48 protein-coding genes (2 of these 48 cut by a window edge) are annotated in these 57671 nt (G+C 57.0%); 27 read left to right on the top strand and 21 right to left on the bottom strand.

What is annotated here, in order from left to right:
• From LSG25_RS02910 to mmsB, 4 genes are all read left to right on the top strand, one after another.
• Window positions 1-16: the 3' portion of an RnfH family protein gene (locus LSG25_RS02910; protein ID WP_232743222.1), read on the top strand. 428 nt of this gene lie to the left of the window's left edge; the window shows 16 of its 444 coding nt (coding positions 429-444); its start codon lies off the left edge, out of view; the stop codon is at window positions 14-16.
• A 212-nt stretch (window positions 17-228) separates the two neighbouring features.
• Window positions 229-1383 carry an acyl-CoA dehydrogenase family protein gene (locus LSG25_RS02905; RefSeq protein ID WP_232743221.1) on the top strand — a complete coding sequence of 385 codons (1155 nt, stop codon included), beginning with the start codon at window positions 229-231 and terminating at the stop codon, window positions 1381-1383.
• Window positions 1380-2507: an enoyl-CoA hydratase/isomerase family protein gene (locus LSG25_RS02900; protein WP_232743220.1), complete on the top strand. Its 1128-nt coding sequence runs from the start codon at window positions 1380-1382 to the stop codon at window positions 2505-2507. The genes LSG25_RS02905 and LSG25_RS02900 overlap by 4 nt, the downstream gene beginning before the upstream one ends.
• A gap of 72 nt (window positions 2508-2579) precedes the next feature.
• Window positions 2580-3464 (top strand): 3-hydroxyisobutyrate dehydrogenase, encoded by an 885-nt coding sequence (gene mmsB, locus LSG25_RS02895; protein ID WP_232743219.1) that lies wholly within the window; start codon window positions 2580-2582, stop codon window positions 3462-3464.
• Window positions 3465-3982: 518 nt separating this feature from the next.
• On the opposite strand, the gene LSG25_RS02890 is transcribed toward mmsB, so the two are convergent.
• Entirely contained in the window at window positions 3983-5062 is a 1080-nt protein-coding gene (locus LSG25_RS02890; protein ID WP_232743218.1) for a folate-binding protein YgfZ, read from the bottom strand.
• Window positions 5063-5235: 173 nt separating this feature from the next.
• Between LSG25_RS02890 and mltG the strand changes: the two genes are divergently transcribed.
• From mltG to LSG25_RS02865, 5 genes are all read left to right on the top strand, one after another.
• Window positions 5236-6246, top strand: a complete 1011-nt coding sequence (gene mltG / locus LSG25_RS02885; protein ID WP_232743217.1) for an endolytic transglycosylase MltG — start codon at window positions 5236-5238, stop codon at window positions 6244-6246.
• Window positions 6246-6902, top strand: a complete 657-nt coding sequence (gene tmk / locus LSG25_RS02880; RefSeq protein ID WP_232743216.1) for a dTMP kinase — start codon at window positions 6246-6248, stop codon at window positions 6900-6902. The genes mltG and tmk overlap by 1 nt, the downstream gene beginning before the upstream one ends.
• A gap of 4 nt (window positions 6903-6906) precedes the next feature.
• Window positions 6907-7956: a DNA polymerase III subunit delta' gene (gene holB, locus LSG25_RS02875; protein ID WP_232743215.1), complete on the top strand. Its 1050-nt coding sequence runs from the start codon at window positions 6907-6909 to the stop codon at window positions 7954-7956.
• A gap of 106 nt (window positions 7957-8062) precedes the next feature.
• Window positions 8063-8833: a TatD family hydrolase gene (locus LSG25_RS02870; protein WP_232743214.1), complete on the top strand. Its 771-nt coding sequence runs from the start codon at window positions 8063-8065 to the stop codon at window positions 8831-8833.
• Window positions 8834-8901: 68 nt separating this feature from the next.
• Window positions 8902-9804, top strand: coding sequence for an ankyrin repeat domain-containing protein (locus LSG25_RS02865; RefSeq protein WP_232743213.1), 903 nt, complete (start codon window positions 8902-8904; stop codon window positions 9802-9804).
• Window positions 9805-9909: 105 nt separating this feature from the next.
• Here the strand turns inward: LSG25_RS02865 and LSG25_RS02860 are convergent, their stop codons facing one another.
• From LSG25_RS02860 to LSG25_RS02845, 4 genes are all read right to left on the bottom strand, one after another.
• Window positions 9910-10716, bottom strand: a complete 807-nt coding sequence (locus LSG25_RS02860; RefSeq protein WP_232743212.1) for an RsiV family protein — start codon at window positions 10714-10716, stop codon at window positions 9910-9912.
• Window positions 10713-10856: a hypothetical protein gene (locus tag LSG25_RS02855; protein ID WP_232743211.1), complete on the bottom strand. Its 144-nt coding sequence runs from the start codon at window positions 10854-10856 to the stop codon at window positions 10713-10715. Before LSG25_RS02855 ends, LSG25_RS02860 begins: the two co-directional genes overlap by 4 nt.
• Before the next feature lie 48 nt (window positions 10857-10904).
• Window positions 10905-11408, bottom strand: coding sequence for a glutathione peroxidase (locus LSG25_RS02850; RefSeq protein ID WP_232743210.1), 504 nt, complete (start codon window positions 11406-11408; stop codon window positions 10905-10907).
• 77 nt (window positions 11409-11485) lie between these two features.
• A complete protein-coding gene (locus LSG25_RS02845) occupies window positions 11486-12655 on the bottom strand; it encodes an MFS transporter (protein WP_232743209.1) in 1170 nt (389 codons plus the stop codon).
• A 215-nt stretch (window positions 12656-12870) separates the two neighbouring features.
• Here LSG25_RS02845 and arsC point away from each other — a divergent pair, with 215 nt between their 5' ends.
• The 5 genes from arsC to LSG25_RS02820 all read left to right on the top strand — a co-directional run bounded on the left by arsC (window position 12871) and on the right by LSG25_RS02820 (window position 17949).
• On the top strand, window positions 12871-13215 hold the full coding sequence (arsC, locus tag LSG25_RS02840; protein ID WP_232743208.1) for an arsenate reductase (glutaredoxin): 345 nt from the start codon (window positions 12871-12873) through the stop codon (window positions 13213-13215).
• Between the two features lie 21 nt (window positions 13216-13236).
• Window positions 13237-14109 carry a DMT family transporter gene (locus tag LSG25_RS02835; RefSeq protein WP_232743207.1) on the top strand — a complete coding sequence of 291 codons (873 nt, stop codon included), beginning with the start codon at window positions 13237-13239 and terminating at the stop codon, window positions 14107-14109.
• 93 nt (window positions 14110-14202) lie between these two features.
• The gene (locus LSG25_RS02830; protein WP_232743206.1) at window positions 14203-14997 is read left to right on the top strand and encodes a DUF4239 domain-containing protein; all 795 of its coding nucleotides are present in this window, start codon (window positions 14203-14205) and stop codon (window positions 14995-14997) included.
• 282 nt (window positions 14998-15279) lie between these two features.
• On the top strand, window positions 15280-17259 hold the full coding sequence (locus LSG25_RS02825) for a PIG-L family deacetylase (RefSeq protein WP_232743205.1): 1980 nt from the start codon (window positions 15280-15282) through the stop codon (window positions 17257-17259).
• Between the two features lie 51 nt (window positions 17260-17310).
• On the top strand, window positions 17311-17949 hold the full coding sequence (locus LSG25_RS02820) for a LysE family translocator (RefSeq protein ID WP_232743204.1): 639 nt from the start codon (window positions 17311-17313) through the stop codon (window positions 17947-17949).
• Between the two features lie 29 nt (window positions 17950-17978).
• On the opposite strand, the gene LSG25_RS02815 is transcribed toward LSG25_RS02820, so the two are convergent.
• Window positions 17979-19811 carry a monovalent cation:proton antiporter-2 (CPA2) family protein gene (locus LSG25_RS02815; protein ID WP_232743203.1) on the bottom strand — a complete coding sequence of 611 codons (1833 nt, stop codon included), beginning with the start codon at window positions 19809-19811 and terminating at the stop codon, window positions 17979-17981.
• A 266-nt stretch (window positions 19812-20077) separates the two neighbouring features.
• Here LSG25_RS02815 and LSG25_RS02810 point away from each other — a divergent pair, with 266 nt between their 5' ends.
• Window positions 20078-21079 (top strand): tripartite tricarboxylate transporter substrate binding protein, encoded by a 1002-nt coding sequence (locus LSG25_RS02810; protein ID WP_232743202.1) that lies wholly within the window; start codon window positions 20078-20080, stop codon window positions 21077-21079.
• 33 nt (window positions 21080-21112) lie between these two features.
• On the opposite strand, the gene LSG25_RS02805 is transcribed toward LSG25_RS02810, so the two are convergent.
• On the bottom strand, window positions 21113-22003 hold the full coding sequence (locus LSG25_RS02805) for a dienelactone hydrolase family protein (protein WP_232743201.1): 891 nt from the start codon (window positions 22001-22003) through the stop codon (window positions 21113-21115).
• A 187-nt stretch (window positions 22004-22190) separates the two neighbouring features.
• On the opposite strand from LSG25_RS02805, the gene LSG25_RS02800 reads away from it, so the two are divergent.
• Window positions 22191-22847: a DUF1345 domain-containing protein gene (locus LSG25_RS02800; RefSeq protein ID WP_232743200.1), complete on the top strand. Its 657-nt coding sequence runs from the start codon at window positions 22191-22193 to the stop codon at window positions 22845-22847.
• Here the strand turns inward: LSG25_RS02800 and LSG25_RS02795 are convergent.
• Window positions 22842-24875, bottom strand: a complete 2034-nt coding sequence (locus tag LSG25_RS02795; RefSeq protein ID WP_232743199.1) for a bifunctional DedA family/phosphatase PAP2 family protein — start codon at window positions 24873-24875, stop codon at window positions 22842-22844. The two genes, LSG25_RS02800 and LSG25_RS02795, sit on opposite strands and share 6 nt — an antisense overlap.
• Window positions 24876-25051: 176 nt before the next feature.
• Here LSG25_RS02795 and LSG25_RS02790 point away from each other — a divergent pair, with 176 nt between their 5' ends.
• From LSG25_RS02790 to LSG25_RS02770, 5 genes are all read left to right on the top strand, one after another.
• Window positions 25052-27160 carry a phosphocholine-specific phospholipase C gene (locus tag LSG25_RS02790; protein ID WP_232743198.1) on the top strand — a complete coding sequence of 703 codons (2109 nt, stop codon included), beginning with the start codon at window positions 25052-25054 and terminating at the stop codon, window positions 27158-27160.
• 151 nt (window positions 27161-27311) lie between these two features.
• Window positions 27312-28592, top strand: coding sequence for an ergothioneine biosynthesis protein EgtB (gene egtB, locus LSG25_RS02785; RefSeq protein WP_232743197.1), 1281 nt, complete (start codon window positions 27312-27314; stop codon window positions 28590-28592).
• An 80-nt stretch (window positions 28593-28672) separates the two neighbouring features.
• Window positions 28673-29575, top strand: coding sequence for an L-histidine N(alpha)-methyltransferase (gene egtD, locus LSG25_RS02780; RefSeq protein WP_232744542.1), 903 nt, complete (start codon window positions 28673-28675; stop codon window positions 29573-29575).
• An 81-nt stretch (window positions 29576-29656) separates the two neighbouring features.
• The gene (locus tag LSG25_RS02775; RefSeq protein ID WP_232743196.1) at window positions 29657-29953 is read left to right on the top strand and encodes an acylphosphatase; all 297 of its coding nucleotides are present in this window, start codon (window positions 29657-29659) and stop codon (window positions 29951-29953) included.
• 47 nt (window positions 29954-30000) lie between these two features.
• A complete protein-coding gene (locus LSG25_RS02770) occupies window positions 30001-31164 on the top strand; it encodes an FAD-binding oxidoreductase (protein WP_232743195.1) in 1164 nt (387 codons plus the stop codon).
• Between the two features lie 144 nt (window positions 31165-31308).
• Here the strand turns inward: LSG25_RS02770 and LSG25_RS02765 are convergent, their stop codons facing one another.
• The gene (locus tag LSG25_RS02765; protein WP_232743194.1) at window positions 31309-39924 is read right to left on the bottom strand and encodes a GH36-type glycosyl hydrolase domain-containing protein; all 8616 of its coding nucleotides are present in this window, start codon (window positions 39922-39924) and stop codon (window positions 31309-31311) included.
• A 190-nt stretch (window positions 39925-40114) separates the two neighbouring features.
• On the opposite strand from LSG25_RS02765, the gene LSG25_RS02760 reads away from it, so the two are divergent.
• Entirely contained in the window at window positions 40115-41410 is a 1296-nt protein-coding gene (locus tag LSG25_RS02760; protein ID WP_232743193.1) for a glucoamylase family protein, read from the top strand.
• Here LSG25_RS02760 and pgm read toward each other — a convergent pair.
• The 8 genes from pgm to gnd all read right to left on the bottom strand — a co-directional run bounded on the left by pgm (window position 41402) and on the right by gnd (window position 52100).
• A complete protein-coding gene (pgm, locus tag LSG25_RS02755; RefSeq protein WP_232743192.1) occupies window positions 41402-43066 on the bottom strand; it encodes a phosphoglucomutase (alpha-D-glucose-1,6-bisphosphate-dependent) in 1665 nt (554 codons plus the stop codon). The genes LSG25_RS02760 and pgm overlap by 9 nt on opposite strands.
• Window positions 43067-43094: 28 nt before the next feature.
• The gene (gene tkt, locus LSG25_RS02750; protein WP_370635989.1) at window positions 43095-45179 is read right to left on the bottom strand and encodes a transketolase; all 2085 of its coding nucleotides are present in this window, start codon (window positions 45177-45179) and stop codon (window positions 43095-43097) included.
• Between the two features lie 43 nt (window positions 45180-45222).
• A complete protein-coding gene (locus LSG25_RS02745) occupies window positions 45223-46161 on the bottom strand; it encodes a 2-deoxy-5-keto-D-gluconate 6-phosphate aldolase domain-containing protein (protein WP_255696622.1) in 939 nt (312 codons plus the stop codon).
• Between the two features lie 61 nt (window positions 46162-46222).
• A complete protein-coding gene (gene pgi, locus LSG25_RS02740) occupies window positions 46223-47872 on the bottom strand; it encodes a glucose-6-phosphate isomerase (protein WP_232743189.1) in 1650 nt (549 codons plus the stop codon).
• Complete coding sequence (tal, locus tag LSG25_RS02735; RefSeq protein WP_232743188.1) at window positions 47869-48978, bottom strand: transaldolase; 1110 nt, start codon at window positions 48976-48978, stop codon at window positions 47869-47871. The genes pgi and tal overlap by 4 nt, the downstream gene beginning before the upstream one ends.
• On the bottom strand, window positions 48975-49688 hold the full coding sequence (locus tag LSG25_RS02730; protein WP_232743187.1) for an HAD family hydrolase: 714 nt from the start codon (window positions 49686-49688) through the stop codon (window positions 48975-48977). The genes tal and LSG25_RS02730 overlap by 4 nt, the downstream gene beginning before the upstream one ends.
• A complete protein-coding gene (gene zwf / locus LSG25_RS02725) occupies window positions 49669-51069 on the bottom strand; it encodes a glucose-6-phosphate dehydrogenase (protein WP_232743186.1) in 1401 nt (466 codons plus the stop codon). The genes LSG25_RS02730 and zwf overlap by 20 nt, the downstream gene beginning before the upstream one ends.
• Before the next feature lie 2 nt (window positions 51070-51071).
• A complete protein-coding gene (gene gnd, locus LSG25_RS02720; protein WP_232743185.1) occupies window positions 51072-52100 on the bottom strand; it encodes a phosphogluconate dehydrogenase (NAD(+)-dependent, decarboxylating) in 1029 nt (342 codons plus the stop codon).
• 513 nt (window positions 52101-52613) lie between these two features.
• Between gnd and LSG25_RS02715 the strand changes: the two genes are divergently transcribed.
• Both LSG25_RS02715 and LSG25_RS02710 read left to right on the top strand, forming a co-directional pair.
• A complete protein-coding gene (locus tag LSG25_RS02715) occupies window positions 52614-52790 on the top strand; it encodes a CsbD family protein (RefSeq protein ID WP_232743184.1) in 177 nt (58 codons plus the stop codon).
• Between the two features lie 24 nt (window positions 52791-52814).
• A complete protein-coding gene (locus LSG25_RS02710) occupies window positions 52815-53234 on the top strand; it encodes a PRC-barrel domain-containing protein (RefSeq protein WP_232743183.1) in 420 nt (139 codons plus the stop codon).
• Window positions 53235-53378: 144 nt separating this feature from the next.
• On the opposite strand, the gene LSG25_RS02705 is transcribed toward LSG25_RS02710, so the two are convergent.
• The 3 genes from LSG25_RS02705 to LSG25_RS02695 form a co-directional block, all read right to left on the bottom strand.
• Window positions 53379-54110, bottom strand: coding sequence for a Crp/Fnr family transcriptional regulator (locus tag LSG25_RS02705; protein WP_232743182.1), 732 nt, complete (start codon window positions 54108-54110; stop codon window positions 53379-53381).
• 249 nt (window positions 54111-54359) lie between these two features.
• The gene (locus LSG25_RS02700) at window positions 54360-54518 is read right to left on the bottom strand and encodes a DUF3309 family protein (RefSeq protein ID WP_232743181.1); all 159 of its coding nucleotides are present in this window, start codon (window positions 54516-54518) and stop codon (window positions 54360-54362) included.
• Window positions 54519-54674: 156 nt separating this feature from the next.
• Window positions 54675-55760, bottom strand: a complete 1086-nt coding sequence (locus LSG25_RS02695; RefSeq protein WP_232743180.1) for a calcium:proton antiporter — start codon at window positions 55758-55760, stop codon at window positions 54675-54677.
• A gap of 372 nt (window positions 55761-56132) precedes the next feature.
• Between LSG25_RS02695 and LSG25_RS02690 the strand changes: the two genes are divergently transcribed.
• Both LSG25_RS02690 and LSG25_RS02685 read left to right on the top strand, forming a co-directional pair.
• Window positions 56133-56471 (top strand): YqjD family protein, encoded by a 339-nt coding sequence (locus tag LSG25_RS02690; RefSeq protein ID WP_232743179.1) that lies wholly within the window; start codon window positions 56133-56135, stop codon window positions 56469-56471.
• 249 nt (window positions 56472-56720) lie between these two features.
• Entirely contained in the window at window positions 56721-57110 is a 390-nt protein-coding gene (locus LSG25_RS02685) for a low affinity iron permease family protein (protein WP_232744541.1), read from the top strand.
• A gap of 61 nt (window positions 57111-57171) precedes the next feature.
• On the opposite strand, the gene LSG25_RS02680 is transcribed toward LSG25_RS02685, so the two are convergent.
• The gene (locus tag LSG25_RS02680; protein ID WP_232743178.1) at window positions 57172-57396 is read right to left on the bottom strand and encodes a hypothetical protein; all 225 of its coding nucleotides are present in this window, start codon (window positions 57394-57396) and stop codon (window positions 57172-57174) included.
• Between the two features lie 152 nt (window positions 57397-57548).
• Between LSG25_RS02680 and LSG25_RS02675 the strand changes: the two genes are divergently transcribed.
• Window positions 57549-57671, top strand: partial view of a glycine zipper 2TM domain-containing protein gene (locus tag LSG25_RS02675; RefSeq protein ID WP_232743177.1) — the 5' portion only. Its footprint extends 93 nt past the window's final position; only the first 123 of its 216 coding nucleotides appear in the window; its start codon is at window positions 57549-57551; the stop codon falls past the right edge of the window.

Raw genomic sequence — 57671 nt, 5'->3', positions numbered from 1 at the left:
GGACACAAAAGAGTAGATGCGCGCACCACGCGTCTTTCCAGGTGTGGATTGTCGCTCATATGACAAAAAGAAATCGCGTAAGACGTTATCGTTGTCTGAGCAGCGACCGGGCTTGCAGCATTGCCGGTGCTATATTAAAAAACTGAAAGACAGCCTCGTCTGTTTTCGTTGTGCATCCTGCGCAAGCCTTTGTTATGCTCGCGATGACATTCAAAAGAGAGACAATTCATGGATTTTCACCTCAATGATGAGCAACAGGCGTTTGCTCAGGCCGCCCGAGAGTTTGCGATCGGTGAACTGGCCCCCAACGCCGCAAAGTGGGATGCCGAGAGCATATTCCCGCGCGAGGCTTTTGCCCAGGCCGGCGCTTTGGGTTTCTGCGCCATTTATGCTCCAGAATCCATAGGCGGACTCGATTTGCCTCGTCTGGATGCCACACTGGTCTTCGAGGAAATGGCCGCCTACGATCCGTCGACCACCGCGTTTCTCACTATTCACAATATGGCTACCTGGATGATCGGGTCATGGGCCAGCGCGAGTGTGCGCGATGCGTGGGGGCCATTGTTGGCGTCAGGCGAAAAGCTGGCGTCGTACTGCCTGACTGAACCGGGTGCAGGCTCGGATGCCGCTGCGCTTGCCACACGCGCCGAAAAACGCGGCCAAAGCTACGTACTCAATGGCACCAAGGCCTTTATTTCTGGTGCCGGCGACACCGATGTGCTGGTGGTGATGGCGCGTACGGGCGGGCCGGGCGCCAGAGGAATTTCGGCTTTTGTCGTCCCGGCGGATTTGCCGGGTATTACCTACGGGCGCAAAGAAGAGAAAATGGGCTGGAATAGCCAATCGACGCGTTCCATCACTTTTGAGAATGTCGAAGTCCCGGCCGAGAACCTGCTGGGCAGCGAGGGGCAGGGATTTACCTTTGCCATGAAAGGGCTGGATGGCGGCCGCATCAATATCGCCACCTGCTCGGTCGGTGCGGCCCAGGGCGCCTACGACGCCGCGCGCCGGTACATGGGAGAGCGCCGTCAGTTCGATCAGCCTCTGGCCAGCTTCCAGGCCCTGCAGTTCAAATTGGCCGATATGCTGACCCACATCGTCGCTTCCCGTCAAATGGTGCGCCTGGCCGCCGCCAAGCTCGACAAGCAGGATCCCCAGGCCGCTACCTACTGCGCCATGGCCAAACGGCTGGCAACCGACCTGGGGTTCCAGGTTTGCCTGGATGCCCAGCAAATTCATGGCGGCTATGGTTATCTGAAAGATTACCCGCTGGAGCGTCTGGTGCGCGACAGCCGTGTACATCAAATCCTTGAGGGCACCAACGAAATCATGCGTGTTATCGTGGCCCGGCAAGTACTTGAAAAAGGAGCGGACATCCGATGAATTCCCCGGTGCAATTCGAGGTTTTATCTACCGCCAATCACAAACGCGTCGGAGTCGCCACGCTGAACAGCCCGCAAACCCTGAACGGTCTGTCATTGGAAATGTGCCGCTTGCTGGCCGAACAGCTAAATCAGTGGGAGCGCGATGCTTCGATTGCATTCGTGATCTTGAAAGGGGCGGGCGACAAGGCTTTTTGCGCCGGCGGCGATTTGCATGGCCTGTACCGGGCCATGCAGGACAATCAAAGCGGCCAGGCCTGGAACAACGCCTATGCGCGCCAGTTTTTCGATGTCGAGTATCGCCTGGATTATCAAATCCACACCTATCCCAAGCCCGTATTGTGTTGGGGCAGCGGCATCGTCATGGGCGGCGGCGTAGGCCTGATGATGGGCGCAAGCCATAGAGTGGTCAGCGACACCACGCGTTTTGCCATGCCGGAAATCACCATTGGGCTTTTCCCCGACGTGGGCGGCACATGGATGCTTGGCCGCTTGCCGCGCGGCATTGGAGTATTCCTGGCCCTGACCGGAGCGCAGTTGGGCGCAAGCGATTTACGCATGCTGGGCCTGGCCGACTACACGCTGGAATCGGCCAAGTGGCCCGAGCTCATGGCGCAAATCCAGGCGCGGCCATGGAACGAATTCCGCGCCGACAACGACGTGCAATTGGGCCATGTTCTGCAATCCTTCCAGGCAGAGTTGCCGGCAGGGCCGCTGCAAAAATATTATGCGCAAGTCAACGCGTTATGCGACGGACCGGACTTCGCTGCGGTCTGCGCCAATATAGCGAGCCTGGCCGGCAACGACGATGCCTGGCTTAAACGCGCCGCCGGCACATTCAAGGCCGGCGCCCCGGGATCGGCTCGCCTTTGCTTTGCATTGTTGAGCCGGGTGCGCCTGATGTCCCTGGCCGACGTGTTCCGGCAGGAATATATCGTGTCGCTGCATTGCGGAGTCGAAGGCGACTTCCAGGAAGGCATACGCGCCTTGCTCATCGATAAAGACAAACAGCCCAAATGGAATCCGGCCAGCCTGGACCAGGCCACTGATGAATGGGTACAGCGATTCTTTGCTTCACCCTGGCCGGATTCGCAAGCCCATCCCCTGGCGGACCTGGGAACCTGACGGGCGCGAGGATTATCATTCGGTACTTCAGCAACAGATAAATTGAATACACGTCATAACAAAGGAGACAAAATGAGTCGCATTGCATTTATCGGATTGGGCCATATGGGTGGGCCGATGGCCCTGAATCTGGTCAAGGCCGGGCACGATCTGGTCGTGTTCGACCTGGTGCCCGCCGCCATAAAAACCCTGACCGATGCCGGAGCCCATGCCGCGGGAACGGCCAAAGAAGCGGTCAAGAAAGCCGAGGTGGTTATTTCCATGCTCCCTGCCAGCCAGCACGTCGAGGGCTTGTATCTGGGCGATACCGATTTGCTTGCCCATATCGATACGTCCACGCTGGTGATCGAGTGCAGCACGATATCCGCCGAGTCGGCACGCAAGGTCGCCGATGCGGCCAAGACACGTGGCATACGCATGATCGATGCTCCGGTTTCCGGCGGTACCGGAGGTGCGGTGGCCGGTACGCTGACTTTTATTGTGGGCGGCGATGCGGATGCGCTGGCGGCGGCCAATCCTTATCTGGAGAAAATGGGCAAGAATATTTTCCATGCCGGCGCGGCCGGAGCGGGGCAGGTGGCCAAGATCTGCAACAACATGCTGTTGGGCATCCTGATGGCCGGTACTTCCGAAGCCCTGGCTTTGGGTGTGGCCAGCGGTCTCGATCCCAAGGTGCTGTCCGACATCATCGCGAAAAGTTCGGGCCGCAACTGGGCTACCGAACTGTATAACCCCTGGCCCGGGGTTATGGAAAATGCGCCCGCTTCCAAAGGCTATGCGGGCGGCTTCGGCGTCGATTTGATGCTGAAGGATTTGGGGCTGGCCGCCGAATCGGCGCTGCATGCCCGCGCATCGGTGCCTTTGGGCGAACTGGCGCGCAATCTGTATTCCCTGCATAGCGCACAGGGCAACGGCAAGCTGGACTTTTCCAGCATATTGAATCTGTTCAAGAAATAAAGGAACAGGGCGGGCACTAGTGCCCGCACTCAAGCCTCTATCGCGTGGCCACCACACCACGATGTGCCAAACTTTGGATTTACTAAGCGCCCGACGCTTCAACGCATCTCTCTATGCATTACCTCAACGCAAGCCGCAGGGTGGGCGGTGCTGTGCAGTCCGGCGGTAGTCCAGCGCCGGGTGCTGACGAAGGGAAGGCGGGGGCTTTCGGCGGGCCCTGTTTGAGTGGCGACCCGCAACGCGGGGCGACGCGAGTTGGCCCGACGCCCGCCTGGACGAGGCAGACCCGGGCAGTCGGATAGCGCAGCTAGCCGACCGCTGGACGTGCCGGACTGCACAGCACCGCCCACCCTGCGGCGTCTTTATAGAATTAACCGCCGCCCACACAGCAACGCACCGTCCAACCTCATCATTCAAGCCTGTACAAGCAGCTCAAATTCACAGATCAAATCTAAAAACGGCTCAAAAAAATCGACTGAAACGCGTCCAGTGTCCTAAACACTTGAACCAAGAATACTCTAGTCGCCGGCCTTGATTTCATAGGGCAGAGCTTGCAGCTCGATGGCTGGGCCATCGGCCTGGCCTAGCCTGAATGCCGCCGAGCCCAGGTCGGAAAGCTGGATTTCAAGCAGTAAATGCATTTTGCCGTTCGCCGCCGCGTTATCGTCGCCGGCTGCATTGATTACCCTGCCACATGGATTGTCAGGGTGAAGAGAGTCGTAGATATCCAAACCAGGCAGTCCGGACGCTGCTGTAGTGGAGGGAGTCGACGCCAGTCCGTATGCCATGCGACGCTTGACCGTGCCGCGATAGTGGCTACGGGCAACCACTTCCTGGCCTGGATAGCAGCCTTTGCTGAAGCTGACCCCATCTATAAGATCAAGATTCAGTGTTTGTGGGATAAATACATCCTGTGTGGCCGCCACTACCCAGGGCAGGCCCGCAGCGATATCGCCCGCCTGCCAGAAGGCATTGCCCGGCCCTTGGGCGGATTCCTCCAGCCCCATTGCACTGCCATCGGCTGCCTGTTGAGTTGCGGCGCCTGCCGCCGGCAAGCCTGAAGAAGTGTCGTGTGCGACGTACCACCAGCGGTCAATACCCGAATCGGCGCAGGGAGCCGCTATCCATGCTCCTGTTGCCGCATGCACCACCGACCAGGCGGCGGGATGGGCGGGCAGGCTATCCAGATCACTTGCAAACGCCTGGGGCCGGCTGGCCGCCGCTTCATCGGTATTCGATGAAACGGCCGCGACACCGCGGGATATGGCTATCCCACAGGCTCTCAGCGTTGTCCGGCGCAGCTTGGCTTTGGCGCGTAACACATACATGGACAGGCGTTTAATGAGTGCGTCGGCAATATCTGCCTTGACCAGGGCATGCACGATGGGACTTTCCGCCGTGCCGGCATGCCAAAGCACCAGTGTGCCCAACAAACGCCCTTTGGGCGTGCAATAACCGGCCAGGCGGGCTGTATTTTCGGGAAGGTTGGCCACATCCTGTGTAAGTTGGCTGTGGAGAAAACTGAGCGCATCGGCTCCGGCGATTTCGATGAGGGCCAGATCATCCAAAGCTGTGGCGAAAAGTAAAGAATCTTTCATGGGTGCAACAGTACTCGCAACAAGAGACACAAATTAGCGTAGCGATTATCATAGCGGGCTTATTGAAACGCCGCTCGGATAACATTCAAATGTTTAGGGCTTAATGGCGGGTCGCCAAGCGATGAAGCATGCACTTACCAGGCTCCCGCAGCGACTCGGCTACACTCCGAATAATGAAAAAATTTCGCTCGCTTCTCGTGTACCTGCTCGTGCTGTGCCTGCTGTTTGCCGCGGCGGCTGCAGCGGCGGCGTGGTTCTGGGCCAACAGCCCGGTCACCCTCAAGGCCGATCGCATCGATTATCTGGTCGAGGTTGGCAGCCGCCCCAGGGCGGTTGCCAAATCCATGTTGAAATCCGGAATAAACATCAATGAAAATGCTTTTGTGGCGCTGGCCCGTTTAAGCGGCCAGGACAAATTGATCAAAGCGGGGGCCTATGAAGCCATGCAGGGCGATACTCCCTGGACTTTGCTGGACCGCATGGCGAACGGCGAAATGACTCAAACCCACATCACGCTGGTAGAGGGCTGGACCTACCGGCGTATACGTCAGGCGCTGCATGACAACCCCCAAATCAAGCAGACGCTGGATGGCGTTTCGGATGCCGAGATCTTGAAACGCCTGGGCGCAAGCGAAAGCAGCCCCGAAGGCCTGTTTTACCCCGACACGTATGTTTTTGTGCCTGATTCCAGCGATTTTGATATTTTGCGCCGCGCCTATCATGCGGGCCAGCAGCAACTCGCGTCCATATGGGACGAGCGTGACGCCGGCTTACCGATAAAGACGCCTTACGAGGCCTTGATACTGGCGTCGATCATCGAAAAAGAAACCGGTCATGGCGCCGATCGCAACCGTATTGCAGGAGTGTTCGTCAACCGCCTGCGGCTCAATATGCCTTTGCAGACCGATCCTGCCGTTATTTATGGCATGGGGACGTCTTACCAGGGGAAAATTCGCAAAAGCGACCTGACGGCCGATACGCCCTGGAATACGTATACGCGTACAGGCTTGCCCCCCACGCCCATAGCAAGCCCGGGGCGGGCGTCGCTATTGGCGGCAGTCCACCCCGAGGCTAATAAATTCTTGTATTTTGTCTCGCGCGGCGACGGCACCAGCGAATTTTCCGAGGATTTGTCGGCGCATAATCGCGCTGTGTCCAAGTACATTCTGGGAACCAATCACTGATGCAGATTCAGCGCGGTTGTTTTATTACTCTCGAAGGCCTTGATGGCGCAGGCAAAAGCACCCACGTGCAATGGCTGGCCGAGGAACTCAGGCGCCGCGGCTTGCCGGTCATTTCGACCCGTGAACCCGGCGGAACCGAACTGGGCGAGCAATTGCGGCAAATGGTACTGGGCCAGGCCATGCACCTCAAGACGGAGACCTTGCTGATGTTCGCAGCTCGCTGCGAGCATCTGCAAACTGTCATCAAACCCGCACTGGCAGGCGGGCAATGGGTGGTATGCGATCGATTTACCGATGCCAGTTATGCCTACCAGGGTGGCGGACGCGAGCTTGGAGGGGCCATGATCGAGTCGCTCGAACAGTGGGTGCATCCTGATTTGCAGCCGGACCGCACCTGGCTGTTCGACGTTCCTTTGGCGGTTGCCCGCGAACGCCTGGCGCATACGCGCGAACTGGATCGATTCGAACAGGAAGGCGCCGCCTTTTTTGAACGTACCCGACACGCCTACCACGAGCGTGCAAGACAGTACCCGGAACGCTTTCGGGTGGTCGATTCGACCCGCCCCATCGATGTCGTCCGGCACGACCTGTCGCAGCAGCTCGAAGCTCTGATCCAAATACATCAGGCCTCTTGCGAGCCGGAGCAGGGGGTTTGAGGCCATGAGCGAAATCCCGCGATTTTTGCCCTGGCAGGAAAAAGTGGCCCAATCATGGCTGAGCCAGCGCGAGCGTTTCGCGCACGCCTGGCTTCTGCATGGCCTGGCGGGAATCGGCAAGCAGCAATTTGCTCTGGCTGCGGCGGCAAGCCTGCTGTGCGAAGCACCGGTTCAGGGCCTGGCGTGCGGGCATTGCGCTGCGTGCCAGTGGCTGGCCAGCGGCAATCATCCCGATTTGCGTCGTATCCGGCCCGACGCCGTTGCACTCGAAGAAGGCGCGGAAGCTGTCGACGAAGAAGATACCGGCACAGCGTCAGCCAAGAAAGCGCCGTCCAAAGAAATACGGGTCGATCAATTGCGGGCGCTGAACCACTGGTTCAATACCGCCACGCATCGCGGCGGATGGCGTGTCGCGGTAGTGTATCCAGCCCAGGCGCTCAACGGCATCTCGGCAAACGCCTTGTTGAAGGTACTGGAAGAACCCCCCGACCATACGGTATTTTTGCTGGTGGCCGATGCACCGGACCGCTTGCTGCCTACGCTTGTGTCCCGGTGCCGGCGTCTGCCCTTGGCCATTCCTTCCGCGGCCGATAGCCAGGAGTGGCTGCTGGCGCAGGGCCTTGCCAGTCCGGATTCATGGCTGGCCGCGGCCGGAGGCGCTCCTTTGTCGGCCCTGAAGCTGGCGCGCAGCGGATCGGCCGCCTGTCCCGAATGGCTGGCGGAACTGCTGGGCTCTCTTGCCCAGGCCCAGGTGCCTGACATAGGGCGTTTTGCAGACATGCTCGAAAAAGAGCCGCCCGGCGTATGGATTGATGCGTTGCAGCGCCTGTTCCTGGATTTGTCGCTGGCCGCATCGGGCGTGCCGGTTCGTTATTTTCCGGGGCTCCAGAAAAAGATACAAATTACCGCTGAGCGCGCGTCCATAGCGAATCTGAGCGATACTGGCAAATGGCTGGTTCAGCAGCGCGCGGTGGCCAGCCATCCCTTGAACGCCAAATTGCTGGTCCACAGTATGCTGCAACGCGTTGCGCTGGCTTGTCGTCCGGTTTCGTAGCTGGCGCCGGCCGGGGTCATTTCTTCATCATTCAGTAAAATGCCCGTGGTGCCGCCACGCTGGCGGCAAGCCGCAGCAATGCAAAGATTTATTACCGAAACCTGCCATGTACGTTGATTCTCATTGTCATCTGAATTTTCCCGATCTCGCCAAAAATCTGCCCGATATATTAGGCCGCATGGCGCATAATCGCGTCAGCCACGCATTGGTGGTCAGCGTGAATCTTTCTGATTGGCCTGGGATCATGGATTTGGTGGCGCCATACCCGTATTTGTATGCTTCGGTCGGGGTGCATCCCGACTATGAAGACACGCCCGAACCCACGGTCGATGAACTGGTGCGCCTGGCTCAAGCGCCCAAAGTGGTGGCGATCGGTGAAACCGGGCTGGATTATTTTCGCCTGACCGAGCCCCTGGAATGGCAACGCGATCGTTTCAGGACACATATCCGGGCCAGCAGGCAAAGCGGTCTGCCCTTGATCATTCATACCCGATCGGCAAGCGCCGATACTTTGCGTATCATGAAGGAAGAGGGTGCGGACGAATATGGCGGTGTAATGCACTGTTTTACCGAGTCCTGGGAGGTGGCCCAGGCCGCCATGGACATGAATTTTTATATTTCCCTGTCGGGCATCGTGACATTCAAAAATGCGGGCGACCTGCACGATTTGGCCAGGAAATTGCCTTTGGATCGTTTGCTGATTGAAACCGATTCGCCGTATCTTGCACCGGTTCCCCATCGCGGCAAGCTCAACGACCCGTCCAAGGTGGTTCATGTCGCTGAAAAAATAGCTGATTTGCGGGGCATCCCGGTTTCAGCTATTGCAGAACATTCAACTTCTAATTTTTTTAATCTTTTCAATAAGATAAAAAATTAATTTAAAGTAATTTATTTAAAATAAATTATTAGATGAATTACATCATATATTATTCGTAATAAGCTGATATGAAACAAAAAATTACTTTCCAATCAAAGCAAATCGTAGGCTCAGGCCTGGCCCTGGCTTGCCTGGTCTTCTGCGTGGCTGCTTACGCCGCGAACCCTGCTGTCTGGTGGAACGACATCAGCAATGACCGTGCGGCCGATGTTCAAACCCTGCTGGCTCAGGGAGCCGATCCCAATGAGGCCAACACCCAAGGACAGCCGGCGATCATGCAGGCAATTCGCGACGGCGCCTGGCATGTGTACGATATATTGGCTGGCGATAGAAAAACGGCAATCGACGCGGTCAACTCCAATAATGAAACCCCGCTGATGTATCTGGCCATAGCGGGGCAGACAAAAAGGGCTGAAGCGTTGATCAATCGTGGCGCGAAAGTGAATCGCCTGGGCTGGACCCCTTTGCAGTACGCCGCCTCCAAGGGGCACCTGGACACCGTCAAGATGCTGATCGCGCACAAAGCCATTGTCGACGCGCCCGCTCCCGACGGCACCACCGCCCTGATGATGGCCGCCTTCTCGGGCAGCCAGCCGGTAGTGCAGGCTTTGCTTGATGCGGGAGCCGAGGTCACTACCCAAAACCTCGACCACCATGATGCGGCGGATTGGGCTCATTTGAGAAAACACGATGACCTGGCCAAGCAGCTTGCCGCCCTGATCAAAAAGACACAAGATCAGCGGGCCATCCAGCACGCCAAAAATCAGGCGCAGGAAGCGGCTTCAGAAGCATCCGGCGCCGGCACGAATGCAACGGTTCCTGCCGCGGGAGGCATGCCAGAAGCGGAAACCGCTCAACCCGGCGCCGCCGTACCGGCTGCTTCAAATGGAGCGGCGACGGGCAAGCCAGCGGACAATTCGTCGTCGCGGTATTTCAATCCGGCCGATATCGATCCCAACGCGTCACATTGATCGAAGGCAAGTGGGTGAAAAGCGGACGGTGTCGATGCACTTCTGACCGGCGCATCGACACCATGAAGCAAAATTTCCCGTGCCTTGCACGGGCTCGGCCTGCATTTAGTTCTGGGCAGGCATATATTCCGGCTTCAAAATGCCTTGCAGGGCCGCGTACGGTATCAGCAGTTCCGGCTGTCCTGCGGAATATGGAGCGATTTGGTATGAATCGTATTTCACGACCAGGCCCTGGTCGGTAAAGGCAAAATTCTCGCTCGGCTGAAATGGCCAGATCCGCGCGTAGGTAGCGGGATCGCGCCGGGCATCGGGATTGTCAGCCAGCCACCGGCTGTGCGCTTCTTTCAAGGCCGAAACATAGGCAGCCTGCTGGCCGGCTTGCAGAATTTCATCCAGCCCCAGTACCAGATGCCTGCTGTTATCCCAGTTCAGAAATTGCGTGGCTGAGATTCCATGCGCCGCGCCGGTGAGATACTGCCATGTATTCAATTCTATGACCGTCAGGTATTTGTTTCGATACCTGGCCTTGGCCGCCAACAGCGTCGAATCGCGTGGGGCCGCCGTTTTCCAGAAATAATCCTGATAGCCGGCAACGGTATCGTAAGGATGAATGCGGGTGGTGCTGACCCCGGTCATTACCGCCAGGGCATGGTCGACAAGTTCGGTCAGCTTGGGAACCCCCGGGAATACCAGGGAATCCAGTTTGAGCGTTGGGCATTCTCCTTTGCACCCAGGCTTTGTGTGCTCCCATTTGATGGGCTGCGTAAAAAGCCCGTCCTTGCTGGTCTGGGCGGCGATCTGATCGGCGGGTATCAGCGAGATATTGCCGCTTGGCCCGCTGGCGCAAGCGGCCAGCAGAGTAAGAACGGCAAAGGCCGGGCCCAGCCGCATGGTGCGTGTGACGAGTTTCATTGTTTAACGGTTTGAGTGTCCTGGCCAAGCGGCACTTTACGTGCCGGCTCATCAAAAGCCGCGGCGGGTGCAGGATTGACGAGGGCGATGTTGCCCATTTTGTGGTCGTTGGGGCTTGTCCGGCAGAAAAGATCAATCATGTTCATCCTTTAATTGGGTGCTGTGTCAATCGGGCTGTCCCGGTGCACTTATGTGTAATGCACATCCGGTGCGGCCAGCGCCTGTTCGACGGAGGGCCGCAACTCTTGCGGCGTAGTGCTTGAGCCGAAGCGCCGCAGTACTTGCCCGTCGCGGCCGAGCAGAAACTTGGTGAAATTCCATTTGATGCCGCGGGTTCCCAGGACTCCCGCTTTCTCGTTTTTGAGCCAGATGAAAAAGGGATGGGCTTGAGGGCCGTTGACGTCAATTTTTTGAAATAGGGGAAAGCTTACCCCATAGGTGCTCGAGCAAAAGGATTGAATCTGGTCGGCATTGCCCGGTTCTTGATGGCCGAACTGGTTGCAGGGAAATCCCAGCACCACAAAACCGCGGTCCTTGTAATCGCGGTACAAGGCTTCAAGCCCTTCGTATTGAGGCGTAAAGCCGCATTCCGATGCCACGTTCACGGCCAGTACAACTTGATTCCGGAAGCGGGAGAAATCGATGATTTCGCCCGTCAGGGAAGGTGCCGAAAACACATGAATCGATGTCATAAGTGAACGTCGAACGAACCAGTGGTTGACTGGCTTACACTTTAACAGGGAGCGGGCATGCGCCGCAAACTTGCCGATCAGGCGCCGGCGGTCAGCGGAGCGGGCAAGCGGCCGTGGCGCGCCGTACCCCAAATTACCAGCACCAGCGCGCTGGCGGAAATCAGCGCCGACAGCAAGGGCAAGTGTCCGATAGCCATATGATGGCGTATGGCGAGGCTGCCCAGCCAGGCGCCGGCGGCATTTCCAAGATTGAATGCACCCTGATTCAGGGTTGAAGCCAGATTGGGCGCTTCGGCCGCCTGGTCGACCACCAGAGTTTGCAACATGGGGACCAGCGAAAACCCCAGCACTCCCCAGACAAACAGGACAGGCAGGGCCGGTATCCAATAAGGCAGTACCAATGTCAGAATAATAAAAATCAGCGCCAGGCTTGCGAAAATCCAGCGCAGGCCGGCTTCCAGATGGCGGCCTCCCAATCTGCCGCCCAGAGTGCTGCCGACCGTAAGCGCCACCCCATATAACAACAGCACTCCGGTGACGCCGCGCTCGGAAATTCCACTGACCTCTTGCAGCAGGGGAGCAATGTAGGTGAACACGCAAAAAAGCGCGGCCGAAGCAAGCACGCTGGCCAGCAAGGGCCAAAGCACTTTCAGGTTCTTCAATACTCTGAATTCGCTCACAATATTGGTTTGCTGCATAGGCAGCCTGCCGGGTAGCCAGCATCCTAAAGCCAGCACGGCGCATAGGCCAATTCCCGAGACAGCCCAGAAGGCAGAACGCCATCCGGCCATTTGGCCGAGCCAGGTTCCCAGCGGCACGCCCAGCACATTGGCCAGGGTCAGGCCGGTGAACATCAGTGCAATGGCTTGCGAGCGCTGTGCTCGGGGCACCAGGTCGGCAGCAACGACGGCGCCGATTCCGAAAAAGGCCCCATGACAGAACGCCGTCAGGACGCGCGCCGTCATCAGCCAGTGATAAGAGGGCGACAAGGCGCAGCATAAGTTTCCCAGCACAAAGGTGCTGGCCAAACCTATCAGGGTGGCTTTACGCGGCCACTTTGAGGTGGCTACGGCAACAATTGGCGCGCCGACAACGACACCCAGGGCATATGCCGTTATCAACAAGCCGGCAATGCCGATGGAAACGCCCAGATCGGCGGCTACATTGGGCAGCAGGCCCATGATTACAAATTCACTGGTTCCGATACCGAACGCTGCGGCAGCCAGGGCGATAAGAGGCAGGGACATAAAACAGGAAAAGGGCTCTTGATGGAGGTTGGCGATTCTGTCTCAGCAACCTAGGGAAAACCCGTATTCTACGCTGAATCACGCCAGCCCTTCATGCTTTTCCGGCACATGTGGCCTGGCATCCACGTCTGCCTCCCGGAGGCGCGCATGAGCACGGCCCCGAATCGTTTACTATCATGCTTGGCTTTCCCTCCTGAAACACCACATTCGATGCCATGACAAAAATCTATCATAATCCGCGCTGCGGAACCTCGCGCACTGTGCTGCAAATGCTTCAAGAGCATGGCGAACAGCCTGAAATAATCGAATACCTCAATCATCCTCCAAGTCGTGCCGAACTCGTGGCGCTTATTAAAAATGCGGGGCTTTCCGTGCGTGAAGCCATGCGCAGCAAAGAAACGGTCTACCAGGATCTGCAGCTCGATAATCCTGCATTGAGCGACGAGCAGCTTATTGATGCCGTGATGGCTCATCCCATACTCATGAACCGGCCGTTTGTGGTTACTGTCAAGGGAACGCGGCTATGCCGGCCTGCTGACGTGGTCAACGACATACTTTAAGTACGGGTCCCGCGCTCCCGGATGACTTCCCAGATCTTTGCGCTGGTTTTTCTGGCCGCTGTCTTTCATGCCTCATGGAACCTGATTGCGAAACGGGCTGCTTCTGCCGGAGCGGCCTTTGTGCTGGCGTACCGATTTTCGTCGACTGTACTGCTTGCGCCTTGGGTGATTTATGTTCTGGTGGTCAATGGCATGGCGTGGAGCGGCACTGTGGTGGGGTTTATATTGCTCTCCAGTGTCATACATCTTGCCTATGGCCTGTCCTTGCAGCGCGGCTATCAAGTCGCCGATCTCTCTGTCGTATATCCCATAGGACGCGGTACCGGGCCTGTGCTGGCTAGCGCGGGCGCTTACCTATGGCTGGGTGAAGACCCTTCTTTTTCCAAGATCGGCGGCATGCTGTGTGTCGTGGCTGGCGTTTTGCTGATTGCGACACAAGGCAATTGGCGTATTTTTTCGCAGGCTCGCGCATGGACGGGTGTGCGGTGGGGCTTGCTGGTGGGCTTGCTGATTGCCTGCTATACCGTCGCTGACGCCTACAGTGTCAAGTGGCTGTATATAGCACCGGTAGTGCTTGACTGGTTTTGCGGCTTGACGATTACCCTGATCATGGCCCCAACGGCATGGGTACGGCGCCAGGCCGTGATTCAACAAATGCAGGGAAAGTGGCGCCTGGCGGTGGCAGTAGGGCTGCTGTCGCCGTTGGGCTATATCCTGGTGCTGTATGCTTTGCAGCAGGGCGCACAGGTCAGCATGATTGCGCCTTTGCGTGAAATGTCCTTGATGATAGGCACTGTGGCCAGCTTTTTCATACTCAAGGAGAAAGTAAGCGCGGCCCGCCTGGCGGGTTGCCTGGCGATTATCGCAGGTGTGATTGCTCTGGCGCAGCCGTAGACCTTGCGACGGTCGATGGGTTTGTGACCGGGTATTTCACAATGTGCGCCGAGCGCCGAGTGTGATTAAATCGGCAAAAATCAGGAAGCGCCAATGAACCCATACGATTATTTGCTTGAATTGCCGGACTATATACTTTTTGTGATTTGCATCTTGGCCATGGGACTGCTGACGGTCGTTGCCACGCTGGTCATGAAGTTCGTGGGCAGGTTTTTCCCCAATAAAAAAGGCACCACTCTGATCAACACCATGCTTTCCGGGATCCTCCTGCCCACCGGGATGGTACTTGCCTTTGTGGCCAATGATGTCTGGCAGGCAGATGAAAAAGGGCGGGTGGCTGTCGAACAGGAAGCCACTGCGATCGCAGATAGTCTGCGGGTGGCGAAGTATCTGTCAGCGACCGATGGACAGCCTGTCACGGCCCTGATCCGGAATTATGGGCGTGCGGTGATTCATACCGAGTGGCCCATGATGGGACGGCACGGCGGAGCCAGCCAAGAGGCGGAAGATTACCTTGAGAACCTGGCGCTCAAGGCGGTGGAGCTCCAGACCGGGGTGCCCAATTCAGTGCGCAGCATCGGCGGCAAAGAGTTGCGCCGATACATACTGCGCATTGAAGCGGCCCGCGGCACCCGGCTGGCTATTGCACAGTCCAGCGTCCGAATGCCGAAGTGGGTCGCGGTTTTCGTCATGTTGTTCGTATCGGCGTGTGTCATGGCCGAACTCCACCTGGGCTTTCGGCGGTCGCTGGCCATTTCCATGACTCTGTTTTCGTTGGGCTTCGGGGTAACCATCTTTTTGATTGCGGCTTACGATGAGCCGTTTACCGGGGTCACGACCATTTCATCGGCACCGATCGAGCGTGCCCTGGCGCGTACCTATCACTGAATTTGCGGGCTGATGCGTCTGCGTGGTTTCGCCTCGGCTCGATGTGACTCAAAACCTGTCGTCCGAGGTCGGAATATTTCCCATGGAAACAACAGTTTGCCGAAATCCCAGAGGGTTTTGATACTGAATTTGCACGGATAGGAATAGAATCGCATTTTCTCGACGTTGACGAGCACCACTTGCACTGCAATGGTGCGTTCCGTGGTCCCTGGCATGCCGTTGCCGGCTTTCCCCGACACTTAATAGAGTAACGTTTTCATAGGCTTGAATGAAAGGACCGTTGTGAGCGCCATACGATGGCTTGCTGCGTTGAGCGTGCTCGTTTGGGCAGGCTGCATTGCGCCGGCATGGGCCGCCCCTGGGCTGGCTGAATGCCATGGCATGAAAGACCTGGTTTTTGTCGCCCACCAGGACGATGATCTGCTCTTCATGAACCCCGATATCCACGCAACGATCGGCGCGGGCGGTTGTGTGCAGACAGTCTACCTGACTGCCGCCGAGCGGGGCGAAGGCATGGGTTACATGCTTGGCCGCGCCCGAGGCGTCCGGGCTGCTTACTCGTATATTGCGCAAACGACCAACAGTTGGCTGGAAGACGTCGGCGACTTCGATGGACGGCATCTGGCCCGTTTTTTCCTGATGGGCGATAAACGCGTATCCCTGATACACATGCGCTTGAAGGATCCGTGGCTGGGAAAGGGGTGGGGTAGCTTGACGCCACTCAGTCGGGCCGAATCGGTTCCCGGAGCGACTGTGGAGTCGTTGGGACCCTATCCGGAAACGTACGACCGTGCGCAGCTGGTTGCCACCCTGGCGGCCATTATCAAGGATTACCAGCCTACGGTCATTCGTCACATGGACGATACCATCAACATTCCGTACAACAAGCTGTGTTGGCGCTGCATCGGTAACGATCACCCGGATCACATAGCCAGCGCGCGCCTGGTGCGCGACGCAATCAGGCAGGAGCCAGGCAATTATGCGGAGGTGGCCTATGTCGACTACCCCACGCAGGAACGCGCTTCGAACCTGACTGCAGCCGAAACTTCCGCAAAAACCGTCGCATTCAAGCACTATGCCTGGGAAGATTACCGCTATTGTCCGAAAGATCCTGCCAGTTGCAAGGAACCGGCCGGTACGGCGGCGTCCTGGGTAAGCCGCACCTATTACGTTATACGCCATACCCTGGCGCCGGCTATTGCCGCGGACTCAAACGGCGGCTATCTGCTGTTTGCCGTCGGCGAAGCCAATTCCGCCGCGAATGTTCATGGCAGCCATGATCAATCCTGGCTGTCGCTCGGAGGCCGCATTCCCGGGCGCGTGGCTGCCTACAATTTGATCGATGGTCGTACTGGCATACTCGCTCGCGACGCAACGGGCCGTTTATGGGCCAATGTCCGGAATCCGGATCGGCATTGGCGTGGCTGGCGTGAATTGGTAGCTATACGTACAGTCGATTTGCCTCTTATGTCCCGCAGCGCACAGGGGCAGCCAGCGGCGCTGGCGATGGGCAACGACGGGATATACCACTACGCGGTTGAGGTGGATTCGGAACGGGGCGAGTCGTGGCATTGGACCAGCCTGCCCAGGCTTGCAGACGCTCTGCCGAATGCTGCCGCGGCGCTTGATGCCAATGGCAACCCGGCGGTTTTCGCCTCGGATCGCAACGGCGGCCTTTGGGTGAGCTCTCAACGGCTGCCCGGAGTCGACAGTTGGACAGACTGGCACCGCTTGGGCGATGTCTCTACGTCTGGGGGCCTGGCGGCGCAGCGTGATGTCAGGGGCCTGATCGAGCTTTATGTCAGGGACCGGATAACAGGCCATATGCTGCAGTTGATTCAATCGCAGCGTGGCGCTCCTGGCGAGGGCTGGGACGCGCCCCGGGATCTGGGTTTTTCCTATATCGGACAACCGGCCATAGGACTGAACGAAAAAGGCAAGGTGGCCATTGCCGCCCTGGGACACGACGGCGGACGGCTTTGGCTGTTCGAAGGAGGGGCTCGTGCCGTTGTGCTGGGAACGCATGTGGAGTCGTCTCCGGCGCTGCGTACGATCAACGGCACATTGTATGTGCTGGGCCGCAGCAATCAGGTCAGGCAAACATACTGGCTATGGACTCGCGGCAATGGCAATTGGCGTGCGCCTCAACTGCTTGCGGCGCCTCCCGCCAACGGCGGCGCATCGTTCACAGGAAACCCTGATCGGCTCCCGGATCATCCGTTCGCATCGCCCATTCTATCGGCTCAAGCCGGCATGAAATAACAATATCAGGCAAAATACGCTACGCGATTCTTGTAGACCGGGAGTCATTTCATGGTCGATTTCGATCAAGTGTTTTCGATTGCTTTGGCGTGTATTGTCCTGATTGTGGTTCCGGGGCCCAGTGTCATGTTCATTGTGGGGCGTGCGCTGAGCCATGGCCGGCGCAATGCACTTGCAACAGTGGCGGGCAATTCCCTAGGAACGTATGGCGTGGCCATTCTGGTGTCTTGTGGAATCGGTGTTATTTTGCAAGAGTCGTATCTGTTGTTTGTCGCGATCAAGATTCTGGGGGCATTGGTCCTGATTTATCTGGGTGTGCAGGCCATCAGGAATCGCAAAGCCATCAATCCATCGCTGATGAGTCAGAAACATTCGCAAAGCGCCCTGGTTTCCATGCGGCAGGGCTTTTGGGTGGGCCTGACGAACCCCAAGGCGGTTATCGTTTTCGCGGTGATTCTGCCTCAATTCGTGCACCGCGAAATCGGCCACTCGACATTGCAGATGCTGATGCTGGCCACAATACCGGTTATGGTTGGATTTTGTTCCGACACAGTCTGGGCACTGACAGCCGCCCGGGCGCGGGCCTGGTTTGCCCGTTCGCCGGCGCGTGGCCGGGCAGTTGGCGCTTTGGGCGGCTTGCTGGTCATGGGCTTGGGCATTATCATGCTTTTCAGCGCGCGCAAGGCGTGAATCGAAAAGGCCCTGAGTGAAGAGAACCGTCAGGCCTGATCGTTTTCGGGCTCTTGCAGCATGGTTTGTATATCGGCTGCCAGCAGTTCGTTCATGCGCTCGCTGGTTTCCTTGGTGGCGACCATGAAACGCTCGTCGTCACCCCATACTTGCTTGAGGGCCTCGAACATATTTTCATCGTGCCTACGAAACAGGCGTGCCGCGCGTGCCGCCTGAAACTCCTTGAACCCCAATGTTTTAAGGGCTTCCGCACCCAAAACCAGGCCGGCCTCAAAGGTTTCCCGTTCAACGACATGAGCCCCCTTATCCAGTAAACGGTACGCGTGGCGCCGGTCGTAGGCACGCGCCAGAATCGTAAGGTTCGGAAAATGGCGGGTCGCTATTTCAACCAATCTTTCGGCCTGATCGCGGTCGTCGATTGCCACGATCAACAGTTTCGCCTCGGCCGCGCCCGAAGCGCGCAACAGATCCAGACGCGTTGCGTCGCCATAATATACCCGGCGGCCGAATCGTCGCACCAGCTCGACCTGTTCGGCACTGGCGTCCAGTGTCGACGTTTTAAAACCGTTCACAATCAGCAGGCGGGCGGCGATCTGGCCAAAGCGTCCGAAGCCGGCAACGATTGCATCCGGGCGATCATCGAAGGCTTCGTTTTCGGGCTCGGGTATTGAAGACAGGCCATGAGCGCACCAGCGCTTGTAGCCCATCAGGGTCAAAGGAGTAAGGGCCATGGATGTTGCCACCGCGGCGGTCGCCAGCCCCGATATGCCAGCTGTGATTATGCCCGAGGCCGAGGCTATTCCAAGCAGCACAAAAGCAAACTCCCCACCTTGCGCAAGCGCGGCGGCAGTCAGGGCGGCAGCCCGGCCGTCCACGCCAAAGAGCCGGGCGACGAGGTAAATAACGATCATTTTGATGGCCATCAGGCCGATGACGAAGCCGGCCAGCAAAACAGGCTGGGTGGCGATCAGCCCCAGATCCATGCCGGCGCCTATTGAAATAAAAAACAAACCCAGCAGCAGGCCCCGGAACGGTTCGATATCGCCCTCGAGCTCACGCCTGAATTCGCTGTCGGCCAGAACTACGCCAGCCAGGAATGCGCCCAAAGCGGCGGAAAGTCCAACCGCTTCCATGAGCAGCGCCACCGCGATCACCAGTAACAATGCCGAGGCGGTAAAGATTTCGCGCGAGCGGGTATCGGCAATAAACCGAAAGGCGGGGCGGGTCAGATAACGGCCCGCGCCGATGACCAGCATGACGGCGGCCAGCACGGCAAGCGCATGGACCCATGCGGGGAATCCCGCCAGCATCCCTTGTTCGGACGAGTTCAATGCGCCGGCTCCGCCCGCAACCAGCAAGGGCAGGGCGGCAAACATGGGAATGGTTGATACGTCCTGGAATAGCAAAATACCGAATGCCGCGCTCCCGGCAGGCGTATGCCTGAGTCCTTTTTCTTCGAAAGTCTGCAACACGATGGCGGTCGAAGACAGGGATAGGATGAATCCCAGGGCCACCGCCTGTCGCCAATCCAGCCCTAAAGCCAGGCCCGCTGCCGTCAAGGCCAGGCCCGTAGCAAGGACCTGGGCGCCGCCGAGGCCGAAAAATACGCCGCGCATGCTCCATAGAACAGTAGGACGGACCTCAAGGCCGATGAGGAACAGCATGATGACGACGCCGAATTCGGCAAAATGCATGACTCCGGTCTGGTCGCCCACCAGATGCAGGGCGAAAGGGCCTATTGCCGCACCGGCAATAAGGTAGCCGAGCACCGATCCGAGCCCAAGCCTTTGTGCGATGGGAACGGAGATCACGCCAGCCGCAAGATAAACCAGTGCCAGCCATAACAAGCCCATGCCTTCCATGAATGTATTTCCTTATTGGGGCTGCGGGTGCTCAATGCAAGGCGCGCAAGACTTGACCCCGAGTGTGTTGTCGTTTCCAGGATAGTAGTGCACCTCGCGCTGACTCAGGGCCGATATTTTGTGGTGGAACACGCCATCGGATTGATTTTAGTGTTTAGCCTAATGCCAATTAAATAGTTAATATGTTAATTTTAATAATTGATATGTTAAGTTATTGCTTAAAGTCAAGGCATGATCACAATTAGTACAAAATGGAGAGGAAGAAAATGAAAGGCTCGGCTATTTATCGCAAATTATTTGTTGAGTGGCGCAGGCGGCTGTCGGTATTGGCTTGCCTCGGTTTTCTGGCGGCTCCCGCGCTGGCTGCCTCATATCCGGACCACCCGATACGCTGGCTGGTGCCGTATTCGGCGGGCGGCGGCAGCGACATATCGACTCGTCTGGTGGCGCAATTGGTGTCCAAGGAACTGGGTACCAGCATCGTTGTGGAAAACAAGCCCGGCGCTGCCACAATCGTGGCCGCGCAAGAGCTCAGGCGCGCAGCGCCCGACGGGTATACCGTCATGACCGCGGGACAGGGTACGCTGGTACTCAACCCCAGTTTGTATGCCAATCTGGCGTACGATGCCAACAAGGATTTCGAGCCGGTAAGCACTTTGGTCAGGCTGCCTGTGGTGCTGGTGGTACGCCCCAATCTGCCGACCGCGAATCTGCAGGATTTTGTCGCCTACGTGCAAAAAAATCCTGGCAAGCTTTCCTTCGCCTCGGTGGGAAATGGCAGCCCTCATCATTTGGCCGCCGAACTGTTGCTGGAAAAAATCAAAGGCACTGCCACCCATGTGCCGTATAAAGGAACTCCCCCTGCCTTGCAGGACATTGTGGGCGGCCAGGTCGACTTCATGATGGCCGACCTGTCGGCGGCCGCACCGCTGGTCCGTTCCGGGAAGCTGCGCGCCTTGGGAATTCCTTTACCTGAGCGCAGCTCGACTTTGCCCGACGTGCCGACTTTTGCCCAGGCCGGTTTGCCGGGCTTCGAGGCCTACACATGGCAGGGTGTTGTGGTACCCGCCAAGACGCCCAAGGACATCGTAAGCAGGCTTAACCTGGCCATCGCCAAAGCCCTGGCCGATCCGACCGTCGTCAAGAAGCTTAATGACCTGGGTATTCAGGCCATGGGCGATACGCCGGCCAAGTTCAAGAGTTTTATCGCTTCGGAACAGCAGAAGTGGGGCGGAGTCATACGCGAGCGCCACATTTCCCTGCATTGATCTCTACGGCCCTGGCCACTGGTCCGGGCCTGCTCAAGGCTTCAGGTTCTTGTTCAGAAAGGCAATGGTGCGCGACCAGGCGAGCTTGGCCGCCGCCTCGTCGTAACGCGGAGTCGTGTCGTTATGAAAACCGTGGTTGACACCCGCATACATGTACTCCTGGTACTTGATGCCATTGGCTTTGAGCGCTGCTTCAAAAGCCGGCCAGCCGGCATCGATGCGCTCATCCAGGCCGGCATAGTGAATCAGAAGAGGGGCCTTGATCTTGGCGGTGTCTGCCGCGCTGGGCTGGCTGCCGTAAAAGGGCACGGCTGCCGCAAGATCCGGCAGGCGTACCGCCAGGGTATTGACGACTCCGCCGCCGAAACAGAATCCCACGGCTCCGATTTTGCCGGTGCATTCGGGGCGCGATTTTAGAAATTCAGCCCCGGCAACGAAATCTTCAATACGCTTTTTCGGATCGAGCTGGGCAAACAGCTTGGTTGCTTTTTCTTCGTCGCCAGGATAACCGCCCAGAGGTGTCAGGGCATCGGGGGCAAAAGCCACGAAGTTTTCCAGTGCCAGGCGACGCGCCACATCTTCGATATAGGGATTGAGCCCGCGGTTTTCGTGAACCACCAGAACGCCTGGCAGTTTGCCGGCGGGCTTGGCCGGCAGCGCAAAATATCCACGCATGGTGCCGGACCCGTGCGGCGAGGGGTAGTTCAGGTATTGAGTTTTGATCCGGCTGTCGTCTTTGGCGACCTGTTGGGCGTACGCGTAATTGGGTTTAAGGCTTTCGAGCATGGCTGCCGCGGTAAAGCCGCCTACCGCAAACTTGGCGGCTCGATCCAGGAACTCCCGGCGTCCGATCATGCCATGCACATATGAATCAAACAGCTTGAGAACACCGGCAGGAAAATCGCTGGCTTTTTTGCGTTCCATGATGAGGTCTCCTTGAGGCAGGGCAGGCTTGCCGTGATGCCAGGCACACTGGATGGCCAGTCCACGGCAAAGAGTAGGGCTGCAATCGATAAAGGCTGCAGGCGAAGTTTGCACCCGAATCGGCCAAAAGTCATCACTGTGGCACGCCTCCTGTGTACAATAATTTACTCAATCAGCATGGCAAACTATGGTTTCCGCCCGTCATTTTTTTGATAATCATCTGCGGCTGGCCATCACCGTCGTGGTGGGCGTGGCTGTTGCCCTGGCTCTTCCCGCATCCTGGAAACCGGATAGCCGGATATTGGCGGGGTGGAATATTACGGTATGGCTTTATCTGTGTCTGATGGGATGGCTGATGATGCGTTCCGATCCTGTTCGGGTGCGCAAACTTGCCGAGCAGGAAGACGAAAGCGCAGGAGCGGTTCTGGTGATCATGTCGATTGCATCGGTGGCCAGCCTCGCGGCCATCATTCTCGAACTTTCGACCGTAAAAGACTTGCCGGCCAATCTGCGCCTGTCCCATTATGCTTTTACCATCGCTACGGTTTTCGGTTCGTGGTGCCTGCTTGGGACATTGTTCACTCACCATTATGCGCGCCTGTTCTATCGGTCCAAGGCGAATCAGCGGCCTTTGCATTTTCCGGAAGGTGAACAGAACCCCGACTATTGGGATTTCCTTTACTTTTCTTTCACGATAGCCGTCGCCGCCCAGACTGCGGACGTATCCGTAATGAACAGAGCGGCGCGCAAGGCGGTGCTGGCCCAGGCTGTGCTCAGTTTCCTATTCAATGTCGCCATCGTAGGCCTGTCGATCAATATCGCCGCCAGCCTGATTGGCTCATGATGGCGCCGGCGTGGCCGGCAGGGCCAGTATGGTCTGCCGCTTGGGTATATTTTCGGAAGCCGGGCGCAGCAAGATCTTGAGATCCGCGGGCAATAGCCGCATCAGCGCCGGCACGTCGGTAAAGTTGCCTGTAATGCCCAGAGTGAACAGATGTCCGGGCTGCTTGAAGTCCTCTTGGTAGAAAGCCCCGTACCAGATTGGCACTGGGGGTTCCCGGTCGGACTTTTCCAGCAGATAGTCAGATCGCCAGAGCCTGAGTACGGTCCGCGATAGAGGTTTGCCGGGATCCAGGAGCACGAATGCCAGCCCCGAGCCCTTGCCCAGATTGTATCTGGGCAGCACCGGCAGTTCCTTGGCCGCGGTGCTCGGAATCAGCCATAACAGTGTCGTGCGGGTCGACCATGCCGGCGGCGCCAGCCATCCGGCTCGCTCCAACCGGCTTTGTATGTGGTCGGCGCTATCGGCCCATTGCAGCACAAACAGCTCTTTGTCGTGGCTTCGCAGTTCCACCCGGTATTTCGGCAGTTTTTGCCAGGTGCTGTCTGTCCATTGCGTCAATGTAATGGTTTGGGTCCGCGATTCCGGTGTGTAAAGCGACAAGTCGGAGTCCGATCGATAAATGAATGTCCAGGCCCCGCTTGCCAGCAGCACCGCCAGAGCCAAGCCTCCCAGAGCTCGGGGGTGCAAGCGTTCAGATACCTGGCGCTGGGTATAAATAATGACAGCCAGCGTCAGCCATGCGACACCCAGGCTCCAGCCTGCCAGGACATCCGACAACCAATGCGCGCCAAGGTACAGGCGGGAAATTCCGATCAGTACAATCCCTACGGTGGTAATGACGGTGATGGCCGCCCGGTTGATCGGAGTCTGGCGGCGGGCGACGAGATAGGCCAGAAAACCATAAATAATCATGCTGGATGTAGCATGCCCGCTCGGGAAAGAAAAATGTTCGATGCCGCTGTACAGGTTCAAGGGGCGAGGCCGATTTGTAATCAAGGCCAGCAATCTGACCAAGCCTTCGGCGATGATTGTCATTGCCAGCCAATAACCCGCCGTGCGCCAGCATCGCCGCAGGACGAGCCAGCACATCACTGCCAGTGCCACGAACAGGCGGACACGAACGCCGCCCAATTCGGTGATTCCGACCATGAGGTGATCCGCGGGCCAGGTGCGCAGTCCCTGCAGCATATTGAACAGGGCCATATCAAGATGCACTAGCGAATCATGCGTGAATACATCTTGCGCGATAATCAGGAACAGCACGCTGCTGCCGACGAACAGCAGCGTGCATAGCAGCAAAGCATGTGAACCGGGTTTATGCGGATCAAGCAGCATGGACACCCAGAGCCGGGTTCGGGAAGGCGGTGTCGGAGCGGTCTGATTGGCCCATAGCAACGCGCCATCCCGCCATTTCCGGAGTATCGGTATGCCGTTCCTGATGGCCATGCGCGTTACCCATGCGACAAGCCATATCAGCGCGACGAGCAGGATCAGGATCAAGGCAATCCGCCCGCTCACCGCTCGGGCCAGCTGGATTGACGCCCCGAATACCAGGCCGGGCAGAATATGGGCGGGCGACCAGACCAGCGCAGACCCGATATTCGCGAAATAAAATTCCGTGCGTCGCATATGCGCAATACCGGCAATAAAGGGCACGATTGCGCGTACCGGAGCGATGAAGCGTGCGAACAGGATGCTCTTGCCGCCATGTTCGCGGATAAATTGCTGGCCGCGTTCGACCAGGGCTGTACGCCGCTGGAACAGGCCCCAGGTTTTGATCTGTTCGTAGTATTTCCGGCCCACTTCGTAGCTCAGGCCGTCGCCGCACACAGCGCCGATGGCAGCGATGCCGAGAGTGGCCCATACATTAACCGCTCCCGTACCGATCAGGGCTCCGGCGGTGAACAGGACAACCCCTGCCGGAACCAGGGTGCCAACGAGGACGATCGATTCGGAAAACGCCACAAGAAACACAACCAGCAGGACCCAATTCGGGTGCAGAGCGATGTCGTTGAGCAGCGCATGCATTCAGTAAGCTCCTTGCCTGGCGGGGTCAAGCCTTTCCAACAAAAAAATAGAAGGCAATATTGAATTCAGTTTGCCCCAGAACCTTGAAAATGTCATTAATATGCGCCTAGACTATTGCACTGGATGCAGCTGTGCGTCGGGTGTGGCTCTGTCTATATAAAAACCGGAAAGCATCAATGACCAACTCCGATCGGCGGTCTTTTTTAAGAAAGGCCGCGATTTCCGCCGCATCGATGGCATTATTGAATGCCGTGCCTGAGTCAATACGCAAAGCGCTGGCCATTCCGGCGCATTCGGCTACGGGCACGCTCAAGGACGTGGAACACATCGTTGTCCTGATGCAGGAAAACCGGTCGTTCGACCATTATCTGGGGCATCTGAGCGGGGTTCGAGGCTACAACGACCGCTTCCCCATTCGCTTGCCCGATAAGCGGCCGGTGTGGTTCCAGCCAAGAAGCAACTCGTTCCAGGGCACGATTGCTCCTTTCCATCTTGATACGCAGACCACCAGCGCTCAGTGTATCGGCGATCTGGATCACTCGTGGCGCAAAACGCATGCGGCGTTCAACAGCGGCCGCTACGACGCCTGGCCGCAATATAAAACAGACATGACCATGGGATACCTCCTGCGCCAGGATATTCCGTTTCACTACGCCCTGGCCGATGCGTTCACGGTTTGCGATCACTATTTTTGTTCCATGCCTGGGCCCACCCACCCGAACCGAATGTTTCTGATGACGGGCACGGTCGATCCCTCCGGCAAGCGTGGCGGCCCGCTGATCGATAATCGCGACCCGGTGTCACATCCTGAATTGCCCGGATTCACCTGGAGGACCTATCCGGAACGCCTGGAGCGAGCTGGGTTTTCGTGGCAGATATATCAGGAAGGCACCGATCCTCACGATATTTATCAAGGGAATTTTGGCTTGAATGTGCTGGCCAATTTTAAAAATTTCATCGACGCGCCCACTGGCTCCTCCTTGCGTCGCAGAGCCATGACGGCCTGTCCCGTGACGCAATTGGCTGATGACGTCAAGCAGAACAAACTGCCGCAGGTTTCATGGGTATTGCCGCCGGCGGCTTTTTCCGAACATCCTAAATGGACCCCTGCCTATGGGGCGAACTATATTGCGAGAGTGCTGGATGCCTTGACGGCTAATCCCTCGGTGTGGAGCAAGACGGTATTGTTTGTCCTGTATGACGAGAATGACGGATTTTTTGATCACCTGGTACCGCCTCAGCCGCCGTCCGATGCCAGTCAGGGGAAAAGTACGGTAAGCATTCAGGACGAATTGCACACGGTCGTCAATCCTGCGCACAGGCCCGTGTACGAAGCCGATAACTTGCCTTACGGATTGGGTCCACGAGTGCCGATGATTGTAATTTCCCCCTGGTCCAAGGGCGGTTTTGTATGCTCCCAGGTATTCGACCACACATCGGTGATCCGATTTATCGAGCAGCGGTTCGGGATATTCGAGCCGAATATCAGCGCCTGGCGGCGCGCGGTATGCGGCGACCTGACAGCCGCGTTTGACTTCTCGCGCAGCGACGAACTCATGCCGGCCTTGCCCGACACCGCAGGCTATCGAGCCTTGGCCGATCGGCAATGCAGTACATTGCTGAAACCGGCTCCGCCTGCCGGCGATGCCTATGCCATTCATGCGCAGGAGCCCGGCACCCGTCCTGCCCGGCCCCTGCCTTATGACCTGCATGTGGCGAATCAGGTGGATATCCGTAAAAGACAAATACAATTGACTTTCACCAATAGTGGCAGGCAGGGCGCTCATTTCTGGGTGTATGCCGATGACTCCGGGAACAGCCCACGACGATATACGGTCGAGGCAGGCAAGTCGTTATCCGACAATTTCGCCACCAATGGGCAATCGGCAAGCTATGCCTGGACGGTATACGGCCCCAATGGCTTCCTGCGCAGTGTCAAAGGCTCCATACCCACGACGGACGAGCCTGACACGACATTGTTCACGATACAGGACGGCTACGATACGATGAACGCCGAGTTCCTGTTGGAACTGAGCAATCAAGGTACGGAGCCGCTGTCCATCGTTCTGACGGATATGGCCTATGGAAACCCCGAGCAGGGAATCACCTTGATGCCAAAAGCCAGGTATGTCTCGGCGTGGAGTGTAGCGGGTAGCCACCACTGGTATGACGTGACGGTAGCCTTGATGGGCTACCCTGACTACATCCGGCGCTATGCGGGCCATTTGGAAACGGGCCGGGCCAGCAGCACCGATCCGGCGGCGGCCAATCCGGTCCTGCTTTGACTCCTCCCAGGGACCAGGCAGGCCGGTAACGTATGGAAAGATATCTCCGGGAAGTCCGTGTTTTAATAAATAAAGATTTAAAGGGCCGCGCTCAGGCCTGCAAGAGGCTTTTGCACGCAGGCTTTGCTCAGGCACCGGAGGCTTTTCATCTATGCCAGCTGTATCCTCGTTCGCTGCTGAACCCCTACGCACGATAGTCCCGCGTGCGGCGCTGCAGCAACATTATGACGAAGTTCGGGCACATACCTTGGCTTTGGCGGCTCCGCTGTCGGCCGAGGATCAGTGCATTCAGTCCATGCCCGACGCCAGCCCCACAAAGTGGCATCTGGCGCATACCACCTGGTTTTTCGAGACCATGGTCTTATGCGCGCACGGGCTTGACTACCAGCCCTTCGACGAACGTTATTTCTATCTTTTCAATTCATATTACGAGACACTTGGCCCGCGCCATCCGCGCCCGCAGCGAGGGCTCCTGACGCGCCCCGCGCTTGACGAAATCCACGCCTATCGCCATCACGTCGACCGGGCCCTGGCGCATCTTCTGCAGTATTGCAGCGACACGCAGTGGCCGCGAATTGGGCAATTGGTAACCTTGGGCCTGCATCACGAACAGCAGCACCAGGAGTTGCTGTTGACCGACATTCTCCATGCCTTTTCGTGCAATCCCCTGCAGCCCGCCTACCAAAAGGCCGGTGCATCGGAATCGATGGGGCAGGAGGCCATGCGTCCGGCAGCGGACTCGGCATGGACGGATTTGGCCGGCGGCATCGTTTCCATTGGGTGCGATACCGGCATGTCGCATGAATTCGCCTTCGATAACGAGACTCCGCGCCACGAGGTATTGCTGCAACCCTGCCAGGTGGCACGACGACTGGTGACCTGCGGTGAATATGCGGATTTTCTGGCCGATGGCGGTTACCGGACACCTGCCCTGTGGTTGTCCGACGGGTGGGCGGCGCTTCAGGCCAATGGCTGGCGGGCGCCCATATACTGGACAGCCTCGGACGATTCCGATACTTCCGCACAAAATTGGCAGGTATTTGGCCTTCAGGGGCTGCGTCCGCTCGACCGCGCCGTGCCGGTCACTCATCTGAGCTTTTATGAAGCAGCCGCCTATGCGGAATGGGCCGGCGCACGGCTGCCGACCGAATTTGAATGGGAAGCGGCGGCAGGTGCTCCGGGCATGACTCAAATCATGGGTCACGCCTGGCAATGGACACGCTCTTCGTATGATCCGTATCCCGGTTTTCGTCCCATAGGCGGCGCGGTAGGCGAATACAACGGCAAATTCATGGTGGGGCAAATGGTGTTGCGCGGCGGCAGTTGTGCAACGCCGGCTGGCCACTCCCGCGCAACGTATCGAAACTTCTTTCCGCCCGGCGCTCGATGGCAATTCTCGGGTTTGCGTTTGGCCAAGGACATGAAATGCTGATTAGTCCACAACGTCATTACGACACAGCTTTGCAGGATACCGGTGGCGGGGCGCCGGCGGCAGACGGTTTTGCCCACGATATGCTGGCCGCCCTTGCGGCGCGGCAGCGTCGTTTGTCGCCCAAGTATTTTTACGATGAAGCGGGTTCCGCGCTGTTCGATCTTATTTGCGATCTGCCCGAATATTACCCAACGCGCACCGAATTGGCACTGCTCTCGAATCATGCCGGCGAAATAGCCAGGCATATGGGGCCGAATGCCGAGATCGTGGAGTTCGGTGCCGGCTCCTTGCGCAAGATCCGTTTATTGCTCGATGCCATGGATCAGCCCTTGCGCTACTTGCCGATTGATATTTCCGGCGCGCACCTGGCGACTTCGGCGGCCCGCTTGCAAGCAGATTACCCTGGCCTTGGCGTGGTTCCGGTCGTGGCCGATTACACCCGTGCCTTTCAACTGCCCTCAAAGGTTCCGGGAGGCGGGCGCCGCATCGGTTTTTTCCCTGGATCTACGCTGGGCAATCTGAGCCAGGCAGGCGCTTTAAGGTTTTTAAAACAGGCGGCACGACTGTTGCGCGGCGGAGCACTGCTCGTAGGTGTGGATCTGGTCAAAGCTCCATCGACCTTGCATGCCGCCTATAACGATTCCAGAGGAGTCACCGCCGCCTTTAACCTGAATGTGCTGGAACGCGCGAATCGTGAGCTCGATGCGGACTTCAATGTATCGCAATTTGCCCACAGCGCTTTTTATAATGCACCTTTGCAACGCATTGAAATGCATTTGATGAGCCGCCGCGCACAACAGGTTCATGTCTGCGGGGAAAGTTTCAGCTTTGCGGAAGGCGAAACCCTGCACACCGAAAACTCGCATAAATTTACAGTCGAAGGATTGCGTGCGCTTGCTGTGCAAGCCGGGTTCAGGCCCGGTCCCGCCTGGACCGACCCCCAGAAATTGTTTAGCCTGCATTGGCTGCGTGCGCCGTTTTAGACGCCACGATGCCTTGTGCACCCAATTGGAATGCTTGCCGCGCCTTGGGCCGGAACTCCACGCAAAGTTATACTGCCTGTCATGAAAAATCTTTCTTCAAACAGCTCACTGGAAACCATAACAGTGCAGATTACCGGCCGCGTGCAAGGGGTGGGTTTTCGAGCCGCCGCGGTGCGCCAAGCCCACATGCTGGGGATTACCGGCTGGATTCGCAACGCCGCCGACAAGTCGGTGGAAGCCCTGCTTCAGGGTTCGCATGATCAGGTCGATCTTATGCTCTCCTGGTTACTTACCGGGCCGCCCGGAGCCCGCGTCAATGAAGTGATCAATCAACAGCAAGTCATCGATCGGCGCTTTGACCGCTTCGAGCAGCTGTAGTGGTGCCAGAGGGGCTCAACGGAACACAGACACAGGGGGAAGCTTGGATGAAAGCAGAAATTCTGGTGGTTGGCGGCGGCGTCATTGGCTCCAGCATCGCGCTTTACCTCAGACGGCACCCGCGCGCCGGACGGGTAGTTGTGGTGGAGCCCGATCCGGCTTACGCATTGGCTTCGACTCCGCGCGCCTCCGGCGGCTTCAGAAGGCTTTTCTCGACGCCCGAGAACATCCAGATGTCCCAATACAGTATTGGGTTTTTCGATAATTTCGAAAAAGAAGTGTCTGTCAATGGGCAGGCGCCCGGCCTGCAGATCAAACGGCAAGGCTATCTGTTCATTGTCCAGCCCGAATTTCTGCCGACTCTGGAAGCGAGCCATCGAACCCAAAGTGCACTTGACGTGAATGTCCAGTTACTGGACAGGGCAGCGCTCAAGAGCCTGTTTCCATCTTTGGAGACCGATGACATCGGGGCCGCCCTGTACTCGCCCGACGATGGCTGGCTCGACCCGAATTCCCTGCTTCAGGGAATCAAGAAAAAAGCGCAAGACCTCGGTGCCGCCTATGTGCAGGACCGCGTCGTGGCCATCGGCTCAAGCCAAGGCCTGGCCCGCAGCGCAAGCCTCGAATCGGGCCAGTGCATTCAGGCGGATATTATCGTCAACGCGGCTGGAGCTTGGGCGCAGCAGGTATCGGCCATGGCAGGCATGCCGCTGCCGGTCTTTCCCATGCGCCGGTTCGATCATTATTTTGAATGCAAGGCGTCCATCGAGCCCTTGCCTTATATCAAGGATCCAGCGCGGTTGGCGATGCGGCCCGAAGGGAGAGGCTTCACCGCAGGGATCCCCAACTGGAACGAGCCCCGCGGCTTTAATTTCGATGTGGATCACGATTATTTTGAAAACGTGGTCTGGCCGGCCATCGCGCATCGCGTGCCCAGTTTTGAGGCCGTCAAGCTGAAAAGCTCGTGGAGCGGCTTGTACGACCAGAATGCGCTCGACACCAACATGATTCTGGGCCCCTGGCTCGGCGGCCTGAGCAATTTTTATGTGGCCGCCGGCTTTTCCGGCCACGGCTTGATGCATGCCCCCGCCGTGGGCCGTGCCATGGCCGAACTCATCCTTGATGGGGACTATCAAACGCTGGACCTGTCCAATATGAGCTATAAACGCATCATTGAACAGACGCCTTACGCCGAAAAAGGGATAATATAAAGTTTTAAATAATATTTAATTTCAATAGTTTACATTCAATATTTAAAGCTAATTATTTAAAGCTAATTCTAGAATCAAATAGAAACTTGATGCTCGCCTCCACGCACTGCATGGGGCCTGAGCGAATCCAGGAAAGAATGTTTTTCATCCCTTGGCGCCTGTATCCGGCGCCGGGCCCATCACAACATGAACCCGATGAGTCTTGCCGTCGTCGGCCAGCGGCACCGCCTGCGAGTCCGCCGGCAAGGGGGCGCCGTCAAGCTCGACATTCAACACTCCCTTGGCCACGCCGCCGGGATTGTCGACCGTAATCAGATAGCGCGCGGTGCCATGCCGGTAGCTGAACCGGAAATTGCGCCAATCGGGGGGAATGCAAGGGTCGATCGTCAGACAATCCCCGTGCTTTTGAAAACCCAGAACCGATTCCAAGCCGCCGCGATATAGCCATCCGGCCGACCCGGTGTACCAGGTCCAGCCGCCGCGCCTGACGTGTCCGGAAGCGGAGTAAATATCGCCGGCCACGACATACGGTTCGACTTTATAGGCGTGAACGCCGGCGCGTGTAGAAGCGTGATTGATGGGATTGAGGATTTTGAATAAATCGGCCGCCCGGTTTCCATCTCCCAGTATTGTGTAGGCAATCATGCACCAGGTAGCGGCATGAGTGTATTGACCACCATTCTCGCGCACTCCCGGCAGATAGCCTTTGATATATCCAGGATCCAGTGGTGTCTTGTCGAAGGGAGGGGTGAGCAACAGCACCAGATCGTCGCCTGGCCGGATCAGATATTGCTCGACCGACTGCATGGCCCGCTGCTGTCGCGTCGCCGTGCCCGCGCCGGAAATCACGCTCCAGCTTTGTGCCAATGAGTCAATGCGGCATTCGCTGTCGGAGGAGCTTCCCAGCGGTGTGCCGTCATCGAAATAAGCACGCCGATACCAGGCGCCATCCCATGCTTTCTTTTCAAGCGCTGTCTGCAGTGCAGCGGCGTGTTTTTGCCACCGCTCGATGCATGTCTGGTCTGCGCGCGAAGACGCTATGGCGGAAAACCTGGATATGGTCGAACAAAGAAACCAGCCCAGCCACACACTTTCTCCTTTGCCCTCGTGGCCGACGCGGTTCATGCCATCGTTCCAGTCACCGCCGCCCATTAATGGCAGGCCATGGATGCCGGTGGCCAGGCTGCAATCGATGGCACGCACACAGTGTTCGAACAGGCTGCCCGACTGGGCCGATACGGTAGGCTCGTAGTACGCGTTTTCCTGGTCCGCGGCCACGGCGGCGCCTTCCAGGAACGGCACGGTTTCGTTGAGCACCGCCAGGTCTCCGGTGACCGTAACATAGTGCGCCACCACATAGGGCAGCCAGAGGCGGTCGTCGGAAATATGTGTGCGCACGCCGCGCCCCTTGGGCGGATGCCACCAATGTTGCACGTCGCCCTCGACAAACTGCCGGGCTGCCGACCGTAAGATATGTTCACGGGCGAGATCCGGACGAGTCACGTTCAACGCCATGCTGTCCTGCAACTGATCGCGGAAGCCATAAGCGCCGCTGGCCTGGTAAAACGCCGTGCGCGCCCACATCCGGCAGGCCAGCACCTGATAGAGCAACCAGCCATTGAGTATCAGATCGGTGGCGCGATCAGGAGTTTCGACCTGGACTGTAGTTAGAATCCGGTCCCAGTGGCCTGTAACTTCAGATAGGACTTTCGATGTATCGAGTGTGCGGTACCGTGCTATCAGATTTCGCGCCGCCTGCCGGTCTTCGGCCTGCCCCAATATGAATGTCAGTTGTATTGACTCGCCCGGCGCGATTTCAACGCTGGTCTGCAACGCACTGCATGGATCCATGCCGGCGCCGGTCTTGTTGCTTAGAACGGCATCGGTGGCCAAGGCGGCGGGTTGCTCAAGATTGCCGTTGCGGCCAATAAACTCTGTACGGTCTCCTGTCCATGATGTCTGGCGACCGACCCAGTCGACAAAGGCGATTCGTTGCCCGAATTCGGCATTCCAGGGATTATGGGCAAACATTGCACCGGACGAAGAGTCCATTTCGGTTATGACAAACGGCGCGCTGTTTGCTCTGGCAGTACCCAGAACCCATTCCACATAGCTTGTCACACTTAGCTTGCGCAGACGAGACGAGCGATTCTCCAGGGTCAGCGTGGAAATTTTGACAGGATCGCTCCAGCTTACAAATTGCAGCAGCTCGCTCATGATGCCGTGCGAACCGTGCTGAAACCGGCTATAGCCATGGCCATGGCGGGCAATGTAGCGGGTGTTTTCCAGGCGGATCGGCAGGGCAGTGGGTGTCCAGAGCTCACCGGTTTCGTTGTCTCGCAGATAAAACACTTCGCTCGGTGTGTCGCTGACTGGATCATTCGACCAGGACGTGAGCTGGTTTTCCTGACTGTTGGACGACCATGTATAGCCCGCTCCCGACTCCGAGACCTGGAAGCCGAAATCGGGATTCGCAATGATATTGACCCAGGGCGCCGGCGTCCGTTGATCTTTCCCCAGAACGGTAACGTATTCTCGGCCTTGCTCGGCGAAGCCGCCAAGGCCATTGAAAAACTCCAGCGTCGGCATTGATTGCGCTATTTCGGCATGAGTGCGTGGCGAGGGCGTGCGTGGCGCAGTGGCGGCAGGCTTGGATTCTGCACGCCGCATGCGTACTATCTGCTCTTCCAGACTGCCTTGTTTGTTTCCGGCCAGCACTACCCGTGCCACACACTGCAGTAGTTCCAGTTCCGGCTCTTCAAGCAAATCGGCGCGCAGCACAAAAATGCCGCCTTGCTTGGAAGGTGGCGCGGTCTGGCTGCCGCTGACCAGGTTTTCGAGCGATGTTTGCAGATCCTGCGCATAAGAGGCTTTTTTTTCGTTCAGGATGACAAGATCGACCGCCAGACCTTTGCCGTGCCAATATTCATGAGCACGCAAAAGCTGCCGCACAATTTCGCGGTCTTCCTGTTCGTCGATGCGAAGCAATACGATGGGCAGGTCGCCCGATATGCTGTATTGCCACAAGGAGGTGGCGTTCAGGGTATTGCGTTTGAGCATATCCCCGCTTGGGCGCATGGCCGGGTCGGAGTACAGCACCCGGTTGGCAAGAAACTGAAACAAGTGTGCCTCGTCCGCGGTGATGCCCAGATGATGCAGGCGCACCTGGCCCTCGGTCCAGGCAAGTGTCGAGATCCGTTCGAAGCTGGCGGGGTCGCGATACTTGTCGGCCAGATTGATAATTTCTTCGCGCGTGGATGCAACCATGGTGGCAAACACAATATGCGTTGTCGCGCCGGCGGCAACCTGCACCCGGGTGCGCAAACTCAGAATCGGGTCAAGCACTGCCCCGACAGTATTGGACAGCGGGCGGCCGTCCATTATGGCGACGGGATTGCGTATGGGATGGCCGCGACCGAGGAAACGCGCGCGGTCTGTTTCGTATCCGGCATTTTCGCCGTGTGTGCTCCCGGCAAAAATATGCGCGGCCCACACCGGGGCATCGGCGGCGCTGCGTGGCCGCCGCATGGCCATCAGGCCCTGCACTTCCGGCAAGTATTCGGTCTGTATAAAAAGATTGGAAAAGGCCGGATGCGCCGTATCGGCGGCCATAGGCGCAAGCACTACCTCCGCGTAGGAGGTCAGTTCGATTTCCCGGTCCTTGGTGCCGGAATTGATAATGGAAAGGCGGCGAATCTCGGCATTGTCTTCCGGCGAGACGAGAATCTCCAGACTGGTGGCAAGGGTTCCATCGTGACGAACGATGCGTGCCCGGTCCTCGGAAAAAATCACTTCGTAGCGGTCCGGTTCCACGCCTGAAGGCTGGTAGCATGCCGACCATACTTCGCCGCTTGCAGTATCGCGCAGAAAAAGATAGCTGCCCCACGCATCGCTGGTCGGATCTTCGCGCCAGCGTGTCACAGCCAGCCCGTCCCAGGTGCTATATCCCGATCCGGCCGTGGTCACCATGACGGTATACCGGCCGTTCGAAAGAAGGTGGCTGGAAGGGATTCCTTGCCTGGCTGAATGGAAGCGACGGGAAGCGGGCATGATGATTTCCTTGGCGCGCGTTGCGCCGATAGTATCCTGGCGCGGGTAGGTAATGCCGATCTCGCGCGGTATGGGTTCTTGAAGCAGCAGATCGGCGGCACGCACGATCGATTGCCGATGAAACCGATGGCGCATGATGCCATCGAACAAAGTATTGCCAAGGGCTACCAGCGACATCCCCTGGTGGTGCGCCATATATGTGCGAACCGGCGCAGCGAGTTGGCTCTCGGGGATGCGTGCCGGAGTAAAGTCGATGGCGTCGTAGTAGCCGTAGATGCCACGCCCGCCGCTGGCTTCAATGTGCCTGAAGTTGGCGATGGCGGCGGGGGCCTGGTACATGGCGGCGAGCGCTGTGGCGTAAGGAGCGATAACCAGGTTTTGTGCCAGGCCGCGTTTCAGACCCAGCGCGGGCACTCCGAAGTCGGCATACTGGTAGGTCAGGGCACGGTCGCGGACGTTATACGCCGATTCGGAAACTCCCCACGGTATGTGGCGTTTCCGGCCGTAGGCAATCTGCCGCACGATAACCAGACGGCAGGTCTCGTCGAGCAGGCTGTGGCGCGGCGTGTACATCACCAGCGACGGCATCAGGTACTCGAACATCGAACCGGACCACGACATGAGGACGGCACTGTTGCCTTGGGGCGTCATGGGGCGGCCCAGGCGAAACCAGTGAGTCGCGGCTACATCGCCTTTGGCGATGGCAATGAAGCTGGCAAGGCGAGCCTCGGAGGCCAGCAAATCATAATAGCTGTCGTCCAGGGACGCATCCCCGACTCTGTAACCGATTGCGAACAGGCGGCGATCGGCATCGAAAAGAAAGCCAAACTTCATGTCAGTGAACAGGCGTTTTGCGGTGGCTGCCAAGGCGTTCAGCCGGTCGGCCAGCGTGGTGGCGTACGCCTTGGTTGAGGGGGCAGCTGCGCCGCCCGTGAGGGCAGGCATGTCATTTCGCGAAGCCGCCGCCAACGTCGGCGTATAAAGCGGCAGGTCGCGCAGATGACTGGCCACATCGGACTGAATGGTTCGCGCCCAAGCCAGCACTTCGCTATGTTCCGCATCGCCGCGTTCCTCGGCAAATGTTTCGGCCAGGTCCAGCAGCGTGCCGGCTCGTGTCCCCAGTTCGTGCCAGCGTGTCGGCCAGTCTGCGGCACTTGCAGGCTCTTCAATCAGCCATCGATCGAAATCGTCCAGGCCTTCACGCAGCTGGCTTGGGTTTACGGTCAATGTGCGGCGATCATCCCGTTCCGCCCGAATGGATTCACGCAATAGCCACACCGAATCTCTGATGCCGGCCAGATGCATGGCAGTGAATACCGGTTTTCGCGTCATTTCCTCGCAAGCGCTTGCCAGCGCAAGCAGATGGCCCGCGAGGTTGCCGCTGTCGACGGACGATATGTATTGTGGATTGAGCGGGTTCAGGGAATGAGTATCGTACCAATTGAAAAAATGGCCCCGGAAGCGCGGCAATGTTTGCATGGTACCCAAGGTGGCTTCCAGCCGCTCCACCATTTCCGTGATGCCGATCCAGCCGAAATCGCGCGCCGAGATCGTGGACAAGAGATAGAGTCCGAAATTGGTGGGAGAACTTCGATGAGCCACGACGGGGTAGGGGTCTTCCTGGAAATTGTCCGGGGGCAATGAGTGATTCTGCTCGTCGACGAAAGTAGTGAAAAAACGCCAGATCCGACGCCCCGACAGACGAAGCGACAGGGTGTCGGCGACGCTGGCCGCCTCGGGTCCGGCGGCCGGCGGAGGCAGGCTGATAAGTTGCGCAAAGAACGGGGAAACACACCATAGCGCCAGGAATGGCGCCGCAGCGCCCAGGTTGGCGGGGTTGATGTACATCACGATGACTCCGAAAGCGGCCACAATAAAGACCGCGCCACGCAGCGCCCAAGTGAAATGCATCAGCGACAGGCTGGCCCGCAGCTTCGCCTGAGCGGAAGTGACCCATTCAAGCAGCAGGCGATGGCTGACCAACAAGCGAAACAAGGTGCGGCCGATGGCATCGAGAGCCAGCCAGCTGCGGTGGGCCAGGAGCGCAAGCGCAATAATCATGTAGGCGCAACCATGCAGCACATCCTTGCCCACGGCACGCATATGGCTGTCGCGTGAAATGCCGGAGCGAGGCGGCACCAGTCCGTGGCAGATCGAGACGATAGCGGGCGCAGCCAGGGCCAGCAGGACATAGGCGGACCAGAGGCCGGCAGGCACGTGCGGCAATGTCCAACTGGCCAGCAAAATGAAAATCATGGCGGGCGCGGACAAGGAACGGCGCAAGTTATCGATCATCTTCCATCGACTCAGGATGGGAATGGCGGTAAAGCCCGCTATCCAGGGCAACAACTGCCAATCGCCGCGTATCCATCGATGCGATCTGGATGCCGCAACCTGATAATGCGAGGGAAAGTCTTCGAATAATTCAAGATCCGTGACCAGGCCGCAGCGGGCAAAAATCCCTTCGAACAGATCATGGCTGAGAATGGTGTTTTCCGGGATCCGGCCAGCGAGAGATGCTTCGAACCCATCCACATCGTAAATGCCCTTGCCCGTATAGCTGCCTTCACCGAACAAATCCTGATAAACATTCGATACCGCTCCGGCGTACGGATCGATGCCGCAGGGTCCCGAAAAAACATGCTGAAAAATCGAGCTTTCGCTGGCCGTCGGCAGTGTTGGCGTAATGCGCGGTTGCAGGATGCCATATCCTTCGACGACGCGGCGCGATGTTGGGTCGATGCGAGGCTGGTTCAGGGGGTGGGCCGCCGTTCCCACCAGTTGACGCACCGCGTCTATCGGCAGACGTGTATCGCTATCAAGGGTGATGACATAGCGAACCCCTGCCGGAGTGCGAGGCGGATCGCCATCAATGGGCAAAAAAGAGGTGTCTGTCGCGCCGCGCAAAAGCCGATTGAATTCATGCAGCTTGCCGCGCTTTCTCTCCCAGGCCAGCCACTTGTGCTGTGCTTCATTCCATAAACGTTTGCGATGAAACAGGAAAAACCGCGCCTCGCCGTCAGGCATGGCGCCGTGACGGGCATTCAGGGAGGCGATTTTTCGTGCGGCCGTATTCAACAACAGCCTGTCATCTTCCCGGTATTCTCTATCGGCATCGGTCCAGTCCGAGAGCAGCGCAAAATGGACATTGCCTTTCGGGTTCGCAAGGTAGTGCACTTCAAGCTGATCGATCTGCGCGATGATCCCCGCTTCGTTCACCAGCAATGTGGGCATGACAACGAAAGTCCGCAGGGCCGGGGGAACTCCTTTTGCCAATTCGAGCCGTACCAGGTGACGTGGGGGCACCAGCCTGGTAATTGCCTTGTCGATCAGCAGAATTGCCACGTCCGAAGCCTGGAAGAATCCCAGTAATCCCAACAGGCACAACCCCGCCAGGCCGACGCCGGCCAGGGCACTGATCCAGAGCGGCAGCGCCAGCAACAACGCGCTGGCCAGCAGAATCGTGCCAATATAGGCTGTCGCGGCATGGGAGGTATAGGCCCGCAGGCAGCGCTGCCCAAGAGAAACCCGGAAACCGATTTCCCGTTCGAAATCCCGGCGTCCGGTCGATATCAGATAATAGCCCGGGTCCGATAGACGGTTTTGCGGATCTCCCGTCTGCAGGGCTCCACGAGCCGCTTTGTCCATCACCGCGTTGGCTATATCCAGTTCCGTGTGCCGCGACCCGCCTGCCAGGGCTTCGATGGCATGTCTGTAGTGGTCACGGCTTGTAAAATCCATACCTGAATAAATGGGGTTGCGGCGAAGGCATGCATCGACCAGGCTGATGTCTTCGAAAAAAGGCTGCCAGTCGAACGCCTTCATGTCACGCATGCTGGTGATCAGATTTCTAACCGTCATATTGGCGGCGGCTTGACTGGCGTGCTCGGTTTGCACGATGTCATCGGAGGACAGGCCCCGGCGCGCGAGTTCCTCGTCAAGCCAGCGCAGGGAAATGTCCTGGTAGCGCAATCGCTGTATCAATTGCACGGCAAAAGCGGGCGCCAGGTGCTTGGCAACAAGATCGTGCAATACGCCCTCGACTTCCTGCGGCGCCTGATGGTCAAGCGCGAGCAGGTCGTCGGCAAACTTGTCGGCCTGGTGCCGGCTTTCCTGCGAACCGGCGACAAGTACACAAAGACGGCGCAGATTCTCGACCATCACGCAACGCAAGGTGACCGGAATAGCCCACAGTTCGGCGATGGTCAAGGGCTGGACTCGTTGATAGGCATGCAGGAAGGAGCGCAGCAAGGAGGCATCGAAGCGGCTATCGGTATGAGCCACGAATGCCCAGATCACCCCATAGATGCGAGGGTAATCGCGCAACGGCCCATCCGACAATTTGGGCAATACTCGGTATGAGGGCGCCTCGAGTTCGAGGCGGGTTGTCTTGAGTTGGTCTTCGATTGCCCTGAAATTATCGAGCAGCCATTCGGCCGCGGGTGTGATCGACCGCCGCAGACGTGCCGTTTCTGCGATAGTGTCGTAGCATTTGAGCAGTACGCGTGCGTTATTGGCTGCTCGCCCTGCAAGGGCGTGCCCATTTTTGATCTTGGGTGAAATGATTTGTGCGGCAGCGAGGCTGGCAGCGTGTTGCTCCAGCCGCTCCACGCTGAAAAGCTCAGCGCGGATCGGCGGTTCGGATGGATCCGGCTCGTTGACTGCACGCGCCGATCCCAGGAAATTCAGAATACGCGGCATACGCCCCATATCGGTACCTCCTTGGTACTGTGTTGCTCCCTTTTCCCGACTCCTGAAAACAGAGTAACACCGATAGCTCCCTTATTGCCAGCAACCCCGGCTCCATACTTGGCACGGTTATCAAAGATAGGCACGACTGTGCTGCTCGATTACTATGTAATGCGAATTCCATTTGTCTGAATGTACGGGAGCAAGCTATATGAAACTGTCCACCGACGCTGAATTGCGCCTGCTGCAGCACGAAACTTTCGCTTATTTTTTGCACGAAGCCAACCCGGAAAACGGTTTGGTGATCGATAAAACAGCACCTGGCTGGCCAGCCAGCATTGCGGCCACTGGCCTCGCATTGACGGCCTACCCGGTGGGCGTGGAGTGCGGATTCATGTCACGCAAGGCGGCGATCGAACGTACGCTCGCAACACTGCGTTTTTTTTGGAACAGCCCACAAGGCCCGGAACCCGATGCGACAGGCTACCAGGGGTTTTATTATCATTTCCTGGATATGCAAACCGGACGGCGTGCGTGGCAGTGTGAGCTTTCGACGGTGGATACTGCCTTTCTGTTGGCTGGTGCCTTGACCGCCGGCGTTTATTTCCGTGGCGATGCTGTCGATGAGCAGGAAATCAGAAAGCTTGCCGATGAGCTTTACCGGCGGGCCGACTGGCACTGGGCGCAAAACGGCGGCGATACGGTCACTCACGGCTGGAAGCCGGAGAGCGGTTTCATTAAATACCGCTGGGAAGGTTACGACGAAGCGCTGCTGCTTTACATACTCGGCTTGGGTTCACCGACATATCCCTTATCCGAAGGCAGCTATGCGGCGTGGGCCTCTACTTATGAGTGGAAACATAGCTACGGCATCGACTACCTTTATGCCGGGCCATTATTCACGCATCAGCTTTCGCATATCTGGGTCGATTTTCGCGGCATCCAGGACGCATTCATGCGTGCCAAGGGCATCGATTATTTCGAGAATAGCCGACGCGCGACATATGTCCAGCAGCGTTACGCTATCGACAACCCGCTCAAATTCAACGGTTATGGCGAATGTTGCTGGGGTATCACCGCCAGTGACGGCCCGGGGCCTGATTCGCTGAAGATCAATGGGATTGTGCGCCAGTTCTATGACTACATCGGGCGCGGTGTTCCCTTTGGCCCCGATGACGGCACAGTAGCCCCATGGGCGGTGGTTGCGTCATTGCCTTTTGCGCCCGAAATTGTATTGCCGGCGATCGATCACTTTATTCATGAAGTGAAGTTGAAAAATGCCAACCCCTACGGTTTCAAGGCCACATTCAATCTGACTCATCCCGAAAAAACCAGCAATCCGTACAGTTGGGTGTCGCCGTGGCATTATGGGCTGAATCAGGGGCCCATCGTCCTGATGATCGAAAACTATCGAACCGGCCTGCTGTGGCAGTGGATGAAGCAATGCCCCTACCTCAGCAGCGGCCTGCGGCGTGCTGGATTCGGCGGAGGATGGCTTTCATCCTAGGGCCTGATCCACGATAGTCTGTGCTTCCGCCAGAATGCTGCGCAAATGATCCTTTCCGCGAAAGCTTTCGGCATATATTTTGTAGATGTCTTCGGTCCCTGAAGGCCGAGCGGCAAACCATCCGTGCTCGCTGACCACCTTCAGGCCGCCGATCGCGGCGCCATTGCCGGGCGCCTGGGTGAGGATGGCCTGAACAGGCTCTCCCGCCAGTGTCGTGGATTTCACTTGCTGCGGAGAGAGTTTCGATAATTTATCTTTCTGTGCCGGAGTTGCGGCTGCCTGAATCCGGTCGGTGGCGGGGTCGCCGAGTTCGCGCGTCAGATTGTGATAGATTTCACCAGGATCATGGCCGGTCTGGGCCGTTATTTCGGCCGACAGCAGAGCCGGGACAAGGCCATCCTTGTCCGTGGTCCAGACGCTGCCATTACGCCGCAGGAAAGATGCGCCGGCGCTTTCTTCGCCGCCAAAGCCCAGCGATCCGTCCAGCAGGCCCGCGGCAAACCATTTAAACCCCACAGGCACCTCGATCAGTTTTCGCCCCAGTTTGGCGCTTACCCTATCGATCATCTGGCTGCTTACCACCGTTTTTCCGATGGCAGCGTGCTTGCTCCATTCGGGCCGATTCTGGAACAGGTAATGTATCGCCACCGACAAATAGTGATTGGGCGGCAGCAGGCCGCTGCTGTGCGTGACGATTCCGTGCCGGTCGTGGTCGGTATCGCATGCGAAGGATATGTCGAAACGATCCTTCATGCCAATCAGGCTTTGCATCGCGTAGGAGGAAGAGGGGTCCATGCGAATCTTGCCATCCCAATCAACCGTCATGAAGCGGAATGTGGAGTCCACGGCCTCGTTGACTACGGTCAGGTCCAGCTTGTAGCGCGCTGCAATGGCCGCCCAGTAGTGGACGCCGGCGCCGCCCAGCGGGTCCACGCCCATGCGTACGCGGGCGCCGCGAATCGCGCCCATATCGATCACAGTGTCGAGATCGTTGACGTAGGTGTTCAGAAAATCGTATTGATGGGTGGTCGGCGCGCGCAACGCCTTCTCGAAAGAAATGCGCTGTATGTTCCGCAAGCCGCTCTTAAGGATTTCATTGGCCTTTTTTTCGATCCACCCCGTTACATCGGTATCCGCCGGCCCACCGTTGGGCGGGTTGTACTTGAACCCCCCATTGTCGGGCGGGTTATGCGACGGCGTAATGACAATGCCATCGGCCAGGCCTGTTTTGCGCTTCTTGTTGTAGGTCAGAATCGCATGGGAAACGGCAGGAGTCGGTGTGTATTCGCCGTGGGCAGCCATCATCACTTCGACGCCATTGGCGGCCAGCACTTCCAGCGCGCTGGCAAAGGCCGGCTCGGACAGTGCATGGGTGTCGATACCTACGAATAGGGGGCCATCGATGCCCTGTTTCTTGCGATACAGGCAGATAGCCTGGCTGATTGCCAGAACGTGCATTTCGTTGAATGTTCTGTCGAAAGCCGAACCTCGGTGGCCGGAGGTGCCAAATGCCACCTGTTGCAGAGGGTTGGCGGGGTCGGGGGCATCACTGTAATAGGCTGTGACGAGCTTGGCGACATTGACCAGCAAGGCCGCGGGCGCCGGCTTTCCTGCCAAGGGGCTTATTTGGGTGACTGTATTGTTTACCTGTTTCATTTTTTCACCTTGCTTGCGGATTGCCGATCTATGATGAGTGGTGCGCCATCTGTGCCTTGGCTGCGGCAACGACATGTGCCGGCTCGAATCCGAAATGCTGCGTCACGGCTTTCATGGGCGCGGACATGCCGAACGTATGCATGCCGAGAATGGCACCATCGAAGCCTGTGTAGCGCTCCCAGCCAAAAACAGAAGCTTCTTCGACAGCCACGCGAGCGCGGATCCCGGGTGGCAATATCTTGTCTCGATATTCCTGTGGCTGCTTTTCGAATAGCTGCCACGACGGCATGCTGACGACGCGCGCCTTGATGCCCTCGGCAGCCAGTTGCTCGTATGCGCTGACGCAAAGGGCCACCTCACTGCCGGTGCCCAGCAGCAGGACATCCGGCTTGCCGTCGGGCGAATCGGCAACGGTATAGGCGCCCAGTGCCACGCCGCTTGCGCTTGCGTATTTCGAACGGTCCAGGGTGGGAACCGATTGCCGCGTCAGTACCAGGCAAACTGGAGTGTCTTTGAGCTGCATGATGACTCGCCATGCTTGCACGACTTCGTTGGCATCGGCGGGTCGCAGCAGCAACATGCCCGGCATGGCGCGCAGCGACGCAAGCTGCTCGATGGGTTGATGAGTGGGTCCGTCTTCGCCCAGACTGATGGAATCGTGCGTCCAGATGGAAATAAGCGGGAGCTCCATCATTGCGCTAAGCCGGAGGGCCGCACGGCAGTAGTCGGTGAAAATGAGAAAGCTGGAAACATAAGGCCTTACTTTCGACAGGCTCATGCCGTTGCCTATGGCGCACATCGCATGCTCGCGAAGGCCGAAATGAAAGTTGCGGCCCCGATAACTGGCATTCTGTTCATGCCCTGGCTCCTGGAAATCGCCCGCGAACTCAAACTTCAGATTGGTTTTTGTCGATGGCGACAGATCCGCCGAACCGCCAAGCAGCCAAGGCATTCTGGCTGCAATGGCGTTCAGTACCTGCCCGGACGAATCGCGTGTTGCGACACCCTTTTCATCTGCCGCGAATGTGGGTAGGGCGGCATCCCAGCCGGCTGGCAGGTCGCGCTGTTGCATCTGCTGGATTTGGTCGGCAAGATCCGGGTATTGAGTCCGATAGGCGGAAAACAATGCTTCCCAGGCCGTGCGTTCTCCAAGACCGCGCCGGCCCAAATGCGCGTTGAAATGTGCAACCACGCCTTCCGGAATGTCGAACTGGGCATCGGGATTGCAGCCGTAGAATTCCTTGGCCAGCCGCACCTCCTCGGCGCCGAGCGGTTCGCCGTGCGCCTCGCGTGTGTCTTGCTTATGTGGCGCTCCGTAGCCGATGTGGCTTTGAACCACGATAAGAGTAGGGCGGTCGTGCGTATCCAGAAAAGCCTGGTAGCCCGCAGACAGCGCGGCCAGGTCGTTTGCATCGCTCACCCTTGCCACGTTCCATCCATAGGCGATAAACCTGGCCGCCACATCTTCTGTAAAAGTAAGGCTGGTCGAGCCCTCAATGGAAATGTGATTGTCGTCGTATATCCAGCATAGATTGGATAGTTTCAGATGCGCCGCCAGCGAGGCAGCTTCGCTGCAGACCCCTTCCATGATGTCGCCGTCGCTGCACAAGGCGTAGACATTATGGTTGAACAGATCGTAGCCGGGGCGGTTATAGGTAGCTGCCAGCCAGCGTTCCGCAATAGCCATGCCGACACTGGTGGCGGCTCCCTGGCCGAGCGGGCCGGTGGTGGTTTCCACGCCCGAGGTCCAACCGTGTTCCGGATGGCCCGTGCATCGGCTGCCGGCCTGGCGAAAAGTCATCAGATCATCGAGCGTGACCGCAAGACGGTCGCCGGGCGGATAACTGGGGCTGCCGGCTTTGACGCCGGACAGATGCAACAGGCTGTAGAGCAAAGCGCAGGCATGGCCGGCCGACAGTACGAAGCGGTCGCGGTTTGGCCAGCCCGGGTCCTGCGGATCATATTTCAGAAAGCGCTGCCATAAGCAATAGGCGGTCGGCGCGGCATCCATCGGCGTGCCTGGATGGCCTGATTGTGCCTTCTGTACCGCATCGATAGATAGCGTACGCAGGGTATTGATGCAAAGCTGATCGAGGTGTGCCTGTTCCATTATGGTTTGCTCCAATCGGATACCGCGGCATCCGGTTATTCTGATTTCAACTAGGCTGGCCGCTGCGCGCCTGCTCGAATATATGTACCCACTCGCTATAGCGGGAGGCTATTCGCGCACGGGCGTCGTGCCGATTTGACTTGCCGGCCCGGTAATCGGCGACGGCATCCCAAAAACTGGTGCGTCCCACGGCAAAGCCGGTGAAACCGGGTACCGTGGCCGCGGTCTTTAGCCAAGCCGCCACTTTCGATTCATCCGCGCCACGCCCCAGCACGATGCAGCACACATCGTCACGCCCGTTTCTGCGCACGCTTTGTACGATCCGCTCACAATCCTGGCGGCGATCGAGCCCTTCAATTTTCCAGACATCGGGTTCGATGCCGGCGTCCTGTAAAGCTTCGATGGACTGTCGCATCAGTTCGGGGCGAAGCTGTACGTCATAGGCATTCTTGTCTTTTCCTGTGCGATCGATCTGCGCAGGGGTCGCCGGCACCAATAATTCGAACATGAACAATTGTTGCGCGCTCTGACAGTATTCGGAAAGTTGTCGGATCCGGGTGGTCTGGCGCCGGTTGAGCGCCTCGTCTCCTTCCGGGTTGTAGCGCACCAGGATTTTCGCGAAAACAGGCTTGAAGGTTTCGATGTGGCTCGCGTAATCGTTGCCGTATTCAAATTCAAATTCATCGACACCGCTTTTTTCGACAGATAAGGCGGTGGCGTAACCGTGCTTCAAGGCATCGCGCAACACGGCCGAACCAAATTCTTCGTCGACCAGAAGCGCCGCATAGTTGGACGGCACGCCCTGCGTCAGCGCTTGCCGGAAGCCTTCATAAATCAGTTGCTTGCTGTCGGCTACGGCATCGTGTTCTTGCTGTCCAAGCGGCGGTTCAAACTTGAACATGCCGGTTACGTAGGATTGGCGGTGATCGAAGGGCAGCAGATATAGCGGCTTGTTGTAACCTCTGTTCATGATGGATCCTTTCATAAACTCTAAAAAGTCGGCATCACAGGGTAATGCCGGATGGCGGAAACCGCCGCTCTGTCTTCTAGCGTTTCTTAAGCCTGCGATAGCGCCGAATCAGGGCGTTGCTTGAACTGTCATGCGAAAGCTTCGGTTCCTGTGGACTTTCCAGTTCGGGGATGGTTCGCTCGGCCAATGCCTTGCCCAATTCCACACCCCATTGGTCGAACGAATCTATATTCCAGATAGCGCCTTGCGTGAAGACGCTATGCTCGTACAGAGCCACCAGGCATCCCAGTGTTTCGGGAGTCAGCCGTTCGGCAAGCAGGGTGTTGGTGGGGCGGTTGCCTTCGAAAACACGATGGGGCACCAGCCAATCGGGTGTCCCTTCGGCTTTGACTTCTTCTTCCGTTTTACCGAATGCCAAGGCCTCGGTCTGCGCGAACAGATTGGCCATCAGCAGGTCGTGATGATGCTCCAGGGGATTCAAAGCCTGGCAAAAGCCGATAAAATCGCAGGGAACCAACCTGGTGCCCTGATGGATAAGCTGGTAGAAGGAATGCTGGCCGTTGGTGCCGGGCTCGCCCCAATATACCGGCCCTGTTTGATAATCGACTTTAGTGCCATCGAGCGTAACGTGCTTGCCGTTGCTTTCCATCGTCAATTGTTGAAGGTACGCCGGAAAGCGTTTCAAGTATTGTTCATAAGGCAGCACCGCTACTGTCTGCGCGTCAAGGAAATTGTTGTGCCAGACGGCAAGCAGACCCATCAGGACCGGCAGGTTCCGGCTGAATGGCGTGCTGCGGAAATGTTGGTCCATGGCACGGTAGCCAGAGAGCATGGCCTGAAAATTCTCTGGCCCAATGGCAAGCATGGTGGACAGGCCAATGGCCGAATCCATGGAGTAGCGCCCGCCGTCCCAGTCCCACAAGCCAAACATATGCCTGGCGTCAATTCCAAATTTGGCAACACCTTCGGCATTGGTCGAAACAGCAACAAAATGCTGCGCTATTGCACGCTCATCGCCCATCTTGCTCAAAACCCATTCGCGAGCCGTATGCGCATTGGTCAGCGTCTCGAGTGTCTTGAATGTTTTCGAGCAGATAATAAACAGGGTTTCTTCGGGGTTCAGGTCGCGCGTGGCTTCTATGAAATCGGTGCCGTCTATATTCGACACGAAATGGAAGGTCATTTCACGCCGGCTATAGTAGCGCAGCGCCTCGTAAGCCATGACCGGTCCGAGATCGGATCCGCCGATACCAATATTGATGACATTGCGAATCGGCAAGCCGGTGTAGCCCAGCCATTCTTTGTTATGAATCTTGTGCGTGAAATCGGCCATTTTTTCGAGGACCGCGTGCACTTCCGCGACAACGTCGATGCCATCGAGCATGATCCGTTCTTCTTTGGGAGCGCGCAGCGCCGTGTGCAGCACCGCGCGCCGCTCGGTCACGTTGATTTTCTGGCCAGTGAACATGGCTTTGATGCGTTCGCCAAGCTTGCATTCTTCGGCCAACTGCAGGAGAAGTCCGATCGTCTCAGCGGTGATGCGATTTTTGGAATAATCTAGGTAAAGCCCGCAGGCTTCGACGGCAAAGCGCTCGCCACGCTGCGGATCGTCGTTGAACAACTGCCGCAGATGCAGCGTGCGCGTTTTTTGATAATGCGCATGCAGTGCTTCCCATGCCGGGCCTTGGGTCAGCGGCGGCCGTGAATGGACAACAGGCTGGTTCATGAATGGCCTCCCGATTTCCGGTTGGCAGGCTTATCCAAATCCGTACTTTTGGATGCAAGGACCGCCATCAGGTCGCTCCAGGATTTGCTGAAAGACTGTGCGCCCTCGGTCTGAAGCTGGGCGGCAAGCGCCGTCACATCCACACCTGCTTGCGAAAACTTGGCCAGCACCGACTCGGCATCGCCGCCGTCTTCCTGCATGGCGCCCGCCAACTCACCATGTTCGGCAAAGGCATGCAATGTATTTTCCGGCATGGTATTGATGGTGTTCGGCGCAGCCAATGCCTCGATGTAAAACGTATCCGGGAATTGCGGGTCTTTTGTGCCGGTGCTGGCCCATAGCAGACGCTGGGGCAGGGCGCCTGCTTTGGCAAGTTTGCGCCATTCTTCAGATGCAAACCGTTCACAATAAGTTTTGTAGCTGCGCCGGGCAATGGCTACACCCAATCGGTTGCGCAGCTCCGGCGGAACCTTGTCGATTACCGCCTTATCCCAGCGACTTACAAAGATCGACGCTACGGAATTGACCTTGGGATCAAGGCCCGTATCGATCCTGCGTTGAATACCGCGCCAGTATGCATCGGCCGCCGCAATATATTGCTCACGCGAAAACAGCAAAGTGACATTGATCGGAATGCCCGCAAAGATCGACTCTTCAATGGCATGGATGCCTGCCGCAGTGCCGGGAATCTTGATGAACAGATTGGGGCAGTGCGCCTGGGCATGCAAGCGCCTGGCTTCTTCGATCGTTCCGGCTGCGTCGTCGGCCAGCAATGGAGACACCTCAAGGGAAACCCAGCCGTCGATGCCGTTGCTCGCGTCATAAGCAGGGCGAAAGAGTGCGGCAGCCCGTGTCAGGTCTTCCAGCGCCAGTTCAAAAAACAGGGTTTCGCCTGATTTTCCTTCCTTCACTTTTTGCTGAATGGCTTCGTCGTAAGCTGCGGTATTTCGAATGGCCTGGTCGAAAATAGTGGGGTTCGACGTCAGCCCGGTTATCGAAAATTCGGAGCAGTAGCGTTGCAGCGTACCGCTATTGAGCAATTCCCGGGTAATGTTGTCGAGCCACAGGCTTTGGCCGAGCTCATGTAGTTGAGTTGTCGCTTTCATGGAGTACCTCGTTGGCGTGCACGAGCGGGTTCAGGCGCATCGCACAGTGCAGAAAAATCGTGATTGATCAGGTCGCCGATATGTTCGACGGCAAGATCGGCCGGGGGATATTCAGCAATATTCTTGGGGTCGAGCGCGTAATGGCCCTGGCGTGGAAAGACTGTTGTAAGGCGCTCTTTCCAGATCTGTTTCATGGCCGCAAGAATGCGCAATTTGTCATCCACCATGACGTAGCGCCGGGCAGGATAGCGTTGTGCGACAGCATTGAGCATTTGTTCTTTGTGCACATAAATCAGTACTCGACCTTCCACCGCGTTCCAGAGTCCGGAACGCTGGATCTTCCGCGGCTGGAAAATGACATCGCCATCCGACAGAATGACCGTCTTGCCCCAGTTGCCCAGATGTGCAACAGCGTCAAGCGCACCGGGGTATACCAGATCGGCAAAAGGGTAGTCCATGAGAAACTCGGACATCAGCAATAACCGCGGATCATTCATGTCTGCGAGCCGGTAGCGTTGCATGGCGCCCAGGTAATCCACATAGCCGAGTTCCGATCGCAGGTCTTCCAGAATCTCGCTGTATCGGTCCCGGTTCTGTGCTCCGAATTCATGGGCAAGATGATGCATGAGATCGTCTCGCAGGCGGTCGTTGTCCAGCAGCGTGTTATCGACGTCAAGCAGGAAAATCAGTTCAGCCGACCTTACCATCATTTTCCTCCGTCGATGCGGGGTTATGCCAGCCTTCGTCATCCCGGATCATCTGCCGTGCCAGAGGCGGGCCCCAGGTCTGCGGTTCGTATTCCTCGAGCGGCACCGTGTTTCCGAGAAGGGGCGCGACAGTTCGCCAGGCCGCTTCTATGCTGTCGTAGCGGGCGAACAGCGATGCATCACCTTGGAGGGCGTCGCCAAGCAACCTTTCATACGGCGACATTTCGTCGCAAGGATGGCGGTGTGCAACAAGCTCTACAACCTGGCCCGTCATGGCTTCGCCGGGCTTCTTCACGCGGGCGCCCACCGAGATGAGAACGTCGGGGCTGATCCGAAAACGAAAATAATTCGCCTGCCCGGGCACTGTGGCGTCGAAAATACCGTGCGAAGGACGCTTGAGCTTCACCATGACCTCAGTTCCCGTCACCGGCAACTGTTTGCCGGCGCGGATATAAAATGGCACACCTGACCAACGCTCGTTGTCTATATGCAGACACAAAGCAACGAACGTTTCTGTCTGCGAATCGGGTGCTACGCCGGGCTCTTTGAGATAGCCTTTGAACTGGCCGCGAACCGCCTCGTCAGGCGCGATAGGCCTCATTGCCAGAAAGGCCTGCAATTTGGCGTCGCGCATGGCATCGGGGTGATTGTCGGCAGGCGCATCGGTTGCAAGCAGGGAAACCACTTGCAGTAAATGATTTTGTACTACATCGCGAATTGCGCCCACGCTTTCATAAAAGCTTCCACGCCCCTGCACGCCAAATGATTCGGCCATGGTGATTTGAATGCTTTCTATATGATTGCAATTCCAGATGGGGTCGAGCAGTGCATTTGCAAAACGGAAATAAAGAAGATTCTGAACCGGTTCCTTGCCCAGATAATGATCGACCCGAAATATCGCCTCGGCGGGGAATGATTCCATCAGCAACCGGTTGAGCGCCTGTGCCGAAGGGAGGTCGCGGCCGAAAGGTTTTTCGACAATCACACGGGCATTTTTGGCGCAGCCCGACTTGGACAAACCCTTTACGACCGTCCCGAACAGTTCGGGTGGCACGGCCAGGTAGTGCAAAGGCTGCGTTGCCTTGCCCAATGCCGCATGCAGCTTCTGGTAAGTGGCGTCGTCGAGGTAGTCGCCGCTGATGTATTGGAGCCGCGCCGAGAGCTTATTGAAGGCATCGCTGTCCAGCGTGCTGTGTTTTTCAATGCTGTCGCGCGCCCGGGCGATGAATTGATCGATGCTCCAGGCAGATTTGCCCAGGCCGATGACAGGTATATCGAGATGCCCGTGACGAATCATGGCCTGCAGCGCGGGGAAAATCTGCTTGTAGGCCAGGTCGCCGGTAGCCCCAAAAAAAACGAATGCGTCCGACTTTGATGGAACCATGCTCAGCCTCCGGCTTTCGGGTTTGATTTCTCCACATGGCCTCCGAACTCGTGTCGCATGGCAGACAATACCTTGTCGGCGAAATCCGCATTGTTGCGCGAGCTGAAACGCTCATACAAGGCGGAGCTCAGGACCGGGGCCGGCACCGCTTCGTCGATGGCGGCCATGATGGTCCAGCGTCCTTCGCCGGAATCCGAAACCCTGCCTTCGAACGAGGCAAGCTGGGGGTCTTTTTGCAGAGCGCTGGCGGTAAGATCCAGCAGCCACGAACCAATTACACTGCCTCGTCGCCAGACTTCCGCCACTTCGGGCAAATCGAATTCATATTGATAGAACTCCGGATTTCTCAGCGGCGTCGTTTCGGCGTCGACATCGCTGGGCCGCGTTCCGATGTTGGCATTTCGCAAAATGTTCAAGCCTTCGGCATAAGCAGCCATCATCCCATACTCGATGCCGTTATGGACCATTTTGACGAAGTGTCCCGCGCCGTGCGGCCCGCAATGCAGGTAGCCCTGTTCGGCCGTGCTGTCGCCACGGTTGCGGCCTGGGGTAACAGGCACCGTGTCGGGCCCCGGAGCAAGCGCCGCAAAAATGGGCGCCAGATGTTGTACGATTGGTTTTTCCCCGCCTATCATCAGCGAGTAGCCTCGTTCGAGTCCAAAAACACCGCCGCTGGTTCCAACATCCACGTAATGGATTCCGCTTGACTTCAATTCGGTGCTGCGGCGAATGTCGTCGCGGTAATACGAGTTTCCGCCATCGATGACGATGTCTTCAGCGTCGAGCAGGGGAGTCAGTTTTTCCAGCTCGCCATCGACTACCGCTGCCGGCAGCATCAGCCAGACCACTCGCGGCCTGGACAGCGCGGCAATAAGATTTTCAAGTGTGTCAGTTCCCTTGGCGCCTTGATCTTCGAGTTTTTTTACGGTGTGTGCATGGGTGTCGTACACAACGCATTCATGGCCCTTTTTCATCAGGCGTCGTGTCATGTCGCTGCCCATGCGCCCCAATCCGATCATGCCAAGTTGCATTGAAAATCTCCTGGAAGTTTATTGAAGTAAATTATTATTCCGGCACTCGAACCTGCTTGCGTCGTTGCCCGCAAGCGTCCGAAAACTGCTTTGAACCGTTTCGTTTGATTTTGAAACGGTCTTTAAGAGAAGACAACAATTGCCAGAATTAGTTCTTGAAGGGCGCACTGCAAGTGCACTATGGCAGTCCGCATGTAGTCAGTAACCATTATGCGCGCTATCGAACAAAATAACAGCACACGAGCGGGCCTGGATCTGTACGATTCCGTACAAAATATCAGCAATCCATTGCGTGTTCAAGCAAGTTAGCGGGTATTTTCACTCTTCTGAAAAATTCGGAAACGTTAATTAATCAGATGAGTAATTTACTCAATCGCGCGCGGATAGGGCCGGTGCGGATTGTTCGATAACGCACAGACAATATGCCGCCTTGCGTTCATTCTTGCCGAAGCGGTCGATGGGGGTTTTACGTCGTACCGACTTATCGTAAAAATTATTTATCAGGAACTCATCATGAATAAAGATCAAGTCAGTGGACGCGCTGAAGAGGCAGGAGGCCAGGTCAAAAAGGCCGTCGGCAAAATCCTGGGAATTAAAACTCTTGAAGAAAAAGGCAAACTTGAGAAAGTGGGCGGAAAGGTTCAGTCTGGCTTTGGCGATTCAAAAAATGATCTCAAAAATAAACGCTGATCTTTTTATCGGAAGGAGATGGACATGATTTACGAATATCAGAAACCAGATCGCATGAGCAATGCGCGAGTGAGCAACCCCAGCGTGGACGTTTGCGTTCTTTGTGAGCCCAGTCTAATGGGCACCAGCGCGCTGGTGGGCAGCTCTGTTCATAATCACAAAGGTGAGGACCTGGGCGAAGTCAGGGAAATCATGCTGGACGTGCATACAGGTCAAGTGAGCTACGCAGTCCTGTCTTTCGGCGGCTTCCTGGGTATGTGGGAAAAGCTCTTTGCCGTGCCTTGGGATGCGTTGACCCTTGAGCCGAAGCAGGGGCTCGTGATCTTGCAAGTGGAGATGGATCGCCTTAAACAGGCGCGTGGATTCGATAAAAAAAAATGGCCCAGCACAACAGATTCGCTCTGGCTGCAGGGAATACGACCTTACGATCGAGCCAACCTGTAATAAAAATTCAGTTCCAATAGCCCTTTTTCCGTAGAACTGATGCAGTTTGGTTTCGTAATTTCGATCCAGGGGCTATCTTCGTTATAGCCCGGACTGCTTTTGATCTGCTCGCGTGTAAGCAATACTTCTATCGAAATGCTGTGCCTAATCTGAAGTCAGTGTGCGATTACCCCCTGGCAACAGGCGATCGCACTCCTTCTTGACCACCTGGTAGCATTCGCAGGCGCGCGCCTCGAGCCCTGGCCGATCAAGGACGGTGATCCGGCCACGACGGTATTCGATCAAGCCAGCCCTTTGTATATTTCCGGCGGCTTCTGTGACGCCTTCGCGGCGCACTCCGAGCATGTTGGCAATGAGTTCTTGTGTCATGACCAACTCGCTGGAAGGAAGGCGGTCGAGACTTAGGAGCAGCCAGCGGCAAAGTTGTTGGTCCAGTGAATGATGGCGGTTACATACCGCGGTCTGTGCCATTTGCGTCAGTAGCGATTGGGTGTAGCGCAACAATAACTGCTGCATTGGGCCGGCACGATAGAACTCGTCCTTCAAGAATTGCCCTTTCAGGCGATAGGCATGACCGGCGCTTTGGACAACGGCCCGGCTTGGTGTGGTTTCGCCACCCATGAAAAGTGAGACGCCAACGATGCCTTCGTATCCGACGACTGCAATTTCAGCCGATGCCCCATTTTCCATGACATAGAGCAGTGAAACAATCGAAGTAGTGGGGAAATAGACGTGGCGCATATGCGCGCCGGATTCGTATAGCACGTTGCCAAGCGGCATCGATATCACTTCCAGATTGGGAAGCAGGCGGATGTACTCTTCTGGGGGCAGAGCGGCAAGAAGGTGATTTTCGCGTGGATCGTGAAGAGTGAGCATAATTGTTTTTGATCAATGGCATCGATCGCCCGGCCTGGCCGGCGCCGCTGAATCAGATGCTTGATTGTCCTTGTTATGAATGTCTCGTACTTTATCTACATTCTATGTTGGACATGAGACGTAGTATTGTTCTTCGTCAAAACGGAATTGAACCATGGGGAACAGATGAACCAGATGGTGGGCTGCAGGCCCAAAGGCTTTGGTGCTCGGCGCGTCTAAAGCTTGGCTGCCGCGACGTGGATTGCATTCCTATATTCTGCCCATCAGCAACAGAACGATCACAATCACCAACACCAAGCCAAGGCCGCCGCTGGGACCGTAACCCCAACTACGACTGTGAGGCCAACGTGGAACTGCACCGATCAGCAACAAGACCAAGATAATCAGAAAAATCGTTCCCAAAGTCATTTTATATCTCCTAACAGTCATAATGGGCAGGGCAGTCATCGCCACGTCCTCATATCGCACTGTTACATAAATTGGAAACACAGTCTGTGCGGTATCATACACAATGCCCGCTTCGCCGCCATGGTCGCGATAGGTTTCAATGATGCAATCAAGGGCTTATACGCCCAGGGCGAACAACATCATGAATGTGGCAAAAAGCACAAAATGCGTCATGCCCTCGATGGCATTGGTCTGGCCATCATTAAGATTGATCGCCACGACGACAAGAGTGAGAAGCGTCATGACTGTCTGAACCGGTGTCATCGCCATTTGGAATGGTTGGCCGCTGTATAGCGCCAGTGCCTCCATTGAGGGGACCGTCAAAACCACAGTGGAAAGCGATGCGCCCATTGCGATGTTGACCACCGATTGCATGCGGTCCGCCAGTGCAGCGCGTAAAGCGGTGAGGATCTCGGGGGTGGCGGAAATAATGGCAACGATCAACGCTATGGTTCCCAAAGGTACGTTTATTCCCTTGATGCCTTGCTCCAGTGCCTTGGGCAGCAACTCGGCCAAAGCACCCACCACCACGATTCCTCCCACCATTATCGCGATCGAATGTGTGCGTCCCATGTTGGCGGCCGCAGCCGGCAACCGGCGCCGCTTCTTGTCGGGGTAGCTATAGCTAAAGAAATAGCTGTGCGGCCCGGCCTGCATGCGCAGGAACACACCATACAGCAACAGCATTGTGATAATCGTAAAGATGGAATAGGCCCGCCAGGCCTCTTTGGCAATAAACTCCGGAACCATCATCGAAATTCCCATGGCCGTCAAGATCATGGCGCTGTAGGTGCGCGCCGAATCGTCGTTATATGACTGCTCGCCGTGCTTGAATCCGCCGATCAGCGCCGCTATTCCCAATATGCCATTGATATCCAGCATTACCGCCGAATAGATGCTGTCGCGCACCAGTGTTTTGGATGTAATGCTGGTAGTCATGATGCCCAGCACTACAACCTCGACCAGCACGGCCGATAGAGTCAGAATCATGGTGCCGTAGGGGTCGCCAACCTTCTGCGCGATGATCTCCGCATGATAGGCAATGCTTAGGGACGCACACAGAATCGCTGCAATCAGGACTATGGCCGTCAACAGCGCAAGCACTTTTCCGTCATAGGGGAAAAATGTATTGGCGGCATACCCCATAACGGCTGTCGCGATGGCAACGAGCAGAAATTTTTCTTGATGCAGGAGATTTTTCATAAATGGCAAGCCCTTCCATTTCAATGACAGGCGGGGCTATGCCCGCAAGATCCTTTACCGGTGCTGGTTGAATTTGCATAAAACTGGCATTTTGTGCAATCACAATTAAAAATAAGCAATAACCATGCCAGACAATGGCGCTCGGGGGACACGCCTCGCACACCGGCGGCGCCAAATATAAAGCCGTAAAATTACCGGTTTGTGTAAAAAATACCGCGCACGATATGCTGTGGCTCCTGTCGCGATTCAATCGCAAGATGCCGGAATTATTTTGAAAATTGCCAGGCACGTTTCTTGCTCAGGTTATAGAAATCAGAAAAGATATCCGCGATGCACATTTCGGTGCTTTTCTGTTCTTAACAAGGAGCACACATGAGTGCAGAACAACATCGCATCAACATAAACCGGCAAAAAGAACGTGTCGTTTTCGACATGAAAGACTTGATCGCCGGCACTGAAGCCCTATTGCGGTCTACGGCTTCCTATACGGGCGCGGAAATCGAACAAGCGCGGGCCAGTTTGAAAGAGCAGCTTGAGTTGGCACAGCAACAGGCCAGCCAATGGAACCAACTGGCCAAAGACCGATATCGCGATGCTTCGGATGCCACAGACGAATATGTGCACGACCATATATGGGGCCTATTGGGAGCTGCCGCGGTTGCAGGCCTTGTCATCGGCGTGTGTCTGGGCAGCGACAAATGCCGCGGCTGATCTTTTCTTCTGAAATTTTCGGCAGCGTGTAATCGCGACATACTGATCATGCGTGCATTGCACGGAAATATTATGAACGACCAAATTGATTTATCTGGCAAAACGGCCGTAACAGAGGGGCATGCGCAGACGCCTGGAGCGGGCCCTTACCTCGAGAAGCCTGCGGTAGCCCATGGACAAGAATCGACGTGGGAGGAAAAATGCGAGAGCAGCCCCGAGGAAACACGCCGTGATACTCCTGGGCTTGGCATAAATATCATTTTTGACCGCTTCGCCCGTTCGGTTACCGGTTGGGCAGGTTCTCCCGCCGCATTCGGGCTGGCCTTTCTGGTAGTCGTCGTGTGGGGAGCCACCGGTCCAATATTCCATTATTCGGAAACCTGGCAATTGGTCATCAATACGGGAACAACCATTATTACCTTCTTGATGGTGTTTATTATTCAGCAAAGCCAAAACAAGGATAGTGTCGCGCTGCACTTGAAACTCAATGAGTTGCTCGCCTCCCAAAAAGGAGCGAGCAATAGCCTTGTCGATATTGAAAAACTCGATGACGGCCAATTGGAAAAAGTAACGAAATTTTATGCTGAACTGGCTAAACGCGCCGACGAATTGCAGGGCACCGCTCGATCACCCCGATAGTGATATAGCCCCGGGATGCAGTGCGGCAGTCGCTTTTTCGTGCCGTGGCGTTGTTCACTACTCAGGAGCTTGATTTTGTGGCTTTTTTTGTGCTGATGGATACTGGATCGCTGGCCGGAAAGCTTTCCTCCAGGGCTTCGTCCAAAGCCTTCTCCTTTTTTGTCTTGGTCTTTACGTCTGGATTGAGCGCGGGCTTGCCCACGAATTCTTCGCCAGTCCCTGGATTGGCACGCTTGGTAGGAAAAGGCGTATTTTTTCTGCCTAACGCTGTATCGTTCTTTTTCATGGTGCGGCTCCTTGCCACAATTGGGTTATCCGAAGTCAGCAAGCATTGTGCCCAATTATCATCAAGTTCACGGGGCACGCCGCTTGCTTGTTTAAGCGCGTTGGCACACAATTTCATCGTGGCCAAGTCAAATCAACCAATGAGGTGTTTCTATGAAAACAACGAAACGAATCGCGGTTAGTACATTTGTAATGGCAATCCTGCTCAGCCTTGGCGCATGCAGCGGAATGTCCAGGCAAGGTAAAAATACAGCCATCGGCGCTGGTGTAGGCGCT

Origin of the sequence: Paralcaligenes sp. KSB-10 (assembly GCF_021266465.1) — a bacterium.
GTDB lineage: Bacteria > Pseudomonadota > Gammaproteobacteria > Burkholderiales > Burkholderiaceae_B.
This window is presented reverse-complemented; position numbering and strand designations above follow the sequence as displayed.

Excerpts from the sequence above, each read along its gene's own strand:
- LSG25_RS02860 (WP_232743212.1), bottom strand. The coding sequence starts at position 10,716 with ATGAAACTCGTCACACGCACCATGCGGCTGGGCCCGGCCTTTGCCGTT.
- LSG25_RS02790 (WP_232743198.1), top strand. The coding sequence starts at position 25,052 with ATGACCAACTCCGATCGGCGGTCTTTTTTAAGAAAGGCCGCGATTTCC.
- LSG25_RS02710 (WP_232743183.1), top strand. The coding sequence starts at position 52,815 with ATGATTTACGAATATCAGAAACCAGATCGCATGAGCAATGCGCGAGTG.
- LSG25_RS02745 (WP_255696622.1), bottom strand. The coding sequence starts at position 46,161 with ATGAAAGGATCCATCATGAACAGAGGTTACAACAAGCCGCTATATCTG.
- LSG25_RS02715 (WP_232743184.1), top strand. The coding sequence starts at position 52,614 with ATGAATAAAGATCAAGTCAGTGGACGCGCTGAAGAGGCAGGAGGCCAG.
- LSG25_RS02815 (WP_232743203.1), bottom strand. The coding sequence starts at position 19,811 with ATGGAAGGCATGGGCTTGTTATGGCTGGCACTGGTTTATCTTGCGGCT.
- LSG25_RS02855 (WP_232743211.1), bottom strand. The coding sequence starts at position 10,856 with ATGATTGATCTTTTCTGCCGGACAAGCCCCAACGACCACAAAATGGGC.
- egtD (WP_232744542.1), top strand. The coding sequence starts at position 28,673 with ATGCTGGCCGCCCTTGCGGCGCGGCAGCGTCGTTTGTCGCCCAAGTAT.
- LSG25_RS02700 (WP_232743181.1), bottom strand. The coding sequence starts at position 54,518 with ATGACTTTGGGAACGATTTTTCTGATTATCTTGGTCTTGTTGCTGATC.
- pgi (WP_232743189.1), bottom strand. The coding sequence starts at position 47,872 with ATGAACCAGCCTGTTGTCCATTCACGGCCGCCGCTGACCCAAGGCCCG.
- LSG25_RS02845 (WP_232743209.1), bottom strand. The coding sequence starts at position 12,655 with ATGTCCCTGCCTCTTATCGCCCTGGCTGCCGCAGCGTTCGGTATCGGA.
- LSG25_RS02890 (WP_232743218.1), bottom strand. The coding sequence starts at position 5,062 with ATGAAAGATTCTTTACTTTTCGCCACAGCTTTGGATGATCTGGCCCTC.
- LSG25_RS02865 (WP_232743213.1), top strand. The coding sequence starts at position 8,902 with ATGAAACAAAAAATTACTTTCCAATCAAAGCAAATCGTAGGCTCAGGC.
- LSG25_RS02705 (WP_232743182.1), bottom strand. The coding sequence starts at position 54,110 with ATGCTCACTCTTCACGATCCACGCGAAAATCACCTTCTTGCCGCTCTG.
- LSG25_RS02810 (WP_232743202.1), top strand. The coding sequence starts at position 20,078 with ATGAAAGGCTCGGCTATTTATCGCAAATTATTTGTTGAGTGGCGCAGG.
- tal (WP_232743188.1), bottom strand. The coding sequence starts at position 48,978 with ATGAAAGCGACAACTCAACTACATGAGCTCGGCCAAAGCCTGTGGCTC.
- mmsB (WP_232743219.1), top strand. The coding sequence starts at position 2,580 with ATGAGTCGCATTGCATTTATCGGATTGGGCCATATGGGTGGGCCGATG.
- LSG25_RS02765 (WP_232743194.1), bottom strand. The coding sequence starts at position 39,924 with ATGGGGCGTATGCCGCGTATTCTGAATTTCCTGGGATCGGCGCGTGCA.
- LSG25_RS02805 (WP_232743201.1), bottom strand. The coding sequence starts at position 22,003 with ATGGAACGCAAAAAAGCCAGCGATTTTCCTGCCGGTGTTCTCAAGCTG.
- LSG25_RS02775 (WP_232743196.1), top strand. The coding sequence starts at position 29,657 with ATGAAAAATCTTTCTTCAAACAGCTCACTGGAAACCATAACAGTGCAG.
- arsC (WP_232743208.1), top strand. The coding sequence starts at position 12,871 with ATGACAAAAATCTATCATAATCCGCGCTGCGGAACCTCGCGCACTGTG.
- tmk (WP_232743216.1), top strand. The coding sequence starts at position 6,246 with ATGCAGATTCAGCGCGGTTGTTTTATTACTCTCGAAGGCCTTGATGGC.
- LSG25_RS02830 (WP_232743206.1), top strand. The coding sequence starts at position 14,203 with ATGAACCCATACGATTATTTGCTTGAATTGCCGGACTATATACTTTTT.
- LSG25_RS02905 (WP_232743221.1), top strand. The coding sequence starts at position 229 with ATGGATTTTCACCTCAATGATGAGCAACAGGCGTTTGCTCAGGCCGCC.
- LSG25_RS02680 (WP_232743178.1), bottom strand. The coding sequence starts at position 57,396 with ATGAAAAAGAACGATACAGCGTTAGGCAGAAAAAATACGCCTTTTCCT.
- LSG25_RS02760 (WP_232743193.1), top strand. The coding sequence starts at position 40,115 with ATGAAACTGTCCACCGACGCTGAATTGCGCCTGCTGCAGCACGAAACT.
- mltG (WP_232743217.1), top strand. The coding sequence starts at position 5,236 with ATGAAAAAATTTCGCTCGCTTCTCGTGTACCTGCTCGTGCTGTGCCTG.
- gnd (WP_232743185.1), bottom strand. The coding sequence starts at position 52,100 with ATGCAACTTGGCATGATCGGATTGGGGCGCATGGGCAGCGACATGACA.
- zwf (WP_232743186.1), bottom strand. The coding sequence starts at position 51,069 with ATGGTTCCATCAAAGTCGGACGCATTCGTTTTTTTTGGGGCTACCGGC.
- LSG25_RS02820 (WP_232743204.1), top strand. The coding sequence starts at position 17,311 with ATGGTCGATTTCGATCAAGTGTTTTCGATTGCTTTGGCGTGTATTGTC.
- LSG25_RS02800 (WP_232743200.1), top strand. The coding sequence starts at position 22,191 with ATGGTTTCCGCCCGTCATTTTTTTGATAATCATCTGCGGCTGGCCATC.
- holB (WP_232743215.1), top strand. The coding sequence starts at position 6,907 with ATGAGCGAAATCCCGCGATTTTTGCCCTGGCAGGAAAAAGTGGCCCAA.
- LSG25_RS02870 (WP_232743214.1), top strand. The coding sequence starts at position 8,063 with ATGTACGTTGATTCTCATTGTCATCTGAATTTTCCCGATCTCGCCAAA.
- LSG25_RS02695 (WP_232743180.1), bottom strand. The coding sequence starts at position 55,760 with ATGAAAAATCTCCTGCATCAAGAAAAATTTCTGCTCGTTGCCATCGCG.
- LSG25_RS02690 (WP_232743179.1), top strand. The coding sequence starts at position 56,133 with ATGAGTGCAGAACAACATCGCATCAACATAAACCGGCAAAAAGAACGT.
- LSG25_RS02835 (WP_232743207.1), top strand. The coding sequence starts at position 13,237 with ATGACTTCCCAGATCTTTGCGCTGGTTTTTCTGGCCGCTGTCTTTCAT.
- LSG25_RS02730 (WP_232743187.1), bottom strand. The coding sequence starts at position 49,688 with ATGATGGTAAGGTCGGCTGAACTGATTTTCCTGCTTGACGTCGATAAC.
- LSG25_RS02850 (WP_232743210.1), bottom strand. The coding sequence starts at position 11,408 with ATGACATCGATTCATGTGTTTTCGGCACCTTCCCTGACGGGCGAAATC.
- LSG25_RS02900 (WP_232743220.1), top strand. The coding sequence starts at position 1,380 with ATGAATTCCCCGGTGCAATTCGAGGTTTTATCTACCGCCAATCACAAA.
- pgm (WP_232743192.1), bottom strand. The coding sequence starts at position 43,066 with ATGAAACAGGTAAACAATACAGTCACCCAAATAAGCCCCTTGGCAGGA.
- LSG25_RS02795 (WP_232743199.1), bottom strand. The coding sequence starts at position 24,875 with ATGCATGCGCTGCTCAACGACATCGCTCTGCACCCGAATTGGGTCCTG.
- LSG25_RS02770 (WP_232743195.1), top strand. The coding sequence starts at position 30,001 with ATGAAAGCAGAAATTCTGGTGGTTGGCGGCGGCGTCATTGGCTCCAGC.
- egtB (WP_232743197.1), top strand. The coding sequence starts at position 27,312 with ATGCCAGCTGTATCCTCGTTCGCTGCTGAACCCCTACGCACGATAGTC.